The organism is Streptomyces sp. NPDC090083 (assembly GCF_044747445.1).
GTDB lineage: Bacteria > Actinomycetota > Actinomycetes > Streptomycetales > Streptomycetaceae > Streptomyces.
In genome coordinates, this window is record NZ_JBIVED010000022.1 from 1 (window position 1) to 56003 (window position 56003).

The 56003-nt window shown below is 68.8% G+C and carries 51 protein-coding genes and 5 pseudogenes (1 of these 56 running past the window's edge); 26 read left to right on the plus strand and 30 right to left on the minus strand.

Annotated features, from left to right (window positions below):
* Positions 1 to 89 precede the first annotated feature (89 nt).
* From ACIPTO_RS42020 to ACIPTO_RS42030, 3 genes are all read right to left on the minus strand, one after another.
* Positions 90 to 1967 carry a prolyl oligopeptidase family serine peptidase gene (locus tag ACIPTO_RS42020; RefSeq protein ID WP_401200940.1) on the minus strand — a complete coding sequence of 626 codons (1878 nt, stop codon included), beginning with the start codon at positions 1965 to 1967 and terminating at the stop codon, positions 90 to 92.
* A gap of 85 nt (positions 1968 to 2052) precedes the next feature.
* Entirely contained in the window at positions 2053 to 3117 is a 1065-nt protein-coding gene (locus tag ACIPTO_RS42025; RefSeq protein WP_401200942.1) for a tartrate dehydrogenase, read from the minus strand.
* Between the two features lie 70 nt (positions 3118 to 3187).
* Entirely contained in the window at positions 3188 to 4096 is a 909-nt protein-coding gene (locus tag ACIPTO_RS42030) for a LysR family transcriptional regulator (RefSeq protein WP_401200945.1), read from the minus strand.
* Positions 4097 to 4205: 109 nt separating this feature from the next.
* On the opposite strand from ACIPTO_RS42030, the gene ACIPTO_RS42035 reads away from it, so the two are divergent.
* Positions 4206 to 5138, plus strand: coding sequence for an alpha/beta fold hydrolase (locus tag ACIPTO_RS42035; protein ID WP_401200947.1), 933 nt, complete (start codon positions 4206 to 4208; stop codon positions 5136 to 5138).
* The gene (locus ACIPTO_RS42040) at positions 5135 to 6256 is read left to right on the plus strand and encodes a M20 family metallopeptidase (RefSeq protein ID WP_401200949.1); all 1122 of its coding nucleotides are present in this window, start codon (positions 5135 to 5137) and stop codon (positions 6254 to 6256) included. Before ACIPTO_RS42035 ends, ACIPTO_RS42040 begins: the two co-directional genes overlap by 4 nt.
* A gap of 15 nt (positions 6257 to 6271) precedes the next feature.
* On the opposite strand, the gene ACIPTO_RS42045 is transcribed toward ACIPTO_RS42040, so the two are convergent.
* Complete coding sequence (locus tag ACIPTO_RS42045; RefSeq protein ID WP_401200952.1) at positions 6272 to 7015, minus strand: TetR/AcrR family transcriptional regulator; 744 nt, start codon at positions 7013 to 7015, stop codon at positions 6272 to 6274.
* Positions 7016 to 7201: 186 nt separating this feature from the next.
* On the opposite strand from ACIPTO_RS42045, the gene ACIPTO_RS42050 reads away from it, so the two are divergent.
* Genes ACIPTO_RS42050 through ACIPTO_RS42070 form a run of 5 tightly spaced genes read left to right on the plus strand, consistent with a single transcriptional unit; the run spans position 7202 to position 12896 of the window.
* On the plus strand, positions 7202 to 8941 hold the full coding sequence (locus ACIPTO_RS42050) for a peptide ABC transporter substrate-binding protein (protein ID WP_401200955.1): 1740 nt from the start codon (positions 7202 to 7204) through the stop codon (positions 8939 to 8941).
* A 7-nt stretch (positions 8942 to 8948) separates the two neighbouring features.
* Positions 8949 to 9917 carry an ABC transporter permease gene (locus ACIPTO_RS42055; RefSeq protein ID WP_401200958.1) on the plus strand — a complete coding sequence of 323 codons (969 nt, stop codon included), beginning with the start codon at positions 8949 to 8951 and terminating at the stop codon, positions 9915 to 9917.
* Positions 9914 to 10795: an ABC transporter permease gene (locus ACIPTO_RS42060; protein WP_401200960.1), complete on the plus strand. Its 882-nt coding sequence runs from the start codon at positions 9914 to 9916 to the stop codon at positions 10793 to 10795. Before ACIPTO_RS42055 ends, ACIPTO_RS42060 begins: the two co-directional genes overlap by 4 nt.
* A complete protein-coding gene (locus ACIPTO_RS42065) occupies positions 10792 to 11871 on the plus strand; it encodes an ABC transporter ATP-binding protein (protein ID WP_401200963.1) in 1080 nt (359 codons plus the stop codon). Before ACIPTO_RS42060 ends, ACIPTO_RS42065 begins: the two co-directional genes overlap by 4 nt.
* Entirely contained in the window at positions 11868 to 12896 is a 1029-nt protein-coding gene (locus ACIPTO_RS42070) for an ABC transporter ATP-binding protein (protein WP_401200965.1), read from the plus strand. The genes ACIPTO_RS42065 and ACIPTO_RS42070 overlap by 4 nt, the downstream gene beginning before the upstream one ends.
* A gap of 386 nt (positions 12897 to 13282) precedes the next feature.
* Here ACIPTO_RS42070 and ACIPTO_RS42075 read toward each other — a convergent pair whose 3' ends face one another.
* From ACIPTO_RS42075 to ACIPTO_RS42090, 4 genes are all read right to left on the minus strand, one after another.
* Positions 13283 to 13498: a hypothetical protein gene (locus tag ACIPTO_RS42075; protein WP_401200967.1), complete on the minus strand. Its 216-nt coding sequence runs from the start codon at positions 13496 to 13498 to the stop codon at positions 13283 to 13285.
* A gap of 255 nt (positions 13499 to 13753) precedes the next feature.
* Positions 13754 to 14065 carry a type II toxin-antitoxin system PemK/MazF family toxin gene (locus tag ACIPTO_RS42080; protein ID WP_401200969.1) on the minus strand — a complete coding sequence of 104 codons (312 nt, stop codon included), beginning with the start codon at positions 14063 to 14065 and terminating at the stop codon, positions 13754 to 13756.
* Positions 14062 to 14247, minus strand: a complete 186-nt coding sequence (locus ACIPTO_RS42085; protein WP_401200971.1) for a hypothetical protein — start codon at positions 14245 to 14247, stop codon at positions 14062 to 14064. The genes ACIPTO_RS42080 and ACIPTO_RS42085 overlap by 4 nt, the downstream gene beginning before the upstream one ends.
* A 166-nt stretch (positions 14248 to 14413) precedes the next feature.
* The gene (locus tag ACIPTO_RS42090; protein WP_401200974.1) at positions 14414 to 15322 is read right to left on the minus strand and encodes a helix-turn-helix domain-containing protein; all 909 of its coding nucleotides are present in this window, start codon (positions 15320 to 15322) and stop codon (positions 14414 to 14416) included.
* Positions 15323 to 15538: 216 nt separating this feature from the next.
* Here ACIPTO_RS42090 and ACIPTO_RS42095 point away from each other — a divergent pair, with 216 nt between their 5' ends.
* Entirely contained in the window at positions 15539 to 15979 is a 441-nt protein-coding gene (locus ACIPTO_RS42095) for a nuclear transport factor 2 family protein (protein ID WP_401200976.1), read from the plus strand.
* Positions 15980 to 16321: 342 nt separating this feature from the next.
* Here the strand turns inward: ACIPTO_RS42095 and ACIPTO_RS42100 are convergent, their stop codons facing one another.
* Entirely contained in the window at positions 16322 to 16882 is a 561-nt protein-coding gene (locus tag ACIPTO_RS42100; RefSeq protein ID WP_401200979.1) for an SUKH-4 family immunity protein, read from the minus strand.
* Between the two features lie 367 nt (positions 16883 to 17249).
* On the minus strand, positions 17250 to 17987 hold the full coding sequence (locus ACIPTO_RS42105; protein WP_401200982.1) for an SDR family oxidoreductase: 738 nt from the start codon (positions 17985 to 17987) through the stop codon (positions 17250 to 17252).
* Between the two features lie 206 nt (positions 17988 to 18193).
* Between ACIPTO_RS42105 and ACIPTO_RS42110 the strand changes: the two genes are divergently transcribed.
* Positions 18194 to 19123, plus strand: a complete 930-nt coding sequence (locus ACIPTO_RS42110) for a helix-turn-helix transcriptional regulator (protein ID WP_401200984.1) — start codon at positions 18194 to 18196, stop codon at positions 19121 to 19123.
* A gap of 36 nt (positions 19124 to 19159) precedes the next feature.
* Here the strand turns inward: ACIPTO_RS42110 and ACIPTO_RS42115 are convergent.
* The 3 genes and pseudogenes from ACIPTO_RS42115 to ACIPTO_RS42125 form a co-directional block, all read right to left on the minus strand.
* Positions 19160 to 19280: pseudogene (locus ACIPTO_RS42115) on the minus strand (IS5/IS1182 family transposase); the annotation flags it as partial.
* Between the two features lie 45 nt (positions 19281 to 19325).
* Entirely contained in the window at positions 19326 to 19619 is a 294-nt protein-coding gene (locus ACIPTO_RS42120) for a hypothetical protein (RefSeq protein ID WP_401200987.1), read from the minus strand.
* A 76-nt stretch (positions 19620 to 19695) separates the two neighbouring features.
* Positions 19696 to 20341: pseudogene (locus ACIPTO_RS42125) on the minus strand (IS110 family transposase); the annotation flags it as partial.
* A 28-nt stretch (positions 20342 to 20369) separates the two neighbouring features.
* Here ACIPTO_RS42125 and ACIPTO_RS42130 point away from each other — a divergent pair.
* Positions 20370 to 20792, plus strand: coding sequence for a LysR substrate-binding domain-containing protein (locus ACIPTO_RS42130; protein ID WP_401200990.1), 423 nt, complete (start codon positions 20370 to 20372; stop codon positions 20790 to 20792).
* A 119-nt stretch (positions 20793 to 20911) separates the two neighbouring features.
* Here ACIPTO_RS42130 and ACIPTO_RS42135 read toward each other — a convergent pair whose 3' ends face one another.
* Entirely contained in the window at positions 20912 to 22192 is a 1281-nt protein-coding gene (locus ACIPTO_RS42135; protein WP_401200993.1) for a pentapeptide repeat-containing protein, read from the minus strand.
* Positions 22193 to 22836: 644 nt separating this feature from the next.
* Here ACIPTO_RS42135 and ACIPTO_RS42140 point away from each other — a divergent pair.
* The 3 genes and pseudogenes from ACIPTO_RS42140 to ACIPTO_RS42150 all read left to right on the plus strand — a co-directional run.
* The gene (locus ACIPTO_RS42140; protein WP_401200996.1) at positions 22837 to 23046 is read left to right on the plus strand and encodes a hypothetical protein; all 210 of its coding nucleotides are present in this window, start codon (positions 22837 to 22839) and stop codon (positions 23044 to 23046) included.
* A gap of 534 nt (positions 23047 to 23580) precedes the next feature.
* Positions 23581 to 23901 (plus strand): hypothetical protein, encoded by a 321-nt coding sequence (locus tag ACIPTO_RS42145; RefSeq protein WP_401200998.1) that lies wholly within the window; start codon positions 23581 to 23583, stop codon positions 23899 to 23901.
* Between the two features lie 93 nt (positions 23902 to 23994).
* Positions 23995 to 24540, plus strand: a pseudogene (locus tag ACIPTO_RS42150) (NAD(P)-dependent oxidoreductase); the annotation flags it as partial.
* A gap of 200 nt (positions 24541 to 24740) precedes the next feature.
* Here ACIPTO_RS42150 and ACIPTO_RS42155 read toward each other — a convergent pair.
* Complete coding sequence (locus ACIPTO_RS42155; RefSeq protein ID WP_401201001.1) at positions 24741 to 25535, minus strand: inositol monophosphatase family protein; 795 nt, start codon at positions 25533 to 25535, stop codon at positions 24741 to 24743.
* 405 nt (positions 25536 to 25940) lie between these two features.
* Here ACIPTO_RS42155 and ACIPTO_RS42160 point away from each other — a divergent pair, with 405 nt between their 5' ends.
* Complete coding sequence (locus ACIPTO_RS42160; protein ID WP_401201003.1) at positions 25941 to 26789, plus strand: NAD(P)H-binding protein; 849 nt, start codon at positions 25941 to 25943, stop codon at positions 26787 to 26789.
* Positions 26790 to 26912: 123 nt separating this feature from the next.
* On the opposite strand, the gene ACIPTO_RS42165 is transcribed toward ACIPTO_RS42160, so the two are convergent.
* The 6 genes and pseudogenes from ACIPTO_RS42165 to ACIPTO_RS42190 form a co-directional block, all read right to left on the minus strand.
* Entirely contained in the window at positions 26913 to 27848 is a 936-nt protein-coding gene (locus ACIPTO_RS42165; protein ID WP_401201005.1) for a LysR family transcriptional regulator, read from the minus strand.
* Positions 27849 to 28240: 392 nt separating this feature from the next.
* Positions 28241 to 29073: pseudogene (locus ACIPTO_RS42170) on the minus strand (IS5 family transposase); the annotation flags it as partial.
* Between the two features lie 85 nt (positions 29074 to 29158).
* Complete coding sequence (locus tag ACIPTO_RS42175; protein WP_401201008.1) at positions 29159 to 29971, minus strand: ATP-dependent Lon protease; 813 nt, start codon at positions 29969 to 29971, stop codon at positions 29159 to 29161.
* A gap of 170 nt (positions 29972 to 30141) precedes the next feature.
* Positions 30142 to 30668: pseudogene (locus tag ACIPTO_RS42180) on the minus strand (transposase).
* On the minus strand, positions 30665 to 31204 hold the full coding sequence (locus ACIPTO_RS42185; RefSeq protein ID WP_401201010.1) for a winged helix-turn-helix domain-containing protein: 540 nt from the start codon (positions 31202 to 31204) through the stop codon (positions 30665 to 30667). The pseudogene ACIPTO_RS42180 and the gene ACIPTO_RS42185 overlap by 4 nt, the downstream one beginning before the upstream one ends.
* 140 nt (positions 31205 to 31344) lie before the next feature.
* Complete coding sequence (locus tag ACIPTO_RS42190) at positions 31345 to 31758, minus strand: winged helix-turn-helix transcriptional regulator (RefSeq protein ID WP_401201013.1); 414 nt, start codon at positions 31756 to 31758, stop codon at positions 31345 to 31347.
* 103 nt (positions 31759 to 31861) lie between these two features.
* On the opposite strand from ACIPTO_RS42190, the gene ACIPTO_RS42195 reads away from it, so the two are divergent.
* Positions 31862 to 32713 carry an alpha/beta fold hydrolase gene (locus ACIPTO_RS42195; protein WP_401201015.1) on the plus strand — a complete coding sequence of 284 codons (852 nt, stop codon included), beginning with the start codon at positions 31862 to 31864 and terminating at the stop codon, positions 32711 to 32713.
* Positions 32714 to 33102: 389 nt separating this feature from the next.
* Here ACIPTO_RS42195 and ACIPTO_RS42200 read toward each other — a convergent pair whose 3' ends face one another.
* From ACIPTO_RS42200 to ACIPTO_RS42230, 7 genes are all read right to left on the minus strand, one after another.
* On the minus strand, positions 33103 to 34242 hold the full coding sequence (locus ACIPTO_RS42200; RefSeq protein WP_401201018.1) for a phosphotransferase enzyme family protein: 1140 nt from the start codon (positions 34240 to 34242) through the stop codon (positions 33103 to 33105).
* A complete protein-coding gene (locus ACIPTO_RS42205; RefSeq protein WP_401201020.1) occupies positions 34239 to 35042 on the minus strand; it encodes an ABC transporter ATP-binding protein in 804 nt (267 codons plus the stop codon). The genes ACIPTO_RS42200 and ACIPTO_RS42205 overlap by 4 nt, the downstream gene beginning before the upstream one ends.
* Positions 35039 to 35965: an ABC transporter permease gene (locus ACIPTO_RS42210; protein WP_401201022.1), complete on the minus strand. Its 927-nt coding sequence runs from the start codon at positions 35963 to 35965 to the stop codon at positions 35039 to 35041. Before ACIPTO_RS42210 ends, ACIPTO_RS42205 begins: the two co-directional genes overlap by 4 nt.
* Positions 35962 to 37032, minus strand: a complete 1071-nt coding sequence (locus tag ACIPTO_RS42215) for an ABC transporter substrate-binding protein (protein ID WP_401201024.1) — start codon at positions 37030 to 37032, stop codon at positions 35962 to 35964. The genes ACIPTO_RS42210 and ACIPTO_RS42215 overlap by 4 nt, the downstream gene beginning before the upstream one ends.
* Positions 37033 to 37085: 53 nt before the next feature.
* Positions 37086 to 38045 (minus strand): ABC transporter substrate-binding protein, encoded by a 960-nt coding sequence (locus tag ACIPTO_RS42220; protein WP_401201027.1) that lies wholly within the window; start codon positions 38043 to 38045, stop codon positions 37086 to 37088.
* 34 nt (positions 38046 to 38079) lie between these two features.
* Positions 38080 to 39483 carry an LLM class flavin-dependent oxidoreductase gene (locus ACIPTO_RS42225; RefSeq protein ID WP_401201030.1) on the minus strand — a complete coding sequence of 468 codons (1404 nt, stop codon included), beginning with the start codon at positions 39481 to 39483 and terminating at the stop codon, positions 38080 to 38082.
* A 614-nt stretch (positions 39484 to 40097) separates the two neighbouring features.
* Positions 40098 to 40802, minus strand: a complete 705-nt coding sequence (locus tag ACIPTO_RS42230; protein WP_401201032.1) for a GntR family transcriptional regulator — start codon at positions 40800 to 40802, stop codon at positions 40098 to 40100.
* Between the two features lie 192 nt (positions 40803 to 40994).
* Here ACIPTO_RS42230 and ACIPTO_RS42235 point away from each other — a divergent pair, with 192 nt between their 5' ends.
* Positions 40995 to 42017, plus strand: coding sequence for a sulfurtransferase (locus ACIPTO_RS42235; RefSeq protein WP_401201035.1), 1023 nt, complete (start codon positions 40995 to 40997; stop codon positions 42015 to 42017).
* Positions 42018 to 42313: 296 nt separating this feature from the next.
* On the opposite strand, the gene ACIPTO_RS42240 is transcribed toward ACIPTO_RS42235, so the two are convergent.
* A complete protein-coding gene (locus ACIPTO_RS42240; RefSeq protein ID WP_401201037.1) occupies positions 42314 to 42892 on the minus strand; it encodes a TetR/AcrR family transcriptional regulator in 579 nt (192 codons plus the stop codon).
* A gap of 104 nt (positions 42893 to 42996) precedes the next feature.
* Between ACIPTO_RS42240 and ACIPTO_RS42245 the strand changes: the two genes are divergently transcribed.
* The 9 genes from ACIPTO_RS42245 to ACIPTO_RS42285 all read left to right on the plus strand — a co-directional run bounded on the left by ACIPTO_RS42245 (position 42997) and on the right by ACIPTO_RS42285 (position 53912).
* Positions 42997 to 43920 (plus strand): NmrA family NAD(P)-binding protein, encoded by a 924-nt coding sequence (locus ACIPTO_RS42245; RefSeq protein WP_401201039.1) that lies wholly within the window; start codon positions 42997 to 42999, stop codon positions 43918 to 43920.
* 899 nt (positions 43921 to 44819) lie between these two features.
* On the plus strand, positions 44820 to 46112 hold the full coding sequence (locus ACIPTO_RS42250) for an NtaA/DmoA family FMN-dependent monooxygenase (RefSeq protein WP_401201041.1): 1293 nt from the start codon (positions 44820 to 44822) through the stop codon (positions 46110 to 46112).
* Positions 46113 to 46895: 783 nt separating this feature from the next.
* The gene (locus tag ACIPTO_RS42255) at positions 46896 to 47003 is read left to right on the plus strand and encodes a putative leader peptide (RefSeq protein WP_401201044.1); all 108 of its coding nucleotides are present in this window, start codon (positions 46896 to 46898) and stop codon (positions 47001 to 47003) included.
* A gap of 194 nt (positions 47004 to 47197) precedes the next feature.
* Positions 47198 to 48766, plus strand: coding sequence for an ABC transporter substrate-binding protein (locus ACIPTO_RS42260; RefSeq protein WP_401201046.1), 1569 nt, complete (start codon positions 47198 to 47200; stop codon positions 48764 to 48766).
* Positions 48763 to 49848 (plus strand): ABC transporter permease, encoded by a 1086-nt coding sequence (locus ACIPTO_RS42265; RefSeq protein ID WP_401201049.1) that lies wholly within the window; start codon positions 48763 to 48765, stop codon positions 49846 to 49848. The genes ACIPTO_RS42260 and ACIPTO_RS42265 overlap by 4 nt, the downstream gene beginning before the upstream one ends.
* Before the next feature lie 3 nt (positions 49849 to 49851).
* Positions 49852 to 50799 carry an ABC transporter permease gene (locus ACIPTO_RS42270; RefSeq protein WP_401201051.1) on the plus strand — a complete coding sequence of 316 codons (948 nt, stop codon included), beginning with the start codon at positions 49852 to 49854 and terminating at the stop codon, positions 50797 to 50799.
* Complete coding sequence (locus tag ACIPTO_RS42275; protein ID WP_401201124.1) at positions 50792 to 52477, plus strand: dipeptide ABC transporter ATP-binding protein; 1686 nt, start codon at positions 50792 to 50794, stop codon at positions 52475 to 52477. Before ACIPTO_RS42270 ends, ACIPTO_RS42275 begins: the two co-directional genes overlap by 8 nt.
* On the plus strand, positions 52474 to 53700 hold the full coding sequence (locus tag ACIPTO_RS42280) for a dipeptidase (protein WP_401201054.1): 1227 nt from the start codon (positions 52474 to 52476) through the stop codon (positions 53698 to 53700). Before ACIPTO_RS42275 ends, ACIPTO_RS42280 begins: the two co-directional genes overlap by 4 nt.
* Complete coding sequence (locus tag ACIPTO_RS42285) at positions 53697 to 53912, plus strand: DUF6059 family protein (RefSeq protein ID WP_401201056.1); 216 nt, start codon at positions 53697 to 53699, stop codon at positions 53910 to 53912. The genes ACIPTO_RS42280 and ACIPTO_RS42285 overlap by 4 nt, the downstream gene beginning before the upstream one ends.
* A gap of 114 nt (positions 53913 to 54026) precedes the next feature.
* Here the strand turns inward: ACIPTO_RS42285 and ACIPTO_RS42290 are convergent, their stop codons facing one another.
* The gene (locus tag ACIPTO_RS42290; protein WP_401201059.1) at positions 54027 to 54944 is read right to left on the minus strand and encodes a LysR family transcriptional regulator; all 918 of its coding nucleotides are present in this window, start codon (positions 54942 to 54944) and stop codon (positions 54027 to 54029) included.
* A gap of 100 nt (positions 54945 to 55044) precedes the next feature.
* Between ACIPTO_RS42290 and ACIPTO_RS42295 the strand changes: the two genes are divergently transcribed.
* Positions 55045 to 56003, plus strand: the 5' portion of a protein-coding gene (locus ACIPTO_RS42295; RefSeq protein ID WP_401201061.1) for an NADP-dependent oxidoreductase. Its footprint extends 55 nt past the window's final position; the window shows 959 of its 1014 coding nt (coding positions 1-959); its start codon is at positions 55045 to 55047; its stop codon lies off the right edge, out of view.

Below are 56003 nucleotides of genomic sequence, written 5' to 3' on the forward strand. Positions count from 1 at the left end.
CCAAAACCTGCTGATGTGCTGGACCGGCACCTGCACCACCTGCGGCCGCCCCCTCACCACCAGCAGAACCAGAACCTAACGAAGCACTACTAGGCGCCGACCCCCGTCTGACTGGGGCGTACGGGCCCTTGGGACCAGGGTGTGCCATGGAGGGCAGCCTGCACCAGGTCCATCATCTGTTGTTGGCTGCTGATCTCCAGCCGACGGCTGCTGGTCTCGTGGCCGCCGCTGAAATAGTCGATGGCGACATCGCCGCCGATGTCCTGCAGCGCCTTCGCGTAGAGGTAGGCCTGCCTGGGGGGTGTGCGGGTGTCATGGGTGGCCTGCATGATCCAGACAGGGTTGCTCACCGCGTGGACATAGCTGATCGGCGACGACCGTTCGAGCTGGGCCGGGTCCGCCTCGCGGCCTGCGCCGAAGAAGCTCCGCCAGGCCGTGCTCAGCGCGGGGTTCATGTCTTCCAGAGCGGTGACCCAGTCCGCCATGGGGACGAACGCCATCGCACCCGCGAAGAGTCCGGGCAGACGGCCCGAGGACAGCAGCGAGAGATAACCGCCGTACGACGCGCCGGTGATGAAGACCCGGTCGGCGTGGGCCACTCCGTGATCCACGAGGTGGCGTACCGCGGACTCGATGTCCTCCAGTTCCCTGCGGCCGACGTCCGGGAGGAAACCCTCGCGGAACTCTCGCCCGAAGGTGACCGAGCCCCGGTAGTTGAGCGATGCGAACGCGACCCCTTGGTCGACCCAGGCCTGCGCGTCCGGGTGGTAGGAGTCCACGGTCACCATGTTCGGTCCGCCGTGCAGCTGAAGCACCAGCGGCACCGGTCCCAGGGTTCGCGGCGGCTGGCACACCCAGAGCTGCAGGAGGGTGCCGTCGGCGGAACGGACCGTGTGTGAGGTGGCCCGTGTGCCGGCCGTGGCCGGCGGTTCGGGTGTGCGGCGGTGGATCTCGCCGGTGGCCCGGTCGACTTCGAGGACCGTCATGGGCTGGTCGAAGCGCTGGTGCAGCAGCCGGATGCGACCCTCGGCGGTGTAGTGGGACGCCCACTGGTACAACTGCGCCGCGGCCACGTCGGGCTCGAAGTACGCCCCGGCGGGGTGGGCCACCCTGTGTAGTTCGCCGCTGCCCAGGTCGTACTCCATGACGTGGTGGGTGCCCTGGTCGACGTGGACCAGCAGAAGCCGCGAGCCGTCGTCGGACCAGTCCAGGGCGACCAGGTCACCGCTCAGATCGGGGGCGTCGACATCGATCCGGACGCCGTCCGCCGGGTTCCAGACGCACGGTCGGGCGAAACCGCTGCGTTCGGTGGAGACCAGCATCCGCGGGTCGCCGTCCAGCGGGGAGAACCGTACGCCGCGTACCGGCGCCTGTGGTCCGTCCGTGAGTGTGGCCAGGACCTCTCCTGAACCGCAGTCCACGACGGTGACCGCGAAGCGCCGGACGCCGGGGTTGTGGTCGGTGGTGTCGATGCTGGCTGCCCGGCCGTCCGCGGAGACGAGGCTGTTCCATGCTTCGTGGGGCGAGTTGAAGAGCCGCCGGGGAGCAGTCGGCCGGGAGCTGTGGAGGAGCCAGAGGCTGAAGCCGTCGGGCGCGGCCGCGGCGATGACGGTGCTGTCGTCATCGCGGGCGGTGTCGATACCTCGGAGGGTGTACGGCGGCAGGTCGGGGGTCAGGTTCCGGTGTTCGGCGCCGTCCAGCGACGTGGCCCATAGGTGGCCCACCTCCGACCCGTTGTCGTCGTGCAGGCTCAGTACGAACTGTGCGTCCGCACTCAGGATTGCCTCGCCTACGTCGCCGATGTCGGCGGACACCGGCAGGTCGGAGCCGCGTTCGGCGTCCCGGAGGGTCAAGGTCTGGCCCTGCTCGGTGTCGTGTACCACCAGGCAGTGGTCTCGCCGTCCTCGACCGCGTCTCATGGACAGCATCCGGTCGACGGTGAAGAAGCGGTGCCAGTTCTCGGTCATGGGGCACGGTCTCTCTGTAGTGGTACCGGTGGTCGGCGGAGCGGGCGGTTCGGGGGGATGACAGGCGGTGCGCTTCGGAACAGGATCAGGCCTCGTCGAGCAGTCCCAGCAGATGGTCGGTGAACTCGTCCGTGCTCGCGGTGCCACCCAGATCCGGGGTCAGGACGTCCGCGCTCGCGAGTGCCGCGGTGAGCGCGGAGGTGATGTCCTCTGCCGCCTCCGGGTGACCGAGGTGGTCGAGCATCAGCGCGGCGGACCAGATGGCGCCGACCGGGTTGGCGATGCCGCGGCCGGCGATGTCGGGCGCGGAGCCGTGCACCGGCTCGAACATCGACGGGTACGCACGCTCCGGGTTGAGGTTGGCGGAGGGTGCGATGCCGATGCTGCCGGCCACCGCGGCGGCCAGGTCGCTGAGGATGTCGCCGAACAGGTTCGAGGCGACCACGACGTCGAAACGGCTCGGGTCGAGCACGAACTTGGCGGCGAGGGCGTCGATGTGCTCCTGGTCCCAGGCGACCTTGTCGTGGCCGGCGGCGACCTCGGCGACGATCTCGTCCCAGAAGGGCATCGTGTGGACGATCCCGTTCGACTTGGTGGCCGAGGTCAGCCGCCCGCGTCGCCGCTCGGCCAGCCCGAACGCGTACTCGGCGACACGCGTGACGCCGGCCCGGGTGAACACGGACTCCTGGACGGCCATCTCGTCGGGGAACCCCCTGTTCAGCCGCCCGCCGATCTCTCCGTACTCGCCCTCGACGTTCTCCCTGACGACCACGAAGTCGACCTCGCCGGGGTGGGCGTCGCGTACGGGGCTCGGCACGCCCTGGAAGACGCGGATGGGCCGCAGATTGACGTACTGACGGAAGGCCCGGCGGATGGGGATGAGGAGCCCCCAGAGGGAGACATGGTCGGGCACGCCCGGGTAGCCGACGGCGCCGAGAAGGATCGCGTCATGGGCGCCCAACTGTTCCAGGCCGTCCTCCGGCATCATCGATCCCTCCCGCGTGTAACGCTCGCAGGACCAGTCGAACTCCTCGAAGTCCCAGTCGATGCCGTGGCGGCTGCCTGCCCGCTTCAGGACGCGGCAGGCTGCGGGCACTACCTCTGTGCCGATCCCGTCTCCCGGTATCAGCGCGATGCGATGGGTCGTCATGGCTCCGATTGCATCAACGCCGCAGGTGGAACGTCCAAGTCGGATCGGTGATGTCCCTGATAGGGACGACCTATCGGTCGTCGGCCGCCGTCGACGGGCCGGTCGTCCCGTCGGTCGCCAGGTCCAGGCAGGCGCGGGCCGCCGGAGTCAGTTCCGATCGCCTGCTGACGAGGGCGACCTTCAGGACCGCACGAGGCTCCAGGTCGAGTACGAGCGCACCGGCGCGCTCGGCCAGCTGCCGCCACGCGTCCGTCACCACCGCGAAGCCGACTCCTTTGAGCACCAGGGGCAGGATGGACACGCGGTGCTCGCTCTCCACCGCGATGGTGAGATCGATGCCCTGGTCCCGCAGCCCGTCCACGAAGGTGCGCATCCCGGTTCCGCGCTGGCCCGCGATCACCCGGTGCCCGTCCAGTGCCGCGCAGTCCACGGGCCGCCCGGCGGGGAACGGCCCGTGGGACGGGGTGACGAGCACGAAGCGCTGCTCGCCCAGCGGATGGGCCGCCACCTCCCGGTCGGGCAGTGGACCGGGGGTGGCCAGCAGCCCCAGTTCGCAGGCGCCCGTACGGACCAGTTCCACGACGTCGCGCGGGGTGAACGCGGCCCGGATGTTCACCACCACGTCCGGGTAGCGGGCCGCGAACCTCTCGATCAGCCCGCTCAGCGGTTCGACCGCCTGTGACGGCATCGCCGCGATGTCCAGGGCCCCGCCGCGCAGGGCCTGGACGGTGCCCACACTGGCTCGCGCCAGCTCCAGGCCGCGTACCGCCGCCCTTGCCGGCTCCACCAGGGCGACACCGGACTCGGTGAGGACGGCCGTGCGGCCGATCCGGTGGAAGAGACTGCATCCCAGATCGCGTTCCAGCGTCTGGATGGCTTGGGACAGCGACGGTTGTGAGACATAGAGCGCGGCGGCCGCCCGGTTGAACCCGCCGTGGTCGACGATCCCCAGGAAGTACTCAAGCTGTCGAATGTCCACCCGTGCCACTCTCCGAACATCGCAGACAGCTCCTTATAGGGCATGCCTATCAGAGACATCGCCGAAGTGTCTTGGACAGGGGACCGGATGGATTGCTGTCATCGGTGGCATGAACGACGAGCTGCTTGCGGGCTTCACCCGGCACCACGTGGATGCCGACGGGGTGCGGATCAACGTCCGCGTGGCCGGCGAGGGCTCGCCCGTGCTGCTGCTCCACGGATATCCGCAGACCCATCTGATCTGGCACCACGTCGCCCCGCTGCTGGCCGCCGGGCACACCGTGGTCCTCAGCGACCTGCGCGGGTACGGGGACAGCGACAAGCCCGCCTCGGCGGCCCCGGGGCACGCCACGTACAGCAAGCGCGCCATGGCGCACGACCAGTGGCGGGTGATGGGCGAACTCGGCTTCGACCGCTTCGCCGTCGCGGGCCACGACCGCGGCGGTCGCGTCGGCCACCGCCTGGCCCTGGACCATCCGGAGGCGGTGTCGGCACTGGCGGTCCTGGACATCGTTCCCACCCGCCACGCGCTGGGCCACGCCGACAAGGACTTCGGACTCGGCTACTACCACTGGTTCTTCCTCGCTGCGGGCAACGGCATCCCCGAACGCCTCATCGGCGGCGACCCGGACTTCTGGGTACGAACCCGGATGACGGCCCGCCACCACGGCGGCACGCCGTTCCACCCGGCGGCGCTGGACGAGTACGTCCGCTGCTTCGCCGACCCGGCGGCCATCCACGCCTCCTGCGAGGACTACCGCGCCGCCGCGGGCATCGACCTGGTCCACGACGAGGAGGACGCGGCGGCCGGCCGGGTGCTGGAATGCCCCGTGCTCGCGCTGTGGGGGGAGCACGGTTTCGTCGGCCGTACCTACGACGTCCTGGACGTCTGGCGCGGATACGCGAAGGACGTACGGGGCCGGTCCCTGCCGTGCGACCACTACGTGCCCGAGGAGGCCCCCGTACTCACGGCGGAGCTGCTGGGCGCCTTCTTCGGACCTGGGACGGATTCCGCCGCGGCGGGGAAGGACGGACGGCGATGACCTCCGCACGCACACCGGAATCCGTGGACACCGACCGGATGGTCGGGCGTCTGGCGCAACTCGTCGGCATCGAGACACCGTCCGGGCACGTACCCGGGCTGGAGGCCTGTTACGACCTGCTGACCGCCTGGGCCCCCGCCGCGCTCGGCTCGGCCCGGAGGTACGTCGGCGACGGCGTCCCGCACCTGTACTGGCGCCGCGAGCCCGCCGGGCCGACCCCTTCGGGCGTGCTGCTGCTGGGCCACGCGGACACGGTGTGGCCGCTGGGCACCCTCGACACCCGGCCCTTCCGGCGCGACGGCGACCGGCTGACGGGTCCCGGCGTGTTCGACATGAAGGCCGGTCTCGTGATCGCGCTCGAGGCGCTCGACCTGGCCCACCCCGCGGGCCATATCAGTCTGCTGGTGACCGGGGACGAGGAGACCGGCTCTGTGGGCTCACGCGCCCTGATCGAGGAGGCCGCCCGGGAACACGCCGCCGTCCTGGTTCTGGAGCCGAGCGACGGCGACGCGGTCAAGACCGCCCGCAAGGGCGCCGGCATCTTCCGCCTCTCGGTGAAGGGGCGCGCGGCGCACGCGGGCCTCGAACCCGAGGCCGGGGTCAACGCCTTGGTGGAACTCGCGCACCAGGTCCTCGCGGTGAATCGGCTGGGCGACCCCCGGGCCGGCACGACTGTCACACCCACCGTGGCCCGGGCGGGGAGCACCGTCAACAGCGTCCCGGAGTCGGCTCGGCTGGACATCGACGTCCGCGCCTGGACCCTCGACGAACTCGACCGCGTGGAGGGGGAGCTGCGGGGACTGGCGGCACGGATGCCCGAGGCCGGCCTCGACGTGACGGGCGGCATCAACCGGCCGCCTCTCGAACGGCCCATGGCGGCCGCACTGCTGACGAGGGCTCAGCAGGTGGCCCGCGCCCACGGATTGGGCGATCTGCGGGAGGTGGCGGTGGGCGGCGCCTCGGACGGCAATTTCACGGCCGCAGCCGGGACACCCACCCTGGACGGTCTCGGCGCGCGCGGAGGCGGTGCGCACGCCCGTCACGAATGGGTCGAGACCCGTTCGCTGGCCCAGCGGGCCCTCCTGTTGGCCGGACTCGTCGACGCGTTGAGACCATGAGCGGCGCCCCGGCCGTCAAGGCCTGTCGGTGCCGTCCGCCGGTTCCGCCGCCGTGCGGGCCCTCGCCGCGATCCGGGTCTCCAGGGCGTCGAGGAACAGCTCGACCGCCGCGTCGAACACCCGGGGGTCACCGATGGCGTTCAGCCGGTCCGCGTTCGCCGAGATCCTCGGATACCTGTCGGCGGACAGTTGCCGGTACTCCAGCTCCCAGGCCAGGGTGTCCCGCTCACGCGTGCCGGGATCGAGGGCCAACAGCCCCGCCTCCATACTGGACAGGGAACGCACCACGTTCCCGAACACCCTCAGGTACATGGTCACGTCGTCACCCTGGAGACCGGCCCGCTCCAAGGCGCCCAGGGCGAACTCGACGTTGGCGAACTCCATCGGCCTGCGCGTGGTGCGCGCCGCCATCTCCAGAGCGAACTGCGGATAGCGCAGATAGTGCTCGTGGATGTGGTGGGCGAGGGACCGCAGGTCGTCGCGCCAGGACTCGGTCGCCTCCAGCTTCCCGCCGTAGGAACGGGACCGCAGCCCGTCGACCAGCTCCAGGATCAGCTCGTCCTTGTCCCGGAAGTGCCGGTAGATCGACGTGGGGTGGGCGCCCATCTCCCGTCCCATCGCCTGGAAGGTGAGCGCGTCCAGCCCTTCCCGTGTCGCCAGCCGCTCCGCGGCTTCGAGGATGACCTGACGGCTGAGGGTGGCCCGGGGCAGCCGCCGGCGCGGCGGCTCGGAGCTGTCGCCTGAGCGCGTATCGGACATGGGGCTCCTCCACTGGCCGTCGTCGTCCGCGTGAGAGACCTCCGACCTTGGCCCACGCGTGGTCACGACGCAAGTCAACACCATTGACTATCTAGTTGCCTACAACCCTTGCTATGAATTCGCCCGTTATCTACGCTGTCGCTCACGCGACCCGTCGGTACGCGCCACAGGGAAGGTTGAACGACCATGAACCACCCTCTGACCAGCCCATCCGAGCGACCTCCCGGGGCGGTCCGGCGCCGCGCGCTCCCGCTCGCCGCCGCCTGCACCGCGCTCGGACTCGGTCTCTCCGGCTGTACCTCGGGCGACACCGGGGCCACCGGCGCCTCTCCCGTCACCAGCCACGGCGTGCAGGCGGCCACCGCGGTACGGCAGGGCGGCAGCCTGGTCATCGGCGCCGAGCAGGAACCCGACTGCGCCGACTGGATCGCCACCTGTGCCGGGTCCATCTGGGGCACGTACATCATGGAGACCCAGACGATCCCCCATGTCTTCACCGCCGCCCGTGAGGGTTCGGACTGGGTGCCCGAGGTGTCCGGGCTGATGGCCTCAGAGCCCACCATCTCCGGCGGGGCGCGTCCGAAGATCACCTACAAGCTCAACCCCAAGGCCGTCTGGTCCGACGGGAAACCGATCACCTCGGCGGATCTGAAGTACACCGCGCTCCAGATCCGCGACGGCAAGGACATCTTCGAAAAGACCGGGTACACCAAGATTGCGTCCGTGGACACCCCCGACGAACGGACCGCGGTCGTCACCCTCAAGGAGTCCTACGGCAACTGGAAGGACCTGTTCAGCGGGGAGTACGGGGTGCTGCCCAGCCATCTGCTCCAGGGCAGGGACCGCGACGCGATCATGAAGAACGGCTACACCTTCAGCGGCGGCCCCTGGAAGATCCAGAAGTGGATCAGAGGGACCTCGGTCACCCTCGTCCCCAACGACCGCTACTGGGGCAGGAAGCCCCATCTCGACAAGGTGACCTTCCAGTTCACCGCCGACACCGCCGCCGCCTTCCAGGCCTTCCGCAGCGGCCAGTTGGACGCGCTCTACCCCTCGCCGCAGCTCGACGTGATCGACCAGATCACGTCCGGTCTGCCCAAGACCGACATCGAGACCGACGCCCAGACCGGGAACCTGGAAGCGCTCTGGATGAACAACGCGCGCTTCCCCTTCGACTCGGTCGACGTCCGCCGGGCGATCGGCTACGCGGTCGACCGCAAGGCCCTGGTCGAGCGGCTCTACGGCCCCCTCGGCGTGAAGCAGCCCGCCCAGAGCTTCAACTCCCCGCTCGTGTCGCGCTACGCGGGCACCGACTTCTCCTCCTACGTCCTGGACCTGAAGAAGGTCGACCAGATCATGAAGGGCGCCGGCTGGGCCAAGGGCGGCGACGGCATCTGGGCCAAGGGCGGGCGCAAGGCGGACTTCACGATCGTGTCGCTGGCCGGGAACAAGCGGCGTGAGCTGACCGAGCAGGTGCTCCAGGCGCAGCTCAAGAACGCCGGCTTCGCGATGCGGATCAAGAACACCACCGCCGCCAACCTGTTCAGCAAGGTGGCACCGGCCGGAGACTTCCAGCTGGGGCTGTGGACCATCGTCGACTCCTTCCCCGAGCCCACGCTCGACGCGAGCTTCGCCTCCGGATCCATCCCCTCGGCCGCCAACGGACAGGCGGGCATCAACTTCATGCGGGCCCGCGTCCCGGGCCTCGACGGCCTGCTGGACCAGGTGGCCGCGGACATGGACGAAACCACCCGCGTCGCCACCTCCCTGAAGGCCGACAAGCTCATCGCCCAGGACGTTCCGGCACTGCCGCTGGGCACGGTGCCCAACGTGCTGCTGTGGAACAAGCGCGTGGGCGGCAAGATCTCCATCAACCCGGTCCGAGGTCCCTGGTGGAACCTTGAGGACTGGGGCCTGGCGAAGTGACACGGCCATGATGACCTTCCTCCTCAGACGACTCGTCTACTCCGTCCCCGTCCTGGCCATCGCCTCCTTCGTCCTCTTCTGGGCCGTACGCACGACCTTCGATCCACTGACCAAGCTCCGCCAGAGCCACGACCCGGCCGCGCTGAGGCGCGAGACCGCCCGCCTCGGGCTGAACCGCCCGGTGATCGAGCAGTACGGCCTGTGGATGAAGTCCTTCGTCACCGGAGACTGGGGGACCAGTACCAGGACCGGCGGCGCCGTCCGCCCGATGATCGGCTCGGCGCTCGCCACCACCGCCCAACTCATCGGCTGGGGCGTGCTGTTCGCGGCCCTGCTGGCCCTGGCCATCGGACTGTTCTCCGCCGCCCGCCAGTACTCCATGGGCGACTACGCGTTCACGGCTCTGTCCTACCTCGGCATCGCGATGCCGCCGTTCTGGGTCGGCCTGATCCTCATCCAGGTGCTCGCCGTCTGGCCGCAGCAGCAGTTCGGGCTCTCCCAGCCGCCGCTGTACTTCGTCGGCCTGCACACCGCAGGCAGCAGCGGGCTGAACCTCGACTACCTCCGCCATCTGGCCCTGCCCGTCCTCACCCTGACGGTCAGCCTGATCGCGAGCTGGTCCCGGTTCGGCCGGGCGTCGCTGCTGGAGTCCCTCGCCAGCGACTACGTCCGCACCGCCCGCGCCAAGGGCGTACCGCGGCGCCGCATCCTCGTCCGCCACGCCACCCGCAACTCCCTCGCGCCGTTCCTGACAGTCGTCGCCATGGACTCGGCGCTGCTCGTCGGCGGTCTCGTCGTCACCGAACAGATCTACTCCATCCCCGGCATGGGGCGGCTCTTCCTGGACTCCATGCTGGCCGGTGACGTCTTCACGCTGCTGCCGTGGATGCTCGTGGTCGCCGTGGCGATGATCCTCTTCAACCTGCTGGCGGACGTGGCCTACGCCCTCCTCGACCCACGGGTGTCACTTCGATGAACGCAACCGCAACCACCGATACCGCGCGCGAGGCCCGCCAGTCGCTGCTCGCCGTACGAGGATTCCTCCACCACAAGCTGGCCGTCACCGGCCTGCTCGTCCTGCTGACCCTGGCAGTGTGCTGTTTCGGCGCCGACTGGATCGCGCCCTACCCCCGCAACGCGCAGGATCTGCTGCTGGGCGCCGCGCCCCCGTCGGGTTCTCATCTGCTGGGCACCGACGAACTCGGCCGCGACTACCTGAGCGAGGTGCTGTACGCGGGCCGGATCTCGTTGGCGATCGGGCTGGGCGTCGCCGCCCTGTCCACCACCCTGGGCACGGTTTTGGGAGCCGTGGCCGGCTACGTCGGCGGCTGGGTCGAGGAGATGATCATGCGGCTGACCGACCTATTCCTCGTGGTGCCCGGGATCGCGGTCCTCGCCCTGGCCCTCCAGGGTTTCGGCTCCTCGCCCTTCACCATCGTGCTGGTGCTCTCCGGCCTCGGCTGGACGTTCATCGCCCGTGTCGTCCGCGCGCAGGTCCTGAGCCTGCGCGAGAAGGAGTTCATCGACGCGGCGCGCGTCCTCGGAGTGCCCGGCTTCCGCATCCTGTGGCGGCATCTCCTGCCGAACCTGGTCGGAGTGATCGTAGTCAACGTGTCCCTGGCCGTCGCCGGAGCCGTGATCATCGAATCCACCCTCAGCTTCCTCGGATTCGGCATCCAGCCCCCGCGCTCCAGCTGGGGCAACATGCTCAGCCAGGCCGCCGGCATGGTCGGCACCTCGAAGTCCTACCTGCTCTACGCGCCCGGCGCCGCGATCGTCCTGACCGTGCTCGCCGTGAACTTCGTCGGTGACGGACTGCGCGACACCTTCAGCCCGCAAGGAGGCCGACGATGACAGACGACCGGCATTCCCCGGAGCGAGGGACGACAGCCGCCGATCCCCTCAAGGGCCCGACCCCGGCTCCGGCAGGGGCCCCGACCGGCGAGGAGCAACTCCTCTCGGTCCGCGACCTGACCGTGCGCTACCGCACCGACTCGGGGTTCGTCACCGCCGTGGACCGTCTCAGCTTCGATCTGGCCCCCGGCGAAACCCTCGGCATCGTCGGCGAGTCCGGCTCGGGCAAGAGCGCGGCCTCCCTCGCCATGATGGGCCTGCTCCCGCGAACCGCCGAGGTCACCGGATCCGTACGACTGCGTGGCCGCGAGCTGCTGGGCCTGTCCGACGGAAGGATGCGCGAGATCCGCGGGCGCCGCATCGCGGTGATCTTCCAGGACGCCCTGTCCGCGCTCAACCCGATGATGACCGTGGGCGCGCAACTCATGGAGGCGGTCCAGGTCCACGATCCGAACCGCACCGGCCGGGCCATGCGCGAGCGCGCCGTCGAACTCCTCGACCTCGTCGGCATCCCCTCGCCGCAGGAGCGCCTCGACCAGTACCCGCACGAGTTCTCCGGCGGCATGCGGCAACGCGCCCTGATCGCCATGGGCATCGCCAACGACCCCGACATCCTCATCGCCGACGAACCCACCACCGCCCTGGACGTCACCGTGCAGGCACAGGTCCTGGACGTCATCGAACGCGTACAGGACCGAACCGGCACGGCCGTCGTCCTGATCACCCATGACCTCGGTGTGGTGGCCGGCCTGGCCGACCAGGTCATGGTGATGTACGCCGGAACGAAGCTGGAGGAAGCTCCCGTCGAGCCGCTCTTCTACGAGCCCGCGCACCCCTACACCCGGGGCCTGCTGGCCGCCCTCCCACGCGTCGACCGGAGAGCCGGCCGGCTGTTGCCCATCCCCGGACAGCCCCCACAGGCCCACGACCGCCCCGCAGGCTGCCCGTTCGAACCCCGGTGCTCGTACGCCGAGCCCGCCGCCTGCTCGGTGCCGGTACAAGCGGTCACCGAGGTGACCCCTGGCCACACCACGGCCTGCGTGCGGATCCACCAGATCGCGAGCGTGATCCGATGACCACGACAGCCACCGCCACCACCACCGCGGCCATCGAGGTCCGGGGCCTCGTCGCCGAGTACCGGCTCAAGCGACGCCTGGGCAGCCACGCCGGCACCGTCCAGGCCGTCGCCGGTGTCGACCTGACGGTTCCCCGGGGCCGCACCCTCGGGCTCGTGGGTGAGACCGGCTGCGGCAAGAGCACCCTGGGCCGGACCCTCGTCCGCCTGGTACGCCCTGCGGCCGGACAGGTCCACGTCGGCGGCATCGACGTGGCCGCAACCAAAGGGAAGGAAGCCCAACGCCTGCGCCGCACCGTCCAGTTGGTCTTTCAGGACCCCTACTCCTCACTCAACCCGAAGATGAGCGTACGAGCCCTGCTCGCCGAGCCGCTGAAGGTCCACGGACTGCATCCGGGCCGACGCGAAGAACGCGTGCGCGAACTGCTGGAGCTGGTCGGACTGAACCCCGCACACGCGGGGCGCTTCCCCCACGAGTTTTCCGGCGGCCAGCGTCAACGCATCGGCATCGCACGCGCGTTGGCAGTCGAGCCCGAGATCCTCGTGCTGGACGAACCGGTCAGCGCCCTCGACGTCAGTGTGCAGGCCGGCGTGATCAACCTGCTGGAGGACCTCCAGCAGGACATGGGCCTGAGCTATCTGTTCATCGCCCACGACCTGTCCGTGGTCCGGCAGATCAGCGACGAGGTCGCGGTGATGTACCTGGGCCGCGTCGTCGAACAGGGCCCGGTCGACGCGCTCTACGAGCACCCGGTCCACCCGTACACCCAGGCCCTGCTGTCGGCCGTGCCCGTCCCCGACCCCCGCGTCGAGCGCGCCCGCAAACGCATCGTCCTCACCGGCGACCTGCCCAGTCCCCTCGCGCCGCCCTCCGGCTGCCGCTTCCGGACCCGCTGCTGGAAGGCGACCGAAGTGTGCGCCACCACGGACCCGCCCGACGTCGAAGCGGGCGACGGCCACATCGCGGCCTGCCACCACCCTCAGCCCATCGAGCTCGCCCACCCCACGTCCGTGAAGGAAGCCTGACACGTGACGCCGGAATCGGAAGCGGGCCTAGGGCGGGGGCGCTTCCGGCTCTGCTGAGGGCTCGCAGAGAAGCAACACGCTGGTTCTCTGCGAACCCTTAGTCCCAGGTCCCGGGCAGGACAGTGGCGACGCGTGCTCCGTCCAGGCGCTCGAGGCCGGGCATGGCCACGTGGCGGGTGTGGGATCAACCCAGAGACGGCTCGTGGCCCGAATCGGCCAGGACGGGCGAGACCAGATCTATGTCGATGTCATGGCGCCCACCAGCAACACAACCGCTGCCTGGAAGCCTGAGCTCGCTGGGCCAGGTTGGCCAGGTCTTCCAAGATTTCTGCCGTGACCTCGACACTCATCCCGAGCTGCTCGAGTTCGGCGGTTTTTGACCATGGCTAGGCGAACCGCAATAGGTCGTTCTGGGATGCCGAGGCCAAAGCGGCGGTGAAAGTATCGGTCAGGCTGACGATGAACGCCCCCTCGCCCTGGGGGTCGGACAGCCGCTGCCCTGACCACGGATAGTCGCTGGCCTCCTCGAAATTGAGGCCTGTCATGACGGCTTCGAGCTGCGTAATCGAGGCAACCGGGTCGAAGTTCTCAGGGAGACCCACGTCGAGGTCCGCTTGACTCGGCCCTCCCTGCACCTAGCGGACGGGGGAGCCCCTCTACCGTTCGGGCCGCTGCCGGGGGAGAGGCCCCCTGGGGGGTCCGGTGGGTCGGCCTGGAACCTTTCGGAACCCGTGTTGAGCAGTGTGCCTTCGGGTGAACACGTGTCGCGTGGAGGGCGGAGGCCGGGGGTTTGCGGGTGTCGGGCCGGACACCCTCGGCCGAGGGCGGGGCAGGTCTGGGACAGTCGGGGCGGGAGATTAAAGGTCGAGGACGGCGCGGAGTGCGTCGTCGACGAGTTCCTGCTGCTCCGGGCCGATGTTCCCGTGCGGGGTGCCCGCCTCGAAACGGAGCGTGGAGAGCTGGAGGAGGTTGACGGCGACGGCGGAGGCGTCGACCGGGCTGGTCAGGTGCACGCTCATCGCGGTGTCGGGATGCTGCGCCGGTGCGTGCAGGACCAGGACGACGACAGCGCCGTAGGCGTCGGCGAGCCCGTCGAGACTGACGACCAGGACGGTACGGGTGCCCTTGCCGGTGTCAACGTCCCAGACGTCCCCCTTGCGGATGGTCACAGAGCGTCGCCCTCGCCGGCCAGGTCGAGTGGTGCGACGGCGGCGAGCCTGCGCGCGGCGTCGAGCGTCATCTGACGTCGTACGGCCCGCACGATGTAGTCGTTCAGGGACGACGCGCCTGCGGCGGCGTCGCGCAGTTGCTTGTCCATGGCGTCGGGAATCCGCAGAGTGATGGCAGTCATGACACCAATTCTAGTGGCAGAACTGCCGTCACCGCAGCCCCACCCAGTTCCACACCGTAGCCCCACCGAGTTCCACACCGCAGCCCCGCCGCGTTCCGCACCGCTGGAGGGGGCGGCCGACGTTCTGGACCAAGCACGAGCACCGCCTACGACCGGACGCCCATCGCTACGCCGGGCCGCCGTCCGCGCTCGACGACTCGCTCACAGGGCCCGGGTCCCGCTCCAGCCCCGCCGGGACCGACCAACTGGCGAGCAGCTTCAGCCCCTCCTCTGCGGCGGTTCCGGGGGCCGCGCTGTAGACGACCACGCTCAGGCCGCTCTCGTCCGGCAGACTCAGGGTCTCCTGATCGAGCTCCAGGTCGCCGACGAGCGGATGGTTGAGACGCTTGGTGCTCTCCCGGAAGACATGGACGTCCTGGGAACCCCACATCACACGGAACGAGTCGCTGCGGGTGGACAGTTCGCCGATCAGGTTCGACAGTCCCCGGTCGTAGGGGTGCTTCCCCGCCTCCACACGCAGCGCCCCCACGGCGAAGCGGGCCATGTGCTCCCAGTCGACGTAGAACCGCCTGGCCGCGGGACTGAAGAACGCGAACCGGGCGACGTTCCCTCCGCAGGTCGGGTCCGCGAACATCTCCGCGTACAGGGCCTGGCCCAGCGGATTGGCGGCCAGTGTGTCCAGGCGGTTGTTCATCACGGACGCCGGCAGACCCGGCATCGCGTCGATGATCCGCGCCACGCTGGACCGTACCGCCGGGCGGGGCGCGCTCCGCCGGGTCCGCGCGGAGGGCGCCTTCCCCTCGGCGCGGCTGAGGCTGTACAGATACGTGCGCTCGGTGTCGTCGAGCCGCAGGGCGAGGGAGAGCGCGTCCAGCACGCTGTCGGAAACACCTCTGAGATTGCCGCGCTCCAGACGCGTGTAGTACTCGACGCTCACCCCGGCGAGCGCGGCGACCTCGCCCCTGCGCAGTCCGGGCACCCGCCGCTGACCGTAGGTCGGCAGCCCCGCCTGCTCCGGGGTGATCCTCTCGCGCCGGGAGCGGAGGAATGAGCTGACTGCGTCCCGGTTGTCCATGGGGACAGCGTAGGCAGGCCGCGCGCCGGGTGGGGGTCCCTGCCAGTACCCCTCACAGCGGAGACTCCCCGGGGCCCGCCGTGTCCCGTTGCATGGTGATGCCCCGATACCCGGGGCCCGACCGGGACGAGAACGCACGCGCCCCGGCCGGACGCTCAAGTACCCAGTTCCTTCTCCGTACTTGAGCACCGCGACCGCACAGAAGAGGCACACACGATGAGCAACCGGACCGAGACCGAGACGGTGACGGAGAGTTCCGCGGATGTCGTGCGAGGGCTGTACGACGCGCTGCGCACAGGCGACGTGCCGGGCGTCCTGGCCAAGCTCGCCCCCGAGGTGATCGTCGACGAGCCGAACCAACTCCCCTACGGCGGAGTCCACCAGGGCCGTGAGGTGTTCGCGCGGTCGGTCCTGGGCGCGATGTCGGGCTACGCGGACATCGCCATCACCGCAGCCGAGGTGTTCGAGGGCCCGACGGGCGTCGTCGGCACCCTCACCGGCACACTCACGGCCCACACCACCGGTGAGCGCTACCCGCTGACCATGGTCGAGATCCACCAGGTCGAGAACGGCACGGTGAGCAAGATCGACGTCTACACCAAGAACCCCGACGAACTCGCGGCGTTCTACGCCCGCGCCGAGGCGAACACCCACTGAGCACGACACGTCGTCGTGGGAACTGCCGCTGCTCCGCGTACCACTGGCGGCAGGCCGCGTCGGCGTCGTACTCCACGGCGGGTGCCGCGGCCGGCTCGGGCTCGCGGGCCGGCTCCAACTGCGGGGCGGCGGGCAGCAGTACGGGTTCGATGCCCATGGCGGCGAGGCCGGAGGGGGCGACCACACTCGCCCCCAGGGCGGTGCGGGTCGGTAGGGACCTGCCATGACATTCAGCGACTGTCATGACGCGACGAATGCCCCATCGAGGCGAGATCATCTCAGTCGTGGGCCTGGCATCCCTGCACGGTCCAGATCTACGGGCTCTGGATCTACCGGCCGAGGTCAGTAGAGCCAGCGGTCCAGGTGTGCTGGCCAGAGAAACCCCTCGTAGCCGTTGAAGGCCGCCGGGTCGATCTCCTTCAGCTCCTCGGCCAGCCGGTTCAGCTCGGCGACGGCCCGCTCTTCCTCCTCTTCGGAGAGGTACTCGTCGGGGCTGTCCGGCTCGCCGATACGCTCTGAGGCTGTGACGCGACTGCCGTAACGGTGAAGGACGTCGAGCCACACGTCGACACCCGAGTTTGCGAACCATGCCTCTCCGTCCGGCATGACGAAGTAGACGGCCCCGGTCTCCGCCTCAACACCGAACCATGATCGCTCAGCTGGTTTATAGGGGTCGGTGTCCTCTGTGAGGCGGTAGAGCGGACCACGGGATGTGCGCAGGACCGGATCGGCCTCGCTCTGTGCCACGATCCGCTCGATGAGGCGTGGAGCCACAGGGATCTCTACCTCGGCAAGCTGCCTCTTCATGAACTCCGGGATCCGCCAGACGGCCACAATGTCCCGTTCGACTCGTGTGACATGCCTCAGACCGGCCCACTCGCTCAGCTGGTCGTGCGTCGCCATCGAACGATCCATTTCCGTCGGCTGCGGTCCTGACCCTACCGAGCCGACCTCAGGCCAAGGCAAGACCACATTTACGGGGCGGCCCTTAACTTCAGCCGGACTTTTCGCCGAGCCGGATGCGTCGTAGCTTCTCCCGCCGGGGCCGATTTCGGTATCGAGGTAGTAGTTCGGCAGCCAGAGCGGCCGACTCTGCTGATGTCGCAGGCGCGGCGTCCGCGACGCAACTGGGCCGTCAGAATCCCAAGTCTGAACAGCATCTGCGTGCGCGATTCCCGGGTCGTGCCGGACGCATGCACCTTCGAACCGCCGGCGGCCCTGCGCCCGTGTCTGGCGAGCAGGCGCAGGGTCGCTGGGGAGCGGGCTGTCGTCAGACGGCGGCGTCGAGAACCGAGCGCACCACGATTTCGCCGACGTCGACCTGGTCGGGCTGGTTGACGGCGTAGACGATGGCATCGGAGACGGCGGCCGTGGGAAGCGCCAGTTTGTCCGCCATTCCCTGGACCCACGCCATGGTGCCGGGGTCGCCGCCCTGGATCAGCTCGGACTCCACGAAGGACGGGCTGACCACGCTCACGCGGACTTCGCTGTTTTCCTTGCGGATGCCCTCCGAAATGGCCCGTACCGCGTACTTGGTCGCGCTGTAGACGGCGGTGGTGGGTGACACCTCGTGCCCCAGCGTGGAGGAGATGTTGACGAAGTGACCGGCGCCCTGGGTCTTCATGAGCGGCAGTGCCGCCGCGACGCCGTGCAGCACTCCGCGTACGTTGACGTCGATCATCTGGTCCCAGTCGGCCGTCCGACCCATGATCAGGGGTGACAACGGCATGACACCGGCGTTGTTGACCAGGACATCGATCCGCCCGTGGCGCTCGTGCGCCGTGTCCACGAAGGCCTTCACGCTGTCGAGGCTGGTCACGTCGAGTTCCGTGTGGTCGGCCGAGCCGCCGTCGGCCCTGATGCTGTCGGCGATCGCGGCCAGCCGGTCGACCCGTCGGGCGCCGAGGACAACGTGGTGCCCGCCAACTGCCAGGGCCCGGGCGGTGGCCTCGCCGATGCCACTGCTGGCTCCGGTGACGAGGACGATCTTCGGGGTTGAGGTGGTCATGTGCTTCTCCGGGTCCTGATGACGGCGACGCGGCCAGCAGCGATGGCTGTGACCTGCGAGGGTTGTGCGGACGGGGCCCTGTCCTGCATCGAGACTGACACCGCCGGCCCGGCCGTGGAGCCCTGGCGGGGGCCCAGCGGAACATAGGTTCGGCTGGGCCACGATCGACCGCGAATCCGTCCCTTGCCGGGCACACAATGGGGTGTATGGACCAGAACACCGAACTGGGGGAGTTCCTGCGCTCTCGCCGGGCGGGCCTGACCCCCGAGTCGGTCGGGCTGTCGACGAACGGACGGGCCCGCCGGGTTCCGGGGCTGCGTCGCGAAGAGGTCGCCCGGCTGGCCGACGTGAGCACGGACTACTACACGCGTCTGGAGCAGGGACGCCATCCCAACGTCTCGGAGAGCGTGCTGGACGGTGTGGCCCGCGCGTTGCGCCTGGGGCCGGTCGAGCGCGACTACCTCTTCCACATCGCGCGGCCACGCGTCACGCGCTCTTCTCGGGGCCATGTCCGGCCCGAGCGTGTGCGGCCGGAGGTGCATCAGATGCTGGAAGTGCTGGGAGCGGTCTCTCCTGCCTTCATCGTGAACCACCGGCTCGACGTCCTGGCCTCGAACTATCTCGCCCGGGCGCTGATCACCGACTTCGACGCGCGGCCGGCCCGGGAGCGCAACTTCGCGCGCTTCGTACTCTTCGCGCCCGCCGCGAAGTCGCTCTACGACGACTGGGAGGCGATGGCGCGGATCATCGTTGCGAACCTCCGCATGTCGTCCGGACGCCACCCCGACGACACCCGGCTCAACGAGCTGATCGGCGAGGCGTGCGTCAAGGTGCCGGAGTTCAACGGCTGGTGGGCGAGCCACCAGCTCGACCACTGCGGCTACGGATCACAGCGGCTCCACCATGCCGTGGTCGGCGAACTGACCCTGCACCACGAAGCACTGGCCTTCTCCGCCGCCCCCGACCAGACGGTCTGCCTCTACACCGCAGAGCCCGGATCGGCCTCCGCGCAGACCCTGGCCCTGCTGGCGAGCTGGAGCGCACCGAACGCTGCGGCACGCTCCGACCTCCATGGTTCCGCGGACCAAGCCGCACCGACCGGACAGAGGCCGGGCCACAGCGCGTCCCGGGACTGACGAGTCTCTTGGAACAGTTCCAACGCCTCGATCAGTGCGATCCTCCAACGGGAAGCCTCTACGGCCGCCCGCGCTGCCGCTCGTTCCCGATCTCATGGTGCACCACGGTCACCAACTTGCCGAAGCAGCGCGGGCCCAGCCCGGTGAACGGGGCCATCCAGACACCTCAGGGCACTTACGCGTCAAGTCCTCATCGTTGAGTTCACCGGTTTCCCCAGCGATTCCAGAGCGTGCGATGCCATTCGGTGGCATCGGCTCCGGGCAGCGCCACCGGCGGCACCGGCCCCGGGCTGGTCTCGATCAGGTGCAGCAGCGACCAGGCGACGCCGTAGCAGTCGTCGGGGCCAAAACAGGCAGCCAAAGCATCCGCCTCGTCGGCTGTGACGGGCGCGGAGATGGCTTCGAGTTGATTGACTCGGCGGTCGATCTCCTCCTCGTCGGCGTCACAGTTGGGGAGATGGCCGTCGGCGACGAACGCCTGGACTTCGGGTCTCATGTGTGAATGATCGACTGCTGTGGGCGACCTGTGCAAGGCGCCTTGCCGCAGGTCAGGCAGCAGCTGTCTCGGCCACCTAGGGCGGTGCGGGGAAGGCAGCAAGCTCGTCGAACCGTTCGCCGTACTGGAGACAGTGGTAAAGCTGGCCGATCATGCGGTCGAAAGGTTGCGCTGGGCGGCGGCGTGCCAGTCTGTGTGGTTGTCGCGGCGGCGCCGGTAGTGGGCTTTGGCGCCGGGCGATGCGGTGATCGCGGAAAGCGCCCAGAGGTACTCGGCGTGGTTGAGGCGGTCGTTCTTCACCCAGCCTCGGGTGATGCTGGCCTTCTTGCCAGATGCCTGGGTGATGGGTGAGGCGCCGGCGTAGGCCTTGAGGCCGCGGGCGTCGGCGAACCGTTGTCGGTCGTCTCCGATCTCGGCGAGTACCCGGGCGCCGAGCTGGGTGCCGAGGCCGGGGAAGCTGAGAATGATCTCAGCGTCCGGGTGCTGAGGGAATGCCTCCTCGACCGCCTCGGCGAGGTTGTCGGCGGCGGAGCAGGCGGCCTCCAGCTGAATCAGGAGAGCAAGCATCTGCTTGCCGAGCGCGACCTCGTCCAGCTCCGACTGGTGGGCCCAGCCGCCCGAAAGACCTCGCGAAGCCGCTCCGTGTCGGCTGCGATGCCCCGCTGACGACCGGCCCGCTTGAGCGCAGCCTGCAACTGTGTGTGGGTAAGCCGAGCCGCTTTCATCACCCAGACACTCGTCGAGGACCCCATGCTCCTGGTGCTCCCTCCAGGCCATGAGCAGGCAGGGCGGGAACCCGTCACTTTGCGGTCGCTGCGAGACGAGAAGTGGATCACAGGGGCAGGCGCCTCGGATCCCGCCACTCGCCTTCTGGCATGGGCCTGCGCGCGGGAAGGCTTCGAACCGGTGCACTCCATAGGCACCAGTGATCGCCGGGCCCTGCTGGAATTTGTCGCTGCCGGACTCGGAGTCGCCCTCATCCCAGCATTGGACCTGGTCGGCCAACGGGACGACGACGTGGTCCGGACAATCGCCGGGCCGACTGTGGCTCGCCGTATCGACGCTGTCCAGTTACGGACCAGAGTGACCGAAAGCGCCGGTCGTCTACTGTCTGAACTGCGGATCGAAGCAAACCGCATTCGCCTCAGAAAGGGCGACCCACGACTGAACTGATGCCTCCACTCCCACACCTGATGATCACCGGGGAATCAGAACAGCGTGGTCGGCCCGAGTATCAAGTCCTGCCTGGCGCCAGCCCGTGCACTTGGGGGGCGGGGCGTACGGACGGACGCTCACCGCCGCGGGCCTGATGATCTCCGGGCTCCCTGCCTGCCATAGTCCGCAAAGTTCCTCCCTGCCGTATCAAAACCCGTTCGGAAGACGCGCGCATTTCCAAGGGGGAGGCGCGATTGCGTCATCCGGCGGGCGTCGCCACGGTAGCCCGATGACGTTTGCCCTTTATTCCCCACGCGCGGTCGTGGGCCAGCGCGTGGAGTGGCCGACGCATCCGTCCGGGGCGTTCCGCAGCCAATCCTCCAGGTCTGTGGCGGTCGCCCGGATCGTAGCCACTCTTCAATGTCTGCAATCCGCTTCTGCACGCGGAGATCGGCCGCGATCCTCGCGGGCAACCTTGTGGACCTTTCTGGATACGCCGTCAGGAGTTGCTGCGCGGTGATGTCTGTATGAGTGAAGTCCGCCCCAGCTAGGCGGGCGGACCCGAACTCGGCGCCCGCGAGCCTCGAACCTTCGAAATGAGCCTTGGCGAGGTTGGCATTCGCGAATGAGGCATCGGAGAGATCTGTGTCGGCAAAAGTGGCACCAGTGAGGTCTGTGCCCAGAAGGTCGGCGCCGCTGGCCTTGGCCTCGCGGAATGCTGCGTCAGTGAGATCAGCGTCGGCGAGGTGCGCGTTAGTGAGTGTCGCGTCGCCGAAGCTTGCTCGCCTCAGGTCTGCGCAGGAAAGACGCGCGTCGGTGAGCCAGGCATTTCTAAGGTCGGCGCCCGGCAAGCTTGCCTGCTGGAGCGAGGCGTTGTCGAGAATCGCGTAGTTCAGCACGGCCTCGGTGAGATCTGCTTTGTCGAGCAGAGCATTGCTGACATCGATGCTCTCAAGCTGAGCGCCTGCAAGGTGGGCTTGGCTGAGATCTGCCTGCCTGAAGTTCAGCCGGGTCGGCCCCACGTAGTGCAGGTTGGCGCCCTCGAGGTGAACTCCATGCAGATCGACGGTGGTTAACCTGTCGTGCGCGGGATCTCGGTAGCCGAGGACTGAGAGCGCTGCGTCTATGTCTAGCTTCCGGGTCTCGACACGTGGTGAGTGGGTCGCGGGCGCATCTGCATGGACACGGACGTAAGCACTGAGCAGGTTGATGATGGACGGCTGGTCGCGTGGGGAGTCGCTCATGATGCGCTGAAGGGCGTAGATGCCGCCGAGGCGTACGTCGATCGCATTGGAGCCCAGGTTGGAGACAGCAGCGTTGTACCGGTCGGTTATCTGGCCCTGCTCGGTGATGTCCAGCGAATCCTGGCTCTGGTGCACGGCAACAAAAGTGAAGATCAGGGCGATGACTGCGGCCAAGCCTGGAAGCGTGGTCGCGACGACCATTGCCCATTGCGCACGTAGCATCCGACGTTCCCGTTCCCGCTCAGCAGCAGCGGGATCCGACGGCGTGGGTCCAGGACTTGGGGGAGAGGCCGGCGGTATCGGTGGACCAGAGTTCGGTCCGGGAGCGCTCGGCTCGGGGGCTGGGTCCGGCACAGGTCCGGGCTCCGGGTCAGATGAGCTGGTTGTCACAGCAACTCCTCCCCGGTTTGATGCAATTCCGGACTTGTCATGGCCTGACGTAGGACGCACGGCGTACCTGTTCAGTTCCTCATCTAGGTCCGGCCAACAGGCGGTGCAAGGTCTGGAACACAACACCACGCCACACCCAATTCCCGGCGGCACGGTGGACCACTTCGGTACCTAGAAGACACAGCGGCTGCCTCAGGTCGCCGACGGCCCGGCGCTGAGGGTGGCCTGGAGAATTCGAGATACGAGACCTCGCCCGGCGTGCGGCGATGATCCTCCAGCTGCAGGATGGACAGCTTTGGTCCTCCGACTGATCACAGCGTGGTCGTGTACTGCGGGCGAGACATACTAGGGGTTCTGCGTGACTACCCACCCATCAACGTGAGCGATCGGTGTCGCCGCTGTGGACTGACAGAAGTAGAGGTGATGGAGTGACCAGCCAGGAACAGGAACGTCTGCTGACAGAGGCGCAGGACTTGGAGGACCGGGTTCCTCCCCTTGCAGCCGGCCCACGAACAGAACACGAGCGACTGATGCTGGAGCGGGCGGCCGAGTTGCGACGGCGGGCTGATGACTACGTGCCCGGATCCTCAGGCGCGCTTCGCCAGCGCCTCGTGGAGGTCATCGAGAACGGTATCTGATACCTACGCTCGTCCCGCTTCTGCACGTGTCAGTGAGACGCTTGATGCCTGGAATGAAGAGGCTGTCGTACGGGCGCGAGACACCGCACGAAAGCTCGTCGCCGGTCTCATGCCGGGAGCCACAGGCACGGCGATGGCTGATGAGATTGCTGACAAGATTCTGGCTGCCATCTGGGTGAAAGACGTCTGATGGATGCCTGGTGCTTCGACGATGGGACGCTTCACCGCTTTCACCCGCCCGGAGGAGCCATGGTGTACGGCGGCCTGGGTCACTTCCGCGTGGCCTCCGAAGAACAGGCCATTGAGGCCAAGCAGCACGCGTATAGGGATGCCCGGTTCTTCGATGAGTTTCCCGGTGACAAGCAACTGGAGGTCATCGAGATTTGCGAGACGTGGACATGGAGGCCTGGTCCCGTTTCCTGATCGGGCCCGGGGCTGCCGTAGGACTGCCCGCACTTCCGGCGCCGCCGGCCGGTGAGGCCGGGGACGGAGGACTGGGCGGCACCCTGCTGCTCCAAGGCAGCATCGGGCATCTTGAGCTTGCTGTTCTCGATCTCCAGAACGTGCACGATCCGGGCCAGGAGCCGTGCCTGTTCGCGGAGCTCGTCGCATTCGCCGCGAACCACGCAGAACGCGATCGACTGGCCCGAGAAGTACCTGTCCGGCACCGGCGACCACTTCGTCTCCAACGAGGTCGTCGTCCAGAGCCTCACCGCCACCCGGGTGTGGCACTACCTGACGATCGGCGAGCCAGCCGCCGCCCTGGCGAACGAGCGCCCCAACCTGATGCTCAACGGCCTCCAGGCCTGGCTCGACGGACTGATCCGTGCCGCCGGCGCTCGCACCGACGCCTGACCGAACCTCTACGCACGGCACGTACAGGGACGTTGGGGTCATGACCGACAACTCGCCGTGAGCATCCTGGACGCCGGAATCTTGGGCGCGTCGATGGATCGCAATCCTGCGCACGCTGGGCACACCGTCCGCGCCTGGAACCGCAGCCGCGCCAAGGCGGAACAGCTGACCGCTGAGGGGGCGTACATCGCCGGCACTCCTGCCGAAGCCGTTGAGGGCGCCGACGTCGTCCTGACCATGCTCCACGATGGCCCCGCCGCCCTGGACGTCAGGCGGCAGGCCGCTCTCGCCCTGCGTTCCAGCACCGCTTGGGTGCAGTCCACGACAGCGGGTGCAGAGGCGATCGCCGACCTGGCCACCTTCGCCGCCGAATGCGGCCCGATGTCCAACGACGTTCCGGTGCTGGGCACCCGCCGACCCGCGGAGGCGGGGCAACTGCTCGTCCTGGCCGCCGGGCCCGCCGAGAAGAGGCAGCGGGTGACGCCCGTCCTCGACGCGGTCGGCGCTCGCACGGTGTGGACCGGTGAGGACGGCGCGGAAGGTACCGCCATCCGACTGAAGCTGGTGGCCAACAGCTGGGTCATCGCCACTGCCAGCGCGAGGGGCGAGGCGCTCGCCCTCGCCAAGGCGCTCGGTGTGAAAACCGGCGGACCCAGAACCTGACGAAGCACTACTGCCTGCTGCTTCGCCAAGTCGTCGGTGACGGTGACCCATTCACGCTCCTCGGTCTCGGATGAACGTAAACCGGACATCACCCGACTACGCCGAAGCCCTGGTCTGGGCCGACGGCAGATTTCGCCGTCGGCCCAGACCAGGGCTGGCTTCTTTTCGCCCATGCGTTACGACTGAGGGACGCTGTTCAGCAACTCGGCCGCTGCCGAGTACAGGCCGGGAGCGGCGATCAGGACGTCGGGGCTCTGGGGTGTCCAGGGGGCACCGGAGATTTCGGTGGCGATCGCGCCGGCTTCGGTGGCTAGCAGCATGCCGGCGGCGGTGCCGGGCAGGTCGGGGTCGTACTGGAAGAACAGGTCGTGTTGGCCTGAGGCCACGGTCAGGATGGGGAACGTGGTGGGGATGGTGTTGCGGACGAAGAGGGTGTTGTCCAGCATCGCCGTGATGGTCCGGCCGAAGCGGGCGTGGACGGCGGCGCTGTTACCGGCCTGACTGGTGGTCACCATGGCCATGCCCAGGTCGGTTTTGGCTGATACACGCAAAGCCTCGCCGTTGAGGTGGGCCCCGCCTCCCTTCACGGCCGTGTAGGTCAGGTCCCCGATCGGCTGCCGCACCACCGTGAGCTGTGGCACGCCGTCACGGATCAGGGTGATGGTCACGGCCCATTCCGGCAGTCCGTAGACGTAGTTGATGCCTCCCTCCGCGCCGTCCATGACCCACCATTCACCCGGCGGTACGTCGTTTCCGCTTTCGTCCTCGTCGAACCAGCCGGCGTCCGGCAGCAGTCCGTCCAGCTCATCGCGGATGGCTGCTCGCGAGCCGCCCTCGATGTGCGCCGCGACGGTACCGAGGGCCTTCCTGTCCAGCGGCCTCGCGTTCGGATCGAAGTCGGCCATCAGGAACTCGGAGGCGCGGTTCGCGGCCTTGACCACGGCGGGCAAGAAATCGGTGTATTCACTCATGGCGGTCTCCCTTTGCCTGGAGGTGGTACTTCAGGAATTCACGACACAAGTGAACGGCTTCGCCGGCCGTCAATCAAATGCTTGTCGTTCACTAGACGATTTACCGTGGTGCACTTACGCTGCTGGCGGCAGCCCATGCCCGGCGACTGCACCGGGGTAAATCGTCGAGTGCACAGGGTGCATTTGAAATACCCCTGTGCCTGGCCTAGCTTGATGCCGAAAGCCCGGTGCATCCGGGGAGCGAGCAGAGATAAAGAATGGGGGAATTCGGAGTGGCGAATTCACTATCGACGATCGCGCGCACTGGTTTCTCTGCGGACACGCGTCTTCTCAAATTGGCCACGGACACGGTGCGCAAGACCGGTACCGCGCTCTCGTCCCGGTACTCGACTGAGGCACGACCGGGTGATCGAGGCCGGTGTTCACCTCGTCAGGAAAGCAGGCGGTGAGGTCACCGACGTTCAGGGCGACCCATGGCGGCCAGGCAGCCGCGACATCCCCGCCAGCGCGCTCAGTCGTCCGCACGCCGGAGGCCCGAAAGTCCTGTCCACCCTCCGCTGGCGCTCCCTCGTTCACGACATCCCGGCTGGGCGAACAGTCACAGCCGGACATCACCAACCGCAGAGGATCATCATGAAGTTGACCATATTGGGTGCGACCGGTGCCACCGGCCGGGAACTCACCCAGCAGGCGCTGGACCGCGGTCATGACGTCACGGCGATCGCGCGCCAGCCCGAGCGCATCGACGCGTCCGGCTCCGGGAGCCTGACCCGAGTCCAGGCCGACGTCCTCGACCCCGAGTCGATCGATCAGGCGCTCAAGGGGGCCGGGCTCATCCTGTCCGGCCTCGGAATCGCGGCCAAAGAAGCTCCGGGCGTGCTGACAGCCGGTGCACGGGCCGCCGTGGAGTCCGGAGCCGACAACGTGATCTGGCTGGCGGCTTTCGGCACCGGCGATTCCGCGCCGTACGCCGGGGCGTTGACCCGCAAGTTGCTGGGCACGTTCATGAAGAAGGAAATGACGGACCGGGTCACCGCGGACACGACCGTGCTGCGCTCCGGCGGCACCGTGTTCCACGCCGGGCCCATGTCCGAGGGACCGCTGAGTCCGACCATGCGCACCGTGCCGCTCGATCAGGCGCCGCGGCGCGTCTTCCCCGCGCGGATCAGCCGGGCGACCATCGCCGCGGCCATGCTCGACGAGGCGGAAAACCCCCGATACCCGGGGCGCATCGCCATCCCTCTGGAACGCTGACGCGCGATCCGCGGTATTGCCCCGCACCAGCAAGTGCGCCGCCGGTACACCGACGGGTACACCGGCCGGTTGTGCCCAACGGTTGCGCCACCGGCGGCGGCCTGTCGAATCGCGAACCGGAATTCATTCGGCCGGATCGGTCGGGCCTGCCGGTTTGGTCAGACCTGCCGGGCCGGTCAGCGCGTCTCGCAGCGCGACGGTGCACTTCTCCCGGAGCCAGCCGTGTGCCGGGTCGTCGTCGTAGCGGCTGTGCCAGGACAACACCACGGACGGGGAGGGCATTTCGACGTCGATCGTCTGGGCGCGGAGCCCGAGGTCGGCCAGGGTTCGGTCGCTCATCCGGGACGCGACGACCACGACGGTGTCGCTGTGTGCCACGGTGTGCAGGGCGATGGAGATGGTCGGTACGACCGAGACCACCCGGCGCTCCAGCCCATGTTCGGCGAGTCGGTCGTCGAGACCGTCCCGGAGGCGTCCGCGGCGCGAGACGATGATGTGGTCAGCGGCGGCGAACCGTTCGATGTCGAATTCGCCGTCGAGTGCGTGGCCGGCCCGGAAGACCGCGACGAGGTGGTCGTGGCCGACGACTTCGTGACTGACTCCGGGGGCGGCCGGTTTCGCCGCGCCGACATCGAGGTCTACATGGCCCCGGACCAGGTCGGTGGTGTCCGTCGCCGGTTCGGCGAGGAAGCGCAGGCTCACTCCCGGGGCGTCGGTCAGGGAGTCGAGCAGCCGCCAGGACAGTTCGCCCAGCAGCGCGTCGTGGCCCTGGATCGTGAAGGTGCGGCGCAGGTTCGGCAGATCCAACGTGCGGGCCGGTGACAGCAGTTCCTCAGCCCGTCGCACCGTGGCTCTGACCTCGTCGCGGATGGCCAGGGCTCGCGGAGTGGGTGACATCGTGCGTCCGGTGCGCACCAGGATCTCGTCGCCCGTGGCCTTCCTGATCCGGGTGAGCGCCCGACTCATGGCGGGTGGCGACAGATGCAGCCGGTCAGCGGCGGCCTGCACGCTGTTTTCTTCCAGCAACGCGTCCAGCGCGGTCAGCAGGTTCAGGTCCACTGCGTCACACCACCGCCCCGAGGAGAGATGCCGTGTTGGTGGTTCCGCGCGGATCGTGGGTGTTCTTGACGGCCAGCACGGCGGACACCCTATCGGTGCCTACAGCTCACCAGGCACCCGGTCACATGGCAGCTACCGGCCGGGCATCGTGTGCCCGGGGCGTTGAGGTGCGCGTGACGCCCGTGGCGGTTCCGCCGTACTGGAAGGGCCCCGCCTTCACGAGCGGGCTGGACGTGGCCGCTCTGCTGGAGGCAGCAGGCCGATCGTGGCAGGTCGCTTGGTCAACTGCCCTGGCCTGAGGGGCGCTTGCCGGTAGCTGCCGTAGGGATTAGAGGTCGTTTTCGTCCGTTGTTTCGTCCCGGAATCCGGTGTTTGGTCTGAGGTCTCGGGTCGCGCCAGGAGATGGCGGTCTCGCCGGTGAGGCGGCGGGTCATGAGGTCGGTCATCGCGATATGGATCATGGCTTCGGATCGGGCGGGCAGTGTTTCGTAGTCGCGGGCCAGGCGGCGGTGGAGCATGAGCCAGCCGTAGGTCCGCTCGACCGTCCACCGCTTGGGGATCGGGGTGAATCCCGTGGTCCCGGGCTTGCGTTGAGTAATTTTCATGTCGATGCCGAGGGTGGCGGCGTGCTCGACGAGGTGCTGGCGGTAGCCGCCGCCGACCCATACTTTGCGGATGCGGGGATGTTCGGCGGCGACCCGGTCCAGGAGTTGGGTGCCGACGATGGAGTCCTGCACGCTTGCCGCGGTCACCAGCACAGCCAGGAGGAGGCCCACGGTGTCGGTGACGATGCTCCGCTTCCGCCCGACAATCTTCTTCCCGGCATCGACATCCTGGCTGGAGGCGAGCACGCTGGTGGAGGTTTTCACGCTCTGTGCGTCGATCACGCAGGCCGAGGGGTGGGCCTCTCGTCCTATTCCTTCTGTCGCAAGAGTTGCCTGAGCAGGCCTTTGAGCTGGGCGAACACGTCTTCCTGCTGCCAGCGGGCGAAGTAGCCGTAGACCCTCTTCCAGTGCGGGAAGTCATGCGGGAGGTAGCGCCACTGCACGCCGGTCCGGTCCACATACAAGATCGCGTCCATGATGTCGCGCAGGTCGTGCTCGGGCGGTCGGCCGAAGTCCAGGGCTCTGCCGCGGCGCTCGAAGCGCCACGCTGAGAGCACCGGCTCGGCCAACTCCCAGCGGGCACCGGACAGATCACTCGGATACGGGCGTCGCTTGGTCATGCTTCCGCCGAACACCCGGGCTCGTTGCGGACCGGACGCGGCCCGTGAAGCGGTCGCCTCACTGTGAAGGCGCAGACGTGCTGTTCTACGGGTGGAATTCCCTGGCCGCGGCGTTCGAGGTGTGGCTTACCGCGAACCAGCCGATCTTGGTGTTCCCGTCGATGTCGTAGACGGGAACGGATCGAAACTGCCCGGCCAGTCTTTCCTGTACATGCAGGGCCTCTCGAGGCGAACTCGGGTTTGGTTCGGACTCCAGGTCCACGCGCTTCACGTATCCGACCTTGCCGTTTGTGGCGTAGGCCTCGATCAGGTCCGGCTCGTTCTTGAGGCTGGTGGCGTCCATGCCAGATCCATACGTCTCTCCCTTCCCGTTCGCGGGCCAGGCCGACTCGGCAGGAGACCGGTGAGACGCGGCTGTGCTCTGGAATTCCTTCGGGCCGACAGCAGCCTGAGTGGCGCTCAGGTGCGGCGACTCGTACGTGAAGTATGCGTTGTAACCGTTTCCGTTGTACGCCTTGCTGACCCCATAGCTGTAGTACGCCCCTCTGCCGCAGGAACTCCCCGTTGTCACCACGTCCATGCCATTGGCGGAGCCCGTGTTGTACACGTATCCGGTCTGGGTGCATAGGGTCTGGTTCCGATACAGCCGCGCCAGTGCGCCCAAGTATCCCGACGGGACATTGCCCGTGCTCTGGTTGTAGATACCTGTTACTGCGTAGATGCGCGGCGAGGTGCTCACGGTCGCGCGGTTCTTGTAGGAGTAGCCATGCACGGGTCCGTAGTACGCCCACGGACTGTTGGCAGTAGCCGCGGACGCCTGCGGCGTAAAGCTGCCAACCAGTCCGCAGGCGAGCAGCCCGACAAGCCCGGCTTTTATGCGTATTCGCCTTACTGGCATCACTCGTGCCTCCTTGAATCGCAGTAGGAGCGCTGTCCACGACGTGAATAGGAGGTCACGCAGCGTCTGTTGTGTGACTCATCGCGCGTGTGATGCCCATCACTCGTTAGCTGGTTTTGATCCGCGGTTGAGAGAGCCATGCAACTACTGACCTTGAATGGGTGATGTCGTCATGGTGACTGGCGTCGGAGACCGGTGCCGGTGAGGCAGCCGTCGAGGACGTCAGGACGGTACTGGAGCTGGCGTAAGCCGCGCCGGACGGCAGTGATCAGGTCATCAGGTTGGCGAAGGCGCGGTTGGGCGTGGTGGTGCGTCGCAGGACGGACCAGATGCTCTCGACCGGGTCGAGGTCGGGTGCGTAGGGCGACAGTTGGAAGGCGGTGAGCCAGTCGCGTTCGGTGATGTAGCGGCGCATGCTGGCGGTGAGCTGAGTGTTGAGGTTGTCCCAGACCAGCACGATCGGACCGCCCAGCTACTGGTGGGCGGTCTGGATCAGGTCGCGGTAGTCCTTCCAGGAGAAGCTTTTGCGCCCGTCGGGCCGGGCGTCCGGGCAGGGCCGGTAGATAAGCCGCGAGGGTTTACCAGTCCTGTAGCAGGCCAGGGCAGCCACCGAGAAGCGACGGCGGGAACGGCTCCGGACGCGGACCACAGGGGTGTGGCCGCGGCAGGACCAGGTGCGGGCGGTCGGCGGCGTCATCGAGAATCCGGCTTCGTCCTCGAAGACGAGCCAGGAGTCGAACGCCGCCACGGTCCTTCCACCTGGGGCCAGGTCTCCTTCATCCAGCCGGCCACGGCCGCCTCGTCTCGCTCGACAGCACGGCGGGCGGGGACCTGGCAGCTCCAGCCATGCCGTTTGAGCAGCGCGGCGACGCCCTGGACGGTGTAGCTCTTGTGGAAGCGGCGCCCGATCAGGGTTTTGATCCGCGACAGCGTCCAGGTCTGGTCCGGCCAGCCATGCGCGACCGGTCCCTTGAGCAACTCGCGCTCCAGGACGGCGAAGAGTACATCGCTGAGCAACGGCAGGGACGCCGGCCCCTTCGAGACCAGGGCTCCCGGCCCGTCCTGCGACCAGGCCCTGCGCCACCGCCGCACCGACCGGACGCTGACCCGCAGGTCGTGAGCGATGACCGCGTTCTCGTCGCCCTGCTGGAAGCGCTCAGCCGCCTCCAGCCGCAACCTCTCACGGAAGGCCCGCCGTTCGTCGGTCAGCCCGCCCCCTTGCGCATACCTCATGCACTCGGCGTACCGCAGGGATTATGACCCGTCAGCCTGCCGACACCGCGCTTTGAAGGTCAGTGGCGGTCCGCTACGAGGCGACCGTTCTTGTCGCGGCCAGCAACGAGTGGCTGTGATCAGCACATTCGATCCACTCCCTAGTTGGGTGGTGACTCGTCGGCGAGCTGGTTGCTGCGGTTGATCTCCGGCATGTGTGTCTCGGCCCAGACCCGCAGGGCGGAGAGCGGTCTTTCGAGGGACAGGCCGAGCTCGGTGAGCCGGTAGTGGACGGCGGGCGGCACGGTGGGTTCCACTCGGCGCGCGACCAGGCCGTCGCGGAGCAGGCTCTGCAGGGTGACGGACAGCATCTTCTGTGAGATGCCAGGGACACGTCGCCGCAGTTCCGCGAAACGGAGCTCGTCCGGAGCCTCCTCGGCCAGCACCTTGACCGCCATCGACGTCCACTTGGTGCCGATACGGTCGAGCAACTGGCGGGTCGGGCAGCGCGGATCCAGCAGATCACCCCGCTCACCGGGCCGCCGGCCGGGTTCGCCGGGCCTCGATGTGGTCACTCGGGGCTCACCACCTGAAGGGAAAGTGCCGTCTTGGACGGCCCAGGATAGTTCCATAGCGTGAGCTGGTCACTGTTCCTCACCACATACCTGGAGCCTCTCCATGCCCGAGCTGCGGCGCGTCCCCGTCAACGGTGTCGAACTGAACGTCGCTCTCGCCGGATCGGGCCCGGCCGTACTGCTGCTACACGGTTTCCCGCACACCTGGGAGCTGTGGACAGACGTCATGGCTGACCTGTCCGGCCGGTACCGCGTCATCGCGCCGGACCTGCGCGGGTTCGGCGCGAGCAGCCGGGCAGCCTCCGGATACGACGCGGGAACCCTGACCGAGGACGCCGCGGCGCTTCTCACCACACTCGGCGTGGCCTCGGCCGCAGTGGTGGGCATCGATGCGGGTACCGCGCCGGCCTTCCTCCTCGCCCTGCGTCGCCCCGGTCTCGTCCGGCGCCTGGTCGTCATGGAGTCCCTGCTGGGCAGGCTGCCCGGCGCCGAGGACTTCCTCGCCGACGGGCCGCCGTGGTGGTTCGGCTTCCATTCCGCCGCACCCGGCCTCGCCGAGACCGTGTTGGAGGGCCACGAGGCCGCCTACGTCGACTGGTTTCTGCACGCCGGCACGCTCGGCGACGGCGTGCGCCCCGCAATCCGGGACGCCTTCGTCCGCGCATACACCGGCCGCCAGGCGTTGAGCCGCGCGTTCTCGTACTACCGGGCGCTGCCCGAGAGCGCGGTACAGATCGAGCAGGCGGTCGCCGCTTCCCGCCTGACAGTGCCGACGATGGCGTTGGGCGCCCGGCCTGTCGGCGCTGCGCTGGAACGCCAGCTCCGCCCGGTCACCGACAATCTCACCGGACACATCATCGAAGACTGCGGCCACATCATCCCGCTGCACCGCCCGCACGCCCTGCTCACGCTGCTGCATCCATTCCTGGCCGGTGAGGACGCGAAAGCAGCGTGACCGGGGGCCGGGGCTGACTTTCGACACACGCTCTAACGACCTCGTGCACGGTTGGCCGTAGCTCGGCGCTCAGGTAGCTCGTTGAGTTGTGCATGGTGAGGGCTGGGGCTCGTGAGTTGATCGTGGCGGAATACCGGATCACCAGGCTGTCTCCGGTGGAGATCGCTGAACTCATCACCGAGATAGGGCCGTTGTGGCACGAACGGCATCAGGCACGTCTGACGGAACGGCTGCGGCAGCGGGCGGTGGGAGCCGGGGCGAAGCACCGATTCGTCTTAGTCGACCGGTTGCTGGCCACGCTGGTGAGTCTGCGTCACGGCAGCACGCGTGTGCCGGACCACCTTCGGCGAAGAAGGCCGCCACCTCACCAGAGTCGCCTGGGCCGTCCGTCACCTCGCCACCAACTCACGCGCTGTTTCCCGCAGATGCCGGAGGGCCCCCTGCCCTTCCTCACTGGTGAACCACCGTGTGTGGTCCGTGAAGTAGGCGCGTGCGAGAGCCGTGTTGGTGACGGAGCGGGTGATTTCGTGGAAGTAGTGCATCTCCGACAGCGCGAACTCGGCGTTGACCAGCGGGAGCAGAGCGGGCAGGGCTTCGGCCTCCGCCCCGGTGAAGGGTCGGACGGACACGTAACCCTCCAGCAGTGCTGTCATGTGCGCCTGGTGCACATGTACCTGCCCATGGGGCAGGTCGAGCCAGCCGAAGGTGTTGCGTTCCAGGGCGACCGCGAGGTCGTGCATGGCTGTGGTGCGGTCGCTCAGGTTGAAGTCCAGCACCGTCGACACTGTTGACGTCTCACTGGTGTCGTCCCACAGCAGGTTGGAGGCGTGCCAGTCGTTGTGGGTCCAAAGGGGTTCCAATTCGCCGAGGTGCGGGGTGAGTTCGGCGTGGAGGGGCAGGTGCCAGCGTTCCAGGTCAGGCTGAAGGGGAGCAGCTTGGAGAGCTTCGGCCAGGGCTGGGCGATGGGCTGTGTAGCCGGCCAAGGCGGCCGAGGCGTCAGGTGAGCTGAAGATGCTGAACGACGCGACCAGGGGCTGTGCTCGGCGCGCCGGGACGTCGTAACCCCGGGCGGCGAGGTGGAGCCGGGCCAGGGCCGCTCCGGCCTGCCGGGCGTGCGCTGCGGAGGCGAAAGGGGTCCAGGACAGGGCGTCTTGGTACAGGTCGTTGCCCACGCCGAGTGTGTGCACCTCGTAGGTCCACTCTCCGCGCGCCGCGGTCGCGAGCACGTCGACCACCGGGGCACCCCTGGAGCGGAGATGGCGCAGGAAGCCGTGTTCCTCTCCGAGGCCGTCCAGCGTACGTACGGTGACGTGGTGCCGTTTGAGGAAGATGCGCCGCCCGTCGTGCTCGACGACGGCCGCGGCGGAGAGCGGGCGGGGGCTGTGCCAGTGCAGACGCGCGGGGCCGTTGAGGACGTCGGAGGCCTCTGCGGCGGTGATCGGAGCCCAGTCGGGTTCGACCCGTTCGTAGCCAAGGCCATGGGTCTCCGGAGGGGGAGCGGCGGTGGCGAGGCCGGGGATATTGGTCACGACTGGGCTCCTGCGGGGGCGGCGAGTGCGGCCAGGACCTGTTCCTCGACCGCGGCGGCGGTGACCGGGTCCAGGGTGCGGATGGCGCCGTCCGTGTGTGCCGGACGCGGCACCTGGATGCGGGCGGTCACCGAGGCGGGGCGCGGAGACAGGACATGGATGGTGTCGGCGAGCAGTACGGCCTCGCGGCTGTCGTGGGTGACCAGGACCACCGTCCAGCGGTACTCCTGCCACATGCGGGCGAGCCAGCGCTGGAGGTCGGAGCGGGTGAGGGAGTCCAGGGCGCCGAAGGGCTCGTCGAGCAGAAGAAGGGGGCGGTCGAGGACGACCGTGCGGAGCAGCGCGGCGCGTTGGCGCATGCCGCCGCTGAGCTGGGAGGGAAAGCTCTTCTCGAAACCGTCCAGGCCGAACGCCTCGAACAGCGCCGCGGCACGGCGACGTGCCTGCGCCTTGGGGACTCCTTCGGCCTCAAGCCCCAGAGCGGTGTTGGCGAGGACCGTGCGCCAGGGGAAGAGCAGGTCCTTCTGCGGCATGTACGCGACCCGGCCGGACCGGGTGCGCGGGGGTTCGCCGTCGACGAGTATCTCGCCGGAGGTGGGTCGGTCGAGCCCGGAGACGAGGTTCAGGAGGGTGCTCTTGCCGCTGCCGCTTGGGCCGATCACAGCCGCGAACTCGCCTGCGCGGACGGACAGTTCGAGACCACTCAGGACGTCGAGCCCGCCGAAGCTCTTGTCGACCCGGTGCAGGCTGAGCCGGGGGACGGGCGCGTCGTCGCTGGGTTGGGTGCGGGGGTCCGTCATGAGTCGTGGTCCTTTCGCCGGGCGGCTCGCTCCCAGGGCAGCACCAGGCGCTGGACGAGGTAGGTGGTCGCGAACAGGGTGATGCTCAGGGCGGCGGTCACCGCGATCGAGGCGAAGACGAGATCGGTGCGGAAGGCGCTCTTCTGGGCCTGCATGTAGATGCCGAGCCCGTTTTCGGCCCCCGCGTACTCGGCGAACACCGCGCCGATGACGGCGTAGGTGACGCTGACGCGCAGCCCGGCGAAGAAGTACGGCATCGCACTCGGGACCCGCACCATGGTGAACGCCCGCAGTCGGCCCGCGCCCAGGGAACGCAGCAGCCGCATCGCCTCGGGGTCTGCCGAGGCGAACCCCGCGGCGAGGTTGGCGGTGAGCGGGAAGAACGTGCAGAGGGTGACCACCAGCATCTTGGGGAACAGACCGAAGCCGAACCAGATGATGAGCAGGGGGGCCACGGCCACGACGGGGATCGTCTGGGAGGCGACCAGAAGCGGGTACAGCCCACGGCGGGCCCAGGTGGAGAAGTCGAGCAGCGTGGCGACCAGCCAGGCCGCCACGAACGACATGCCGAATCCGGCCGCCGTCTCTTGGAGTGTGGGCAGCGTCGCCGTCCACAGGTCCTGGCGGTTCTCCCAGCCCTGCACAAGGACGCGCCATGGGCTGGGCAGGACGGTCGGGTCGACGGCCGCCGCGGTGGTGTAGATCTGCCACACGGCCAGCAGTACCGTGACTACGACGATCGGGGGCAGGACCGCGGCCGGCGAACTCCTCGCTCTGCGCCCGGTCGCTGTGCGCGCGGACGTGGACGAGCCCCGCGTCGAAGGTCGCTCAAGGGGGCTGACGGCCTCCTCCGTAGAAGCCCGCTTCGCCATGTCGGGTTCTGGCATGTCGGCGAGCGGTCGCGTGGTCGGGGTGCCGGTCACGACGACTCCGGCAGGTAGTCGTTGGTGAACCACGACGAGGTGTCGGGAGCGGAAGTGAGCTTCTTGCCGTTCGCGTCGCTCAGCAGCTTGGACTTGTACTCGAAGTCGGCGAAGGCCTGCCAGCGTTCGGCGCTCTGGGTCCCGAGTGAGCCGTCGGTCGTGCGGTAGTAGGAGTCGGCGAGCATTTGCTCGCTTTCATGCACCAGTTTGGTGTTGGTGAGAACGCTCTTGTTCGCCTTGATGAGGAGATCGGCGGCCTTGGACGGGTTCTTCACGGCGTAGGCGTAACCGCGTTCGACGATGGCGAGGAACTTCTTCGCGGTCGGTCCGTTCGCCTTGAGGTACTGGTCGGAGGAGGCGATGAGGGTGGAGTAGATCTGCGGGAAGCCGTAGTCGGTGAGCTGGAAGTCCTTGAGCGGCTTGCCAGTGAGCTTCGCTTCCAGACCTTCCCAGGTGGGCATCGGCATGGCGAAGTCCGCCTTGCCCGCGTAAAGAGCCGTGTAGGCCGCGGTGTTGAGGGCTACGGAGGTGAACTTGCCCTTTCCGCCAGCGTTCTTGATGACGGACTGCAGCAGAGGCTTCTCGTAGGCGGCTCCGAAACCGGCGTACGTCTTGCCGTCGAGGTCTTTCGGGGAGGTGATGTCGTCGCGGTCGGCAGACACGGCGATGGTGACGTTCGTCTTCTGCGTCACGGCGTAGACCGACGTGATGTCCTGACCGGCCGAACGGGCGGCGGTGATGCCCTCCTGGTAGGAGATACCGAAGTCCGCCTTGTGGTTGGCGATCAGCGTCTCCGGTGAAGTGCTGCCGTAGGGCAGGATTTTGAGATCGATCCCCGCGTTCTTGAACCAGCCGAGCTGCTGGGCCACGTAGATGCCGGTGTGGTTGGTGTTCGGCGTCCAGTCGAGCGCGATGCTGACCTCTGCGAGGGCTTTCGTGTCGGCCTGGGAGGCGGTCGTGCCGGAGCTGCACGCGCTGACGGTTAGCAGGGCGCCGGCGGCGGTGAGGGCGAAGGCGAAGCGGGCCGTGCGGTGCGGTGTGCGCCGGGTGGGCTCGATGGGGTTCATGGAGGTGGGCTCGTTTCCGGGAGTCTGGGAGGTGCGGAGCAAGGGAGTGGTCCTCAGCCGCCGAAGCGAGCGGTGAGGGTCTGGCCAACCGGCTGCTGGCCGGCGGCGGGCAGAAATTCGGTGGTGTAGGAGCCGCGCCAGCCGTCGGCGGAGGGCAGGACACCGTGGGTGGCCAGCCAGTCGGCGTAGGGGCCCGTGCAGTCCTCGGCGATGACGCCCCAGCGGCCGTCGGCATCGATCCACGTGGGGGCGATGAGGTCGAGGGAGCGCGCGATGAGCGGACGCGGGAAGTACGGGATGACGCGTTCGAGGAGCGCTAGGGTGGCGGGCCGGTCCGAGGCCGCTTCGGCGAAGCCCCGGGCGGTGGCGGCGAGGAACCTTCGTACGGCCCCCGGGGCGGCGGCGACCGTCGCCTCATGCGCCCCGAGCAGGTAGCTGTGATAGCGAGGGGCGCCTATCTCGTCCACGGGCCAGGTCACACGGCGTTCCTCGGGAAGAGTTCCGCGCAGGGCGTCCCAGGACCAATACACACCGAAGGTGGCGTCCGCCTCGCCCGACTCCAGCTCGTCGACGGTCAGTTCGCGGTGCCCGGCGTCCATGGTGATGACGGCATCCGGGTCTCCGCCGTCCGCGGCGACCAGATGGCGCACCAGGGCGCGGCCCCGAGGGGTCGGGTTGTAGGCCAGGCGGCGCCCGGTGAGGTCGCGGGGGCGTTCGATGCCACGCCCCGTGACGGTCTGTATGGCCTCCAGCGCCCGGTGGTTGACGGCGGCCAGACCGAGCAGGGGCTGCCCCTGCGCCCGGCGCACCAGCAGACGGTTGGGCGGGAAGAGGCCGAAGTCGGCCTGGCGGGTGGCCAGATACTCCAGCGTGTCGCCGCGCCCGGGATCCTGCACGGACAGCTCGACCTCCAGCCCGGCCTCGCGGTACCAGCCGCGTTCCCGGGCGACGAAGAGGCCCGCCGAGTTGGGCCACGGATGGAAGTAGTCGAGCATGACGCGGATGTGGGACACGATGGCTCCTGTTCAGAGGGGCGAATGCCGGTGGTCAGCTGTATCGGTGGCGGACGCCGGGATGGTCCGCGGGCAGCCGCGTGTGGCCGGCGCCGTGGATGTGCTCGCGCAGGGTGGTGCCCTCGTACTCGGTCCACACGCGACCCCGGCGCTGCAGTTCTGGAACGACCAGGTCGACGAAGTCGCGCAGAGTGACGGGAGGCACGGGGTCGGCGATGTTGAAGCCGTCCAGATCGGCTTCCTCCATCCAGTGCTCCAGTGCGTCGGCGACGGTGCCCGGGGAGCCGACGAAGACCGGCCCGCCGCCGCCCACGCCCACGAACTCCGCGATCTCCCGGGGAGTCCAGGTGCGTTCGGGGTCCAGCCGTGTGAACACCTCCAGCAGACCCCGGATGCCTTCGGTGTCCGCGTACTCCAGAGGCACGTCGGGGGACAGGGAGGAGAGGTCGATGCCGAGCAGGGCGCTGTACCGGGCCAGGCTGCCCTCCAGAGAGGTGTAGGAGCGGTACTCCTCGTACTTGCTGTGCGCCTCGGTATCCGTGTTCGCGACGATCACCGTGGCGATGGCGAAGAAGCGCAGCCCACGGGGGTCACGCCCGGCCTCCGCCGCTTCGGCGCGGACCGCGTCGACGAGCGTGCGCGCGAGAGCGGGGCTGTAGGCGGACAGGAAGACACCTTCCGCGTGGCGTCCCGCGAAGCGCCGTCCGATTGGAGAGGTCCCGGCCTGGTAGAGGGCGGGGGTCCGTTGGACGGACGGTTCCGACAACGCGATGTCGGGGACGGTGAAGTAGGTGCCCTCGTGCCGCACGGGGTGCACCTTGGCGGGATCGGCGAAGACGCCCGAGGCCGCGTCCCGTACGACGGCGCCGTCCTCCCAACTGCCCTCCCACAATTGGTAGACGACATCCATGAACTCCTCGGCCACGGCGTAGCGCTCGTCGTGCGGGATCTGCTGCCGCAGACCGAGGTTGCGCGCCGCGCTGTCCAGCGCGGACGTGACGATGTTCCAGCCGATCCGCCCCTCAGTGAGGTGATCCAGGGTCGTCATCTTCCGGGCGAACGCGTACGGCATCTCGTAGGTCGAGGAGACGGTGATCGCGAAGCCGAGGTGGGTGGTCGCGGCGGCGAGCGCGCTGACGAGGAGAAGCGGGTCACCGGCGGGGGTGTTGATGCCGTCCCGCAGGGCAGCGTCCACGGAACTCCGGTACACGTCGAGCGGACCGAGAGCGTCGGCGATGAACAGGGCGTCGAACCGGCCACGTTCGAGTAGGCGGGCCGTCTCGATCCAGTGGGCGAGCTCGCGGTAGCGGTGCGCCTGGCTGTCGGGGTGTCGCCACAGGCCCATCGCGGTGTGGCCGACGGTCGACTGACGGAGGCCGTTGAGACGTATGCGGCGCGGGGCGACGGTCGCGCCCGGGGCGCGGACTTCGGGAGACATGCGGGTGCTCCGGATCAGGACAGGGTGCCGTGGGGAGGGCGGTGGCGGTGCGCGAGGTGTTGCCGTCGAACCCTGTCGACCTACCGCTCAGCTGGATGCGCTGTGCGCGGTTCGGCGGGGCTGCGGGAGACCGGGGTGTTCGAGAAGAAGGCGGCGGCGCGGGGCCGGGAATCCTTCGGGGTGGCGGGAGGTGCCACTCAGCCGGCGGTACAGCAGGAACTCGAACATCGCCCGAGATCGACGTGGCGGCGCACGGTGAGACAGAGGGCGCACCCGCGGACGGTACAGCGGGGGAGCGGTAGACGGACGACGGCGATCGGGTTCATCCGGGGCTCCTCTCCCGCTGCGCTGTCGGTGGTGATGGTTGGAGGGGCAGGCCCTCGGAGGGGCTCGACGCCCGTTGGGTCCTGGGACGGGGCCCGGATTCCGGTTGGTGAGTCCTGGGCCCTGGGACCGCCGTACGTGAACGCGGATCCGCGTCGCACGGAGGCGGCGAAATGACTTATGGCCTGGATTATCACCAGATCATGCGATGTGGTGGCGGTGAGCGTAACACTCTTCGGATTTCGGCCGGTTTGGCGTCCAACCTGCAGGTGGGGTGAGGTGCGCTCCTCTCACGGTGATCCGCCTCCGTCCTGCCGGATCAGTACGTTGATCCGCTGCTCCAGGCTGCGGCGTAGATGCGCGCGGGCTGCCGCGCCGGCACGGTCCGGGTCGTGGTCGTGCAGAGCGCTGAGGATTGCGTCGTGTTCGTCGTGCAGCGGCTCGATCCCGCCGAAGGGTGACGGCGGACCGCTGTCGTAGATCCGCAGGCGTGCGGTGAGCCTCACCAGCAGTTCGGTGATGGTCGCGTTGTGGCCCGCCTGCCAGAGCAGTTCGTGAAAGCGGAAACTCGCGGCGCGGGCGGTGCTCTCCCCGCCGTCCTGGGAGGCCGCTTCGACGACGACTTCGTGCTGGCGGCGAAGGCGCGCCAGGTCCAGTTCCGTGGCTCGCAGGGCGGCCGAGGCGGTGGCCTCCGCCTCCAGCGCGATCCGGGCCTCGTAGATCTCCACGACGTCCTCGGCGGTACCGGAGCGGACGCGGAAGCCGCGCTGCGCCCTTTCCAGCAGCCCATCGTGCTCCAAGAGGGCCAGCGCCTCGCGCATCGGCGTCCGGGAGACTCCGTACTCCCCGCTCAGCGCGGTCTCCATGAGAGGCGAGTCCGGCGGGAAGCGGCCGTCCATCACGTCACGGCGCAGCCGCCAGTACAAGTCCGACCCGACATCGGTCGTTGACCCCTGAGGTGCCGGATCGGGAACGGGCGGAATGGGCTTGGTCATGACGTCCCTCGGCCGCACGCTCTGCGGCGACGGCAGGATGGAGCGGATACGGGCAAGCCCACAGTACAGGATGCGTATACCTGCGTATACGCTGAGCGGGGAGGGGGCGTTAGCCGGGTCGCAGTCCCGTGCGGCCGCCCCGGAAGATCGCTCCCGGCCGCACCCGAGCCGGACACCACGAAAGGCGCGCCCGTGCCCCCACACACCTCCGGTATTCACCCTGGTGAGATCCTCATCAGCCCGGACGGACTTGCCGGCCTGCTGGGCGCGAAGAGCCCTGCGCCTCTGCCCGGCCCTGCGCATCCGCTCGCCCCCGCGCCGGTCGTCCTGCTGGACGCCACCGTCGTCCTGGCGCCGCCCGAGCACGACGGTGACTACCGCTCAAGCTCCGGCGAGGAGAGCTGGAACCGGGAACACATCCCGGGGTCCCAGCACGTGGACCTGCTGACCCGCTTCACCGACCTCGCCGCGCCGTACCACTTCGCTCACCCCGCGAGGGACGTCGTCCGCCGGGAACTTGCCGCCCTGGGCGTGACCGAGGACACCACCGTCGCGCTGTACGACCAGGGCGCCACCCAGTGGGCGGCCCGACTGTGGTGGGTTCTGCGCGACGCGGGGGTCCCGGCCAGGGTGCTGGACGGGGGCTTGCCCGCGTGGACCGAGGCGGGACACCCGGTCGCCGCCGGGAGGAGGGAGAGCGCCGAAACCGTGCCGGGCCAGCCGCGCTCGGGCGCTCAGAGCCGGCCCCGGCCCCAGCCTCAGGCGGAGACGCAGGGGAATCCGTTCCCCCGCGCTGCTGCGGCCGACGCCTTCCGGCAGTCCCTGTGGGCGGACAAGGGTGAGGTCCTGGCCATCAGCGAGGGGCGCGCTCCAGGCATCCTGGTGTGTGCGCTGGGGCCTGCGCACTTCGATGGCAGCACCCCTACCCGCTACACCCGGCGGGGCCGTATCCCCGCCAGCGTCAACCTGCCCGCCCACGATGCGACCGCCTCCGACGGGCGCGTACTGACCGGCGACGCGCTGCTGGCGTATGCCGGACGTCTGCGGCGAGCTGATCACGACGGTCCGGTCGTCATCTACTGCGGCGGAGGGATCTCCGCCTCCCTCACGGCACTTGCCCTCACCCTGGCAGGGGTTCACCAAGTCGCCCTCTACGACGGCTCGTTGGAGGAATGGACGGCCGATGAGGAGCTCCCGGTCGTCACCGGCAGCTGAAGCTGGCATGAACCGGTCTGGCCGGGTCGGGAGAACGGTCCGGGTCGGGATAACGGTGCCGGGCTCGGCAGGAGGTGGCAGGAGCGGACCTGGGGCTGGTCGAGGCAACCGCTCGTGGCTCTTGCCGTGCGGGGGAGCGGCCTCCCCGCGGAACGCCCGATCGCCATCACATGTTTGAGCCCGCCCTGGCCCGTACCCCTCTACGTCTCGCTGCGCCTGCCTCCGCCGCATGACGCTGGTTCCTCCTTGCCGCGGTATCGGTGCAGGGCGCGCGTCGCCCTCGCGGGTCCGGCGGCTCAGTCGCTGACGGCGCGGTGGCCGTTCGCGTGCAAGCCCATGACGGCGAGGCGGAAGGCGCGCTCGGCTTGCCTGGCTGGGGCGGTGTAGTTCTCCGTGGCCAGTGCAATTCCGACGACCAGCGTGAGGAGGTCCTCGATACTGACGCCGGCCTGGACGGCATTGTCGGCGATGGCTCTGCGCAGCAGGCGGTCGCCGGCGTCCTTGAGGTCAGTGGCGCAGGAGTGCTCCAGGTCTTCGTCCTGTAGCGGCTGGTAGGAGATGGTGTCCGCCAGCCCGCGCGCCGCGAGCGAGTAGGCGAGCAGCTCATGCAGCCACCGCACCAGCGCGGAGTAGGTGTCCTTTTCGCCGCACAGGGTCTCGGCGTGCTCGCACAGCACGTGGATCCGCTCCCGGAAGACAGCTTCGAGCAGGGCTTTGCGGGTGGGGAAGTGACGTCGGACCGTGGCTGATCCGACGCCCGCCGTGCGGGCGATCCGCTCCAGGGACGCCTGCGCTCCTCGGGCCGCCACCTCTGCCTCGGCCACTGTGAGGATGTGCGCGTAATTGCGGCGGGCGTCCGAGCGCTGGCCGGTCATGTTCTCTCCAACGTTGATAAGTGGCGGGCCCCGCCATATTCTAACGACCGTGAAACGGCGGGCCCCGCCGTTTCACGCTGCCGTCTCCAATCGAGGGAATCACTATGACCACAGCCGAACTGCCGGTTCTCGTCACCGGTAGCACTGGCCGTCAAGGCGGTGCCACCGCCCGTGCCCTGCTCGCCCGGAAGACACCGGTACGCGCCCTGGTGCGGGACCCGCATACGCCTCGCGCCCGAGCCATCGAGGAACTCGGCGCGGACCTGGTCGTCGGAGACCTCACGGCCCCGGCCACCCTCAAGGCCGCCGTCGACGGGGTCCGGGCGGTGTACTCGGTGCAGATGCCCGCGTACACCGGGCAGGGATTCGACTTTGCCGGAGAGGTCGCCCAGGCCGAGAACCTCATGACGGCGGCGCGGGCCGCAGGGGTGGAACAGTTCGTCCAGTCCTCCACCAGCGGCGTCGGGCAGCACACCGAGGCGCCGGGTTGGCGCGAAGGGCGCTGGGAGGTGATGCGGGTCCCACTCGGCACGAAGGCGGCGATCCAGGACCGGCTGCGTGAAGTCGACTTTCCCTACTGGACGTTGCTCAAGCCGTCCTTCTTCATGGAGAACTTCGAGCCGTCGATGCGGTTCTACTTCCCGCGCGGTGTCGAAGGAGGTCTGGTCACCGTCGTCAAACCCGGCACGCATCTGGCGCTTGTCGCGGCCCGGGACGTCGGCCGCGCAGCCGCGGCTGCCCTGTCCGCGCCCGCCGAGTGGCATCGCGTGGAGCTGGAACTCGCCAGTGACCGTCTCACCATGACCCGGATCGCGGACGTCCTCTCCCGCGCCCTGGGAGTCCCGCTGGCGGCCCCGGACATGACCGAGGAGCAGGCCCGCGCAGCAGGAATGGGAGACATGGGTGCCACGCATGCCTTCATGGATGCCGTCGGCCAGCCTGCCAGGCCGCAGTTCGCTCAGGCGCGGGGGATCGAGCTGACCAGCTTCGAGGAGTGGGCGCACGAGCACCTGAGGCCTGTCGCCTGAGACCGACCGTCCCCCGTTGCCTTCTTCAGGTTCCTGGCCATCTTCGGGTTTCTGGCCTTCTTCAGGTCCTGGCCATCTTCGGGTTCCTGCGAGAAGGACGCCGGCCTCGGTCCCGGCATGGCTGGTCACGCTGTCGCCTTTGAGGTTCTGGTGACGCCGTTACCCGCGGCCGTGCTCTGCCCGAAAGTGCTTCAGCGGCGGTTCATCCGCCTGGTTTCGCGGTTCATCGAGCTGGTTTCGCCGACGCGCTCCGTGCGTCGCGGGAGGGTGTCCGCGTGGGGCGGTGTCGGTCGACGAGTGACCTGCTGAGGAAGAGCCGTACGTGGTGAGGGGCCTGTCCCGGCCCGCTCTTCTCCGCAAGTCGGACGGCAACGGGCCCCCTCAGCTGTCGAGCTATGGATCTCAAAGGACACCGCCCGCACCAGCACCCGGGCGATCGCCGAGTGGTGTCAGCGCCCTCGATCTGGGACGGGCGGCCTTGCCTCCCGGCCTCCGGCAGCACATCATGAAGCCGTTGATCAATTGTTGTGCCGAACGGCCTGGCCTGTCGACGCCGCGGAGGCAACGGTCGTGATCCGCAGGATGTAGGGCAGCCGCACGGGTTCGACGGGAGTCATGGTGAGGGCAGCGCACGTGGGACCGGTTGCGGCTGCGCCGCAGGTCTGGACGAGGCGCCGCCATGTCGACCTGTGCCGGACCCACGCCGCGCTCTGTCGCTGACGGTACGCGCCGGCCTTTCGTCGGCACCCCCGCGCGCAGACGCGGCGCCCGCCCGCGCTTAATCCCGTGCGTCCGGGCGCCTCCCCATTCGTTTCCCCATTCCTTTCCTTTGCAAGCCGCCTCCCGATGCCACCCGCATCGACGAGAAGGGACGAGTAGTGACCCCGAAGCAGCCCAGGATGCTGAAGACCGTGACCGGAGCCGGTGGCACGTCGGAGACGTACGACCTGGCGATAGATCCGACCCGCTCCACCCTCGACACCGCTGTGCGGGTGGCGCGGCTCGCCGAGGAGGCGCGGTTCGACGCGTTGTTCACCGCCGATCTCCTCAGGTTCGACGCCCAGGGCGCGATCGGCTCGCAGGAACCACTGGTCTTCGTCTCGGCGCTGAGTCAGGTCACCTCGCGGATCGGTCTGATCGCGACGGTGTCGAGCACTTTCCACGACCCGTTCAACCTGGCCCGGCTCTTCGGCACCCTCGACCACGTCAGCAACGGGCGGGCCGCCTGGAACCTGGTGACCTCCTCGATCGGCGAGGAGAACTTCGGCGCCGGCGAACTGCCCAGCCCGGAGGATCGCTACGCACGCGCCGCGGAGACTCTGGACGTGGTCAACGCGCTGTGGGACAGCTGGCAACCCGGCGCGCTGACGGTCGGTGCGGACGGGAAAGCGGTGCTGAGGCGCGACCGCGTGCATCCGATCCATCACTCCGGCCGTTTCTTCACCGTGACCGGTCCGTTGAACATCCCGCCGCTGCCGCAGCGCCGCCCGGTGCAGATCCAGGCCGGGCAGTCCGAGGCGGGGAGGGCGCTGGGCGCCCGCTATGCGGAGATCGTGTTCACCTCGCTGCCTACGCTCGACCACGCGTTGGACTTCACCCGGAAGATCCGCGACCAGGCCGGAAGCCTGGGGCGGCCCGACGGACTGCCGTTGATCTTCAGCTCCTTCCACGCCACCTACGGTGCCTCGGAGGAGGAGGTGAAGCGGCTCGTGCGCGAGAAGCGAGAGTCGATCGACTTCGAACGCGGCCGTCTCCAGCTGGCCGACATGCTCGGCGGCGAGGTCGACCTGTCGGACCTTCCGCTCGACGCGAGGCTTCCGGAGAACGTGCTGCCCGAGGTGACCTCGGTGAACCGTCGTCGCGGACGGGTCGACATCTTCGCCGGATACGCGCGTCAGGGTTACACCCTGCGGGAACTCATCATCGCGGCACAGGACACCGGGCACTGGGCCGCCGCGGGAACACCCGAGCAACTCGCCGATGCCGTCGAGGAACGCTTCCGCGCAGGCGTCCTGGACGTCATCTCGCTGAGCGGTCTCGCCGACCCGCGCCAGCACGACTTCATCGTCAACGGCCTCCTGCACGAACTGCGCAAGCGAAAGATCGTCGCCACCGACTACACCGGCACCACGCTGCGCGAGAACCTCGGACTCGAACTTCCGGCCTGCGACACCACACCTGTCCGGGCCTGACAGTGCGAGAGCCCGATCGGCGCACACACGGTGCCCGGGACCGACCGGACCTCGGGTGCCCCAACCGCCCCGCAAGGTAGCTTCGTTGACATCCCCGAACCGGGTCCTCTCATCCCGGCACGCCACTGCGGAGCCTCTGACTCGTCGCCGCGCCGCGCACATCGTCCGCGTGGCAGCCGTGCCGTGTCTGCCCCGACGGTTCGGCGTTCTCCCCGTTCGTGGCGAACGGCTGGGACAACCTCGTGTGCCGGCTTGGTGCGGAGTTCCTCCGTCAGCTGTCCCGACGGGTCATGCCGCCCGGCTTGTCGCGCCCGAGCAGCGGCGGTTGCCGGAGCCGGCCGGCCACTCGCCGTCGCCCGTTTCGGCACCGTGCGTGCCGGACGGCCGACGGCTCAACAGCCCTGGTCACCTTCTGAGGGTGGGGCCTTGCCCTGCTCTTGGCCTTCTTGTCACCCTCGGCGCGCGCCCCGCTGACGTGCGGTATCGGCGAACACCTTCCAGGCGATGCCGGAGTGGCGGACGGCCGCGGGGCTCCATCGTGCATCGCGATGGGGCTTGTCGTGACCGGTGCCGGGCGGTCTGTTCACCGCTTCCACCGGGCGGTGACTGACCGGACGGCGGACGTGAGCCGTCCCTGACGGGCGGGTTGCCGTCGTGATTCTTGGCGTCGCACGGGTCGTGCTTCATACAACTGTCACGCAGATGCCGGGAGTTCCGGTCCGGGACGTCTTGACGCCGACAGACGCGAATGATCGTATTCAGCCAATGCGACCAGCCCGGCCGATGAGCCGGCGAGACCCCCAGGAGGACGGCGTGGCCACTGCCCTCGTGCTGTCCTCCCGACTGCATGTGGATCTGCTGCGCGTCTCCAGCTGTCTCTGTCGCGGCTGACCGATCCCGATTCCCGTTCGGTTCGTCGGCAGTTCACCTTTCACGCGATCGCGCTACCTGTGCCGCTCCGGCCACCCCCGCGCCACTTCGCGTGCCCGTTGATGCGGAAGCAGAGACCAGCCATGACTCAGTACAGCAGTGCAAGACCGTTTCGTCCCGGGCTGGGTGCCCTGTCCCTCGGGACGGCGTTCCTGGTGGCTCTGACCGGCTGCACCAGCAGCAAGGACGGCGGCGACGCGACCTATACGAAGGCGCTCACCATCGGGACGACCGACCAGGTGACCAGCCTCGATCCGGCGGGAGCCTGGGATGCGGGCTCCGGCACCATCGAGAGTGAGGTCTACGCGACCCTGCTCAGTGTGAGGAACGGCTCCACGGAGGTGTCTCCGGACCTCGCCACCGGAATCAAGCTGACCGGGCCCAAGGAGTACACGGTCACGCTGAAGGAGGGCCTGAAGTTCGCCAACGGGCACCAACTGACCTCCTCCGACGTCAAGTTCAGCTTCGACCGCACCCTGAAGATAGCCGATGAGAACGGCCCGTCCTCGCTGCTTTACAACCTCGCCTCGGTCGCCGCACCGGACCCGACGACCGTCGTCTTCACCCTGAAGTCGGCCAACGACACGCTGTTCCCGCAGGTGTTGTCCACCGCGGCCGGCTACGTAGTCGACGAGCAGGTCTTCCCGGCCGACAAGATCCTCGACGACAAGTCGATCGTTGCGGGCAAGCCCTGGAACGGCCCCTACGGCGTGCGGAGTTACGACAAGAACTCCCTGGTCTCCTTCACCGCCAACAGCGCCTACCAGGGCGAGCTGGGCACCCCGAAGACCAAGAACGTCCAGCTCAAGTACTACACGGACGCCAGCAACCTGAAGCTCGACGTCCAGCAGGGCAGCATCGACGCCGTCTACCGCACCCTCACCACCGCCGACCTCGACGACCTCGCCAAGAAGAAGGACATCAAGGTCCACACCGGCTCCGGCAACGGCATCCGCTACATCGTCTTCGACTTCCAGAGCCAGCCCTACGGCACCAAGGCGAAGAACGCCGACAAGGCGAAGGCGCTGGCCGTGCGGCAGGCCGTCGCCGACTCCGTCGACCGGGCCCAACTCGCCCAGCAGGTCTACAAGAACAGCTACCAGCCGCTCTACAGCTCCGTGCCCGACGGCCTCACCGGCGCCACCTCCTCCTTCAAGTCGCTGTACGGCGACAAGAAGGGCGGCCCCGACAAGGCGGCGGCCGCGGCGAAGCTCAAGGCGGCGAAGGTCACCACCCCGGTCACCCTCAACCTCCAGTACAACGCGGACCACTACGGCTCGTCCTCGGCCGACGAGTACGCGCTGATCAAGACCCAGCTGGAGGCCACCGGCCTGTTCAAGGTGAACCTCCAGTCCACCGAGTGGACCCAGTACGGCAAGGACCGCATCAAGCACCTCTACCCGCTCTACCAGCTCGGCTGGTACGCCGACTACCTGGACGCGGACAACTACCTCTCGCCCTTCTACTCGGCCAACAGCTGGGTCGCCAACGGCTACGACGACTCCGCCGTCCGTGACCTGATCAAGAAGGAGGAGACGGAGACCGACACGGCCAAGCGCGCCGAACTGCTCAAGCAGGCCCAGGACAAGGCCGCCGCACAGGTGCCGCTGCTGCCCCTGCTCCAGGGTTCCACGGCGATCGTCACCCGCACCGACGTCAGCGGTGTGCCGGACGAGCTGAACAGCGCGTACACCTTCCGCTGGGCCGGGCTCTCGAAGAAGTGAGCGCCCTCACCCAGGACACGACCCCCGGCGCCGTCACCACCCCGGGCGACGGCGCCGCCGGGTACGGACTCGCCCGCTACCTGGTGGTCCGCTTCCTCCTCATCATCCCCACCGTGCTGGTCCTGGTCAGCCTGGTCTTCTTCCTGATGCGCGCCACCGGCGACCCGATCAGCGCCGCCTTCGGCGACCGCCTCACCCCGGACCAGCTGCAGGCCAAGCTCCATCAGGCGGGCTACGACCGGCCGTTGCTCACCCAGTACCTGGACTACCTCAAGTCCCTGGCCACGGGCGACTTCGGCCGCACCGTCACCGACAACCAGCCGGTGACCCACGTGCTCACCACCTACGGCGCCGCCACCGTCGAACTCGCCGCCTACGCGCTGCTGGTGGCCGTGCTCGTGGGAGTCCCGCTGGGCATGGTGGCGGCCTCCTACCGCGACCGGGCACCCGACGCGGCCCTGCGCCTGTTCGCCGTCCTCACCTACGCCACGCCGGTGTTCTTCGTGGGCCTGCTGCTCAAGCTGGTCTTCGCGATCCAGCTCGGCTGGCTGCCCGCGTCCGGCCGGGCGAGCACCGAGGTCCAGCTCTTCCTCCAGGATCAGACCAGCACCACCGGCTTCTACCTCATCGACGCGGTGCGCAGCGGCGACGCGGACGCCATCGGCGACGTACTGCGGCACGCTGTACTCCCGGGCGTGGCACTGGGGTTGCTGGTCGCGGGCATCCTGCTCCGCCTGGTCCGCACGAACCTCATCGGAACACTCGGCGCCGACTACGTTGAGGCCGCCCGCTCCCGAGGCGTCGCACCCTTCCGCCTGGTCACCCGGCACGCCACCCGACCCGCCCTGATCCCCGTCGTGACCGTCCTGGGCCTCCAGGTCGCCGGCCTGCTCGGCGGCGCGGTCCTGACGGAGACCACCTTCGAGTGGAAGGGCCTCGGCTACGAGCTCGCCCATTACCTGACGGTCCGTGACTTCCCAGCGGTGCAGGGCATCGTGGCCCTCTTCGCCGTCGTCGTCGCGGTGACGAACTTCCTGGTCGACGTCGTCGCCGCGCTCATCGACCCCCGAGTGAGGTACTGAGCCATGGCCCAGGTTCTTCTACGGCGCCTGCCGCTGCCGGTGCGGGCCGGGGCCGGCCTGCAACGGGCCATGCTGCTCACGGGGCTCGCCCTGACCGCGCTGTTCCTGCTCACCGCCCTCCTCGGCCCTCTGCTCGCACCCTACGGCTACGCCCAACTCCGAGACTCCGCGGGCTTGTTCGGCTCGCAGCAGCATCCGAGCGGCGCCCACCCCCTCGGCACCACCATCGCCGGATACGACGTGCTGTCCCGCACGGTGTGGGGCGCCCGGACCGCGCTGGAGATCATCCTCGGCGCCCTGTTGCTCTCCGTGATCCCCGGAACCGTCCTCGGCCTGGCCTCCGGCTACCTCGGCGGCAGACTGGACCGGCTGCTGGTCGGCGTCGCCGACGCGCTCTACGCCTTTCCACCGCTGCTGCTCGCCATCGTCATGTCGATCGTGATCAGCGGCGGTCAGTCGAGCCTGGTCGGAGGCCTCGGCGCGGCGGCCTGCTCCGTCGCCGTCGCCTTCGTACCGCAGTACTTCCGGGTCGTACGGGCCGAGGTGATCCGGGTGAAGGCCGAACCCTTCGTGGACGCGGCCCGGGTGATCGGCACCGGCACCTGGCGGATCATGTTCCGGCACGTGCTGCGCAACTCCGTCCGCACCCTCCCGCTGATCTTCACCATCAACGCCTCCGAGGCCATCCTCACCCTGGCCGGGCTCGGCTTCCTGGGGTTCGGCATCGAGCCTAACTCGGCCGCGGAGTGGGGCTACGACCTCAACAGGTCGGTCGCTGACGTCACTTCGGGCCTGTGCTGGACGGCCGTACCGCCAGGTCTCGCCATCGTGCTCACGGTGCTGGGCACCACCCTGCTCGGCGAGAGCCTCACCGACCTGGCCGACCCCCGGCTGCGGCGGCGCGGTGCACTTGGCCCGGCCAAGACGGAGGAAGGCGCGGATGATGAGTGACCTGCTGCGCATCGAGGATTTGCACGTTTCCTTCGCCACCGACGCCGGCACGGCCCCCGCCGTGAAGGGGGTGAACCTGGCCGTGGCACCCGGGGAGGTACTGGCCCTGGTCGGCGAGAGCGGCAGCGGCAAGACCGTGACCGCCAAGTCGGTGCTCGGCCTGCTGCCGGACACCGCGCACGCCCGCGGCCGCGTCCTGCTCGGCGACGGCACCGCCGACCCGGCCGAGGACGTCCTCACCGCACCCCCGGCCAGGCTCCGCGCACTGCGCGGCAGCCACGCCGCGATGGTGTTCCAGGAGCCGTCCACCGCCCTCAACCCGGTCTTCAGCATCGGCTGGCAGCTCACCGAGGGTCTGCGCGCCCACGGCTACGGCGGAAGCAAAGCCGAGCGCCGGGCGTTGGCCGTCGAATGGCTCGACAAGGTCGGCATCCCCGATCCCGCCACCCGCGTCGACCACTACCCGCACCAGCTCTCCGGCGGCCAGAAGCAGCGCGCCGTCATCGCCATGGCCCTGGCCCTGGGCACCAAGCTGATCGTGGCCGACGAACCCACCACCGCCCTCGATGTCACCGTCCAGGCGGAGATCCTCGAACTCCTGCACCGCTGCCGTAAAGACTTCGGCATCGCCGTCCTCCTGATCACCCACAACATGGGCGTCGTCGCGGACCTCGCCGACCGGGTGGCGGTGATGAGCGACGGCGAGATCGTGGAACAGGCCCCGGTGCGTGAGCTGTTCGCGGCGCCCGCTCACCCGTACACCCGTCAACTCCTGGCCGCCGTACCGGTCTTCGGCGAGCAGAACCGGCCGCAGCCGCCACTGCCTCAGGAGGAGCAGCCGGTCGTACGCGCCTCCGCCCTGGTCGTGGACTACCCCGGCCGGCTGGGCAGGAAGGGCTTCAGAGCCGTGGACGGTGTCAGCTTCGAGATCGCGTCGGGGGAGGTGCTGGGGCTGGTCGGGGAGAGCGGCAGCGGCAAGACCACCATCGGCCGGGCCGTCGCCGGTCTCACGGCCACGTCCGGCGGCCAACTGGAGGTGTTCGGCCAGGAGTCGATGATCCGCCGCCGCACCCGTGGCAGGCCCGGCCACATCGGCTACGTCTTCCAGGACCCAGCCGCCAGCTTCAACCCCCTGCTGACCATCGCCGACAGCATCGCGGAACCGCTGCTCGTGCACCGCCGCGAACTGGGCGCGCAGGCCGTCCGCGCCGAGGCCGAGGCACTGCTGGAGTCCGTGCACCTGCCCCGCGCCTACGCCGACCGCTACCCCCACGAGCTCAGCGGCGGCCAGCGCCAGCGCGCCGCCCTGGCCCGAGCGCTCGCCCTGCGGCCCCCTCTGCTGATCGCGGACGAACCTACCTCGGCCCTGGACGTCTCCGTCCAGGCCAAGGTGCTCGACCTGTTCACCGAACTGCAACGAGAGTTGGGCTTCGCCGCCCTGTTCATCAGTCACGACCTCGCGGTGGTCGAGCAGGTCGCCGACCGGGTCGTGGTCCTGCACCGGGGCCGGATCGCGGCCCAGGGCGCCACGGCCGACGTGCTGGGCAACCCCCAGGACGACTACACCCGGCGCCTGGTCGCCGCGCTGCCCGTCCCCGACCCGGTCCGCCAGTCCCGTCGACGGGACCGGGGCGGTGACCTGTTCTCAGCCGTCGACGAAGGAGTGGCACGTCCATGAGCGACACCACCGGCTACCCGATCGCCCAGATCCTCGCCGCCACGCCCGTCTTCGACGGCCACAACGACCTGCCCGTGGCACTGCGCGTCCGTTCCGGCTACAGCGTGGAAGGGCTCGCCGACGGCCGACCCGACCTGCACACCGACCTGCCCCGGCTGCGGGCCGGCGGGGTCGGCGCCCAGTTCTGGTCGGTGTATGTCTCCTCGAAACTGCCCGAGCCCGAGGCCGTCGTCTCCACACTGGAGCAGATCGACGCCGTCTACCGGCTCGTCGCCCGCTATCCCGACACCCTGCGCATCGCCTACACCGCCGCCGACGTCGAGCGCTCTTTCACGGACGGCCGGATCGCCTCCCTGCTGGGAATCGAGGGCGGCCACAGCCTCGCCGAATCGCTGGGCGTGCTGCGGTCGTTCGCCCGGCTGGGGGTCCGCTACGTGACCCTCACCCACAACGACAACACCTCCTGGGCCGACTCGGCCACCGACGAACCCGGCGTCGGCGGCCTGAACGACACCGGCCGCGCGATCGTCGCCGAACTGAACCGCAGGGGCATCCTCGTCGACCTCTCCCACGTCGCCGAGTCCACCCAACGGGCCGCTCTCGCGGTCAGCACCTCCCCAGTGCTGTTCAGCCACTCGTCGGTGCGGGCACTCAACGACCACCCCCGCAACGTCACCGACGAAGTCCTGCGACTGCTGCCAGACAACGGCGGTGTCATCCAGCTCACCTTCGTGCCGTACTTCATCTCCGCCGAAGTCGCCGACTGGGCGCGGGAGTTGGAGGAGGAACGGGGGCGGCTCGGGCTGCCGGAGAGGACCTGGCCCTGGCCGCGGGCACCGAGGCCGGCAGAAGACCCGGCCGTGGTGGCCGAGGAACATGGTGCGCTTCTCGACCCTCCCGTCGACGACCGGCTCCGACGCTGGATCGAGGCGCACCCGCGTCCCGAGGTGACGGTTGCCCAGGTCGCCGACCACGTCGAGCACGCTCGTGAGGTCGCGGGCCGCGACCACATCGGCCTGGGCGGCGACTACGACGGTGTCGATCACCAGCCCACCGGCCTCGCCGACGTCTCCGGCTACCCGGTCCTGCTGCGCGAACTCGCCGACCGGGGCTGGTCCCGGGCCGACCTGGAGGCACTGACCGGCCGCAACGTCCTGCGCGTGCTGCGCGAGGCGGAGGAGCGAGCCACCGAGCCCCTGTGGCCGACGGCCCCGCTGCGATGAGGCGCGCGAACCGGTGGGGTGACACGTTCGCCCGCTGGTCACCCGGACTGCTCGCGATGGGCTGCTGCCTGTGGGGACTCCCGTTGCCGAAGGCACCGGCCCGAGAGGAGCCGGTGGGCCCACCGCCCGGCCACCCGGAGTGCCTCGCCGCCCACATCCCGCTCACCGACGGGGAACGACAACTCTGGGCGGCCCTCGGTCTGAGGACCTGACGGGCGCCTCCGGTGCTCCCCGTGGTCATCTGGCACCCCGACCCCCTCCGGCCGTCGACCACGGTCCGGACGGGCTGCTGTCGTGACCGGCGGTCACGGTGCCACCCGGCCTGGTCATGCCTCGCGACCGAGAACGCCCACACCCGGCGGGACCGTGGCCCGCAGTTCCCTCACCAGGGCGCGCACCACAGCGGTCCCGGCCAGTTCGGAACTGGTGACATAGCCGACGTGACGTGTCGGACGCCCGGGACCGAGATCGGTGATCCCCACCGAGTCCGGCGCTCCGGTCAGGGAGAGCGCGGGCATGATCGCCATTCCGTGCCCCGTGCTCACCAGGGAGAGAACCGCTCCGTCGTCCTCGGCCTCGACGGTCGCCTCCGGGATCCAGTCCTGCGCGGCCCACCAGTCGCTGGTGTACGAGCCGCAGTTCTCCGCCCAGTCGACCAGCGGCAGCGAACGCGGCGCGAGGTGACCCGTCGCGTGCACCAGGGCATACGGCTCCTCGAAGAGTCCCTTCGCGACGAGACCCGGTGCGAACGGGACGGAGCCGCCGAGCGTGGCGATGGCCACATCGGCTGTGCCGGCGGCCACTTCGCCCGCGGTTCCGCGCCCCACCTCGCGGACGATCCGCACCCGTGGCTCGATCCCGGGATGGCGGGCACGCAGCCGCTCCAGGACGGGCGGCAGCAGATGGAGAGCCGCACTGCGGAACGCCGCGATCCGCAACGGCCCCTGGGCCGTGGGGGACCGGCCCGCACCGCGCGCCTCAGCGGTCAGGACGGACAGCAGGCGCAGGACGCGCCGGGCGTGCGCCACCGCCCTCTCCCCGGCGGGAGTGGGGCGGGCGCCGGTGCGGCCGCGTTCGAAGAGCACCGTACCGATCTTGCGCTCGCTGCCGCGCACCGAGTGGGACACCGCGGACTGCGTCAGACCGAGCGCATGGCCCGCCGCCGAGAAACCGCCGCTGTCCGCGACCGTCACCAGGACGCGCAGTTCGTGCGGGGAGAGATCGGAGTCGGTCGTGCGGGCCACGGGGCGCTCACCTCATCGTATGAGAACCGCTCATGGAACGCGGCGTCGCATGAGCCCAACCGGCTGCCCACCAGGCGTATTCCCGCCCTACCGTCCGGTCATGAACCAGACCGCGCTCACCGTGCACCAGACCGCCCGTCCGCACGGCTTTCCCACCGCCGCGCACTTCGCCTTCGTCGAGTCCGCGCTTCCCGGACCCGAGGTCGGCAGCGCACTCGTGGAGAACCTCTACTGGTCCGTCGACCCCTATCACCGAGAGATGATGGACGAGGTGCCCGGCGGGTTCGCGCTCGGCGCACCGCTGGAGGGCCGCGCCATCGGGCGGGTCGTCGCCTCGCGCACACCCCTGCTGACCGAGGGGGAGATCGTGTTCCACCGGCGGGGCTGGCGCACGCACGTGGTGGTCGCCCCCGAGGAGATCAGGCGGCTGCCGCGCTTCGACGGAGTTCCCCTGACCGCGTATCTGAGCATCCTCGGCGGCACCGGCCTGACCGCCTATGTGGGCTTGACCCGCATCGCCCGCCTCCACGAGGGCGAGGACCTGTTCGTGTCGGCCGCCGCGGGCGGGGTCGGCACGGCGACCGCGCGGTTCGCCCGGCTGCTCGGTGCCGGGCGGCTCGTGGGCAGCACGGGCTCGGTGGCGAAGGCCGCCTACCTCAGGGACCAGGTCGGCTTCGACGCCGTCTTCGACCACCATGAGGGGACCGCCGCCGATTTGCTCCGCAAAGCCGCACCGGACGGCATCGACGTGTACGTCGACAACGTCGGCGGCGGACAACTGGCCGCGGCGGTAGGGGTTCTGCGTGAGTTCGGGCGCGTCGTCCGCGTCGGCACGATCAGCCAGTACAACACCCCCGGCACGGCGCGGTCCGACATCAACCACGCGGATCTCGTGGAGAAGAGCATCCGCATGGAGGGCTTCCTGGTCAGGAACCATCTCGATGTGCAGGAGGAGTTGTACGAGTTCGCGGTGCCGCATCTGCGGAGCGGCCGGCTCGTTCCGGACGAGACGGTGATCGACGGGTTCGAGAACATCGTGGAAGCGTTCCTTGGAATGCT

Coding starts and splice junctions, on each gene's coding strand:
- ACIPTO_RS42020 (WP_401200940.1), bottom strand. CDS start 1,967: ATGACCGAGAACTGGCACCGCTTCTTCACCGTCGACCGGATGCTGTCC.
- ACIPTO_RS42025 (WP_401200942.1), bottom strand. CDS start 3,117: ATGACGACCCATCGCATCGCGCTGATACCGGGAGACGGGATCGGCACA.
- ACIPTO_RS42035 (WP_401200947.1), top strand. CDS start 4,206: ATGAACGACGAGCTGCTTGCGGGCTTCACCCGGCACCACGTGGATGCC.
- ACIPTO_RS42040 (WP_401200949.1), top strand. CDS start 5,135: ATGACCTCCGCACGCACACCGGAATCCGTGGACACCGACCGGATGGTC.
- ACIPTO_RS42045 (WP_401200952.1), bottom strand. CDS start 7,015: ATGTCCGATACGCGCTCAGGCGACAGCTCCGAGCCGCCGCGCCGGCGG.
- ACIPTO_RS42050 (WP_401200955.1), top strand. CDS start 7,202: ATGAACCACCCTCTGACCAGCCCATCCGAGCGACCTCCCGGGGCGGTC.
- ACIPTO_RS42055 (WP_401200958.1), top strand. CDS start 8,949: ATGATGACCTTCCTCCTCAGACGACTCGTCTACTCCGTCCCCGTCCTG.
- ACIPTO_RS42060 (WP_401200960.1), top strand. CDS start 9,914: ATGAACGCAACCGCAACCACCGATACCGCGCGCGAGGCCCGCCAGTCG.
- ACIPTO_RS42065 (WP_401200963.1), top strand. CDS start 10,792: ATGACAGACGACCGGCATTCCCCGGAGCGAGGGACGACAGCCGCCGAT.
- ACIPTO_RS42070 (WP_401200965.1), top strand. CDS start 11,868: ATGACCACGACAGCCACCGCCACCACCACCGCGGCCATCGAGGTCCGG.
- ACIPTO_RS42085 (WP_401200971.1), bottom strand. CDS start 14,247: ATGACTGCCATCACTCTGCGGATTCCCGACGCCATGGACAAGCAACTG.
- ACIPTO_RS42090 (WP_401200974.1), bottom strand. CDS start 15,322: ATGGACAACCGGGACGCAGTCAGCTCATTCCTCCGCTCCCGGCGCGAG.
- ACIPTO_RS42095 (WP_401200976.1), top strand. CDS start 15,539: ATGAGCAACCGGACCGAGACCGAGACGGTGACGGAGAGTTCCGCGGAT.
- ACIPTO_RS42100 (WP_401200979.1), bottom strand. CDS start 16,882: ATGGCGACGCACGACCAGCTGAGCGAGTGGGCCGGTCTGAGGCATGTC.
- ACIPTO_RS42105 (WP_401200982.1), bottom strand. CDS start 17,987: ATGACCACCTCAACCCCGAAGATCGTCCTCGTCACCGGAGCCAGCAGT.
- ACIPTO_RS42110 (WP_401200984.1), top strand. CDS start 18,194: ATGGACCAGAACACCGAACTGGGGGAGTTCCTGCGCTCTCGCCGGGCG.
- ACIPTO_RS42120 (WP_401200987.1), bottom strand. CDS start 19,619: ATGAGACCCGAAGTCCAGGCGTTCGTCGCCGACGGCCATCTCCCCAAC.
- ACIPTO_RS42130 (WP_401200990.1), top strand. CDS start 20,370: ATGCTCCTGGTGCTCCCTCCAGGCCATGAGCAGGCAGGGCGGGAACCC.
- ACIPTO_RS42155 (WP_401201001.1), bottom strand. CDS start 25,535: ATGAGTGAATACACCGATTTCTTGCCCGCCGTGGTCAAGGCCGCGAAC.
- ACIPTO_RS42175 (WP_401201008.1), bottom strand. CDS start 29,971: ATGCCAGTAAGGCGAATACGCATAAAAGCCGGGCTTGTCGGGCTGCTC.
- ACIPTO_RS42185 (WP_401201010.1), bottom strand. CDS start 31,204: ATGAGGTATGCGCAAGGGGGCGGGCTGACCGACGAACGGCGGGCCTTC.
- ACIPTO_RS42195 (WP_401201015.1), top strand. CDS start 31,862: ATGCCCGAGCTGCGGCGCGTCCCCGTCAACGGTGTCGAACTGAACGTC.
- ACIPTO_RS42205 (WP_401201020.1), bottom strand. CDS start 35,042: ATGACGGACCCCCGCACCCAACCCAGCGACGACGCGCCCGTCCCCCGG.
- ACIPTO_RS42215 (WP_401201024.1), bottom strand. CDS start 37,032: ATGAACCCCATCGAGCCCACCCGGCGCACACCGCACCGCACGGCCCGC.
- ACIPTO_RS42225 (WP_401201030.1), bottom strand. CDS start 39,483: ATGTCTCCCGAAGTCCGCGCCCCGGGCGCGACCGTCGCCCCGCGCCGC.
- ACIPTO_RS42230 (WP_401201032.1), bottom strand. CDS start 40,802: ATGACCAAGCCCATTCCGCCCGTTCCCGATCCGGCACCTCAGGGGTCA.
- ACIPTO_RS42240 (WP_401201037.1), bottom strand. CDS start 42,892: ATGACCGGCCAGCGCTCGGACGCCCGCCGCAATTACGCGCACATCCTC.
- ACIPTO_RS42245 (WP_401201039.1), top strand. CDS start 42,997: ATGACCACAGCCGAACTGCCGGTTCTCGTCACCGGTAGCACTGGCCGT.
- ACIPTO_RS42250 (WP_401201041.1), top strand. CDS start 44,820: ATGCTGAAGACCGTGACCGGAGCCGGTGGCACGTCGGAGACGTACGAC.
- ACIPTO_RS42255 (WP_401201044.1), top strand. CDS start 46,896: ATGAGCCGGCGAGACCCCCAGGAGGACGGCGTGGCCACTGCCCTCGTG.
- ACIPTO_RS42270 (WP_401201051.1), top strand. CDS start 49,852: ATGGCCCAGGTTCTTCTACGGCGCCTGCCGCTGCCGGTGCGGGCCGGG.
- ACIPTO_RS42275 (WP_401201124.1), top strand. CDS start 50,792: ATGAGTGACCTGCTGCGCATCGAGGATTTGCACGTTTCCTTCGCCACC.
- ACIPTO_RS42280 (WP_401201054.1), top strand. CDS start 52,474: ATGAGCGACACCACCGGCTACCCGATCGCCCAGATCCTCGCCGCCACG.
- ACIPTO_RS42285 (WP_401201056.1), top strand. CDS start 53,697: ATGAGGCGCGCGAACCGGTGGGGTGACACGTTCGCCCGCTGGTCACCC.